This window comes from Gemmatimonadaceae bacterium (genome assembly GCA_035533015.1).
GTDB lineage: Bacteria > Gemmatimonadota > Gemmatimonadetes > Gemmatimonadales > Gemmatimonadaceae > JAGWRI01.
In genome coordinates this window covers 57,672-101,867 of the sequence record DATLUQ010000019.1, presented here as the reverse complement: position 1 = coordinate 101,867, position 44,196 = coordinate 57,672, and the positions used below count along the sequence as shown (strand labels likewise).

Genomic DNA, 44,196 nt, shown 5'->3' with positions numbered 1-44,196 from the left:
GTCACGCCTCGACTCCGTAGCGCGACAGTTTGCGATAGAGCGTCGAGGGATCGATGCCGAGCGCCTCAGCGGCGCGCGACTTGTTGCCACCTTCGCTCTGCAGCACCCACATGATGTACGCGCGTTCCACGGCTTCGAGCGTGGGATTGGGCGGCGTGCGCGAAGTGACGAGTGGCTCGGCGCTGCGCTGCGTGACGCGTTCGGGCAGGCCGCCGACACCGATCGTTTCGCCGGTGGTGAGGATGGCCGCGCGCTCCAGGGCGTTCTCGAGTTCGCGCACGTTCCCAGGCCAGGCATGTTCCTGCGCCACGGCGAGTGCCGCGTCGTCGAGGTGTTTGAGCGGTTCGCCGCGCGAGTGCGCGATGCGCTGGAGAAAATGGTCGATGAGCAACGGAATGTCGTCGCGGCGCTGCCGGAGTGGAGGCAGGTGCACGAGGATCACGTTGAGGCGGTAGTAGAGATCGCTGCGGAACCGGCCGGCCTTGATGTCCTCTTCGAGATCGCGATTGGTGGCGGCAATGAGGCGCACATCGATCGGCTCGGCGTCGGTGGCGCCCACGGGGATCACCTCGCGGTGCTGCAACACGCGGAGCAACTTGACCTGCGTGGCCGGCGTCGTCTCGCCGATCTCGTCGAGGAAGAACGTGCCTTTGGCCGCGGCCGCGAACAATCCCGATTTGTCCTTCACGGCGCCGGTGAATGAACCCTTGACGTGACCGAACAGCTCGCTTTCCAACAGACCTTCGGGGAGCGCGCCGCAGTTGATGGAAAGGAACGGCCCCCCCGTGCGCGTGGACAACTCGTGGATGTAGCGTGCGATCACTTCCTTGCCCGTACCCGACTCGCCCTGGATGAGCACCGTGCTCTCGGTGGGCGCCACGGTCTCGGCGAGTTCGAGCACCTCGATCCACGACTTGCTGTTCCCGACGGGCCGGTCGCCCTGACGCCGTTCCCGGCGCTTGATCTCCTGCTTGAGCGACTTGTTCTCCACGCGCAGCTGCCGGTGCTCGGCGGCGCGCTTGATGATGGCGATCAGTTCGTCGTTATGAAACGGTTTCTGGATGTAGTAGAACGCGCCCTCGTTCACGGCCTGCATGGCCGATTGCAGCGTGGCCTGCGCCGTCATCAGGATCACCGGTACGTCGGGGTCGTTCTGCCGGGCGGCGGCCAGAATTTCGACCCCGGTCACGTTCGGCATGCGGATGTCGGTGAGCACAATCTCGGGCGAGAATTCGCCCAGCATCTCGAGCCCCTTCTTGCCGCCATGGGCCAGCCGCGGATCGAACCCTTCATTGCGGAGCAGGATGCTCAGCGACTCGAGGATGCCAGTCTCGTCATCGACGACGAGCACGGTGGGCCGCGGGTCCGGCGGGCGGGTGGTCACGCAGTGTCTCCGGTGGGGGTCTGTGCCTGCGGCAGGATGACAGTGAACGTGGTGCCGCGGGCGCCGCTGTCGAGAAATACCACGCCGCGATGTGCCTCGATGGCCCGGTGCACCACGGCGAGCCCGAGCCCGCTGCCGCCTGCCTTGGTGGTGAAGAAGGGATCGAACAGCCGGTCGCGGATCTCGAGCGCAATGCCCGACCCTTCGTCGCTCACCCGCACCGAGACGCTCCCCTGGTCGTAGCGCACACCGAGGGGAAGCTGGTCCGGCGTCATGACCATCGCGTCCACGCGTACCGTACCGCCATCGGGCGAGGCCTGCGCCGCATTGAGCACGAGGTTGAATACCGCGCGGTGCAGCAGGTCTTCGTCGCCCTGCACGACCAGCGATTCATCGTCGGGCGCGGTGCACACGACGCACACGTCGCGCCGGTCGGGATGCGCCTCCACGAGGCGGGCCGCACCGCGCACGAGATCGGCCACGTTCACCGAACCGGTGCGCGACACCCGCACGCGCGCGAAGTCGAGGAACTCGGTGAGCAGCCGCGACAGGCGGTCGGACTCGCGCAATACGAGGCCGCTCAACGTCTGCTGGTCGGCTGATTCCTGACGCATCTTGGCCAACTGCTCCACCGCACTGCGAATGGAGGCCAGCGGATTCTTGATCTCGTGGGCCAGCGATGCGCTCAACTCGGCCACGCCCTCCAGCCGTTGGGCGCGCAGCCGCAGCGTGTCGATGCGTTTCTGGTCGGAGATATCCTGGAAGATGGCTGTGGCGGTGCGTTCGGTGCGCTGGCCATCGCCCTCGGTGTACGTGGTGGTCACGCCGATCGGAAAGCGCCGTCCCCCGGCGGTGACGGTCCCTTCGCCCCGCAAGGTGCGGATTCGGTTGGTCACCGACTGCTCCAAGGCCTGCGCAAGTTCCGGCGCCACCGCCTGGATCTGATCGACCACCGGTACGCCCATGGCGGACTCCAGATCGACTCCCAGTAGTGTCTGCGCCTTGGGATTGGCGTAGCGCAGATTGCCGCCCGAATCGATCGTGACGACCCCACTCTGGATGTTGCGCAGGATGTCATCGGCCTGCACGCGCGCATGCTCGAGGGCAGCGACCAGCACTTCTTTGCCCTCGCCCGCCTTCTGTAATTGCGAGGCAAGGATCGCACAGCCGAGCGACACGGCGGCGAATACGCCGAGCTGCGCCCATACGATGGAGTTGTGCATCTGGGCGTTCAGGCCGAACACGGTGTCGGCGAAGAACAGCACGATGCCCAGCGCCGCGACGAGCAGTCCGCCACCAACAGGCAGCATGAGGGTGGCGGTGGCGATGACCAGGATATACAGCGCCGAGAATTGGGAGACGGAGCCGCTGTCTGGGCTGCCCGGGGTGACGTGTACCACGACCGTCACGAGCAGCAAATCGAGGATGCTCTGCAGGTACAAGAAGGTCTTGCCGAGCGGCTTTCGGTATATTTCGCTGTACGCGAACGACACGACCGTGAGGACCGTGACCAGCGCGAAGGCCACGGTGACCACAGTGAGTTTTGAGGCATCGGTTTCCTGCTTGGCCCAATTCACCACGCCGGCGATGAAGATCGCACTCGCGACCGAAAGCCGGCCAAGGTAGACCCAGCGGAGCAGGTGCCGTGGGTCCAACATGGCCTCGAAAGAGGTTGGGCTTCCTACTGAAGTGTGAGAGCGCACGAGGGTTGGCTATTGCAAAGTGCGAGATTTCTCAAGACCCGTTCACACTGGCATTCTGCTACAGGCATGGACGACCCGCCGGTGCATACGTTTCTGACCGACCCAGCCGGATGCCCCAGACTGACTACCCGCAGATGAACCATCGCCGAGCCGTCGGCGTGTTCCGGCGTATCCGCAATTGGGGCTTGGGCTTACTTGGTATTTCCGCGCCTGATGATGCCCCGGGTCCAGGGCCGGAGGCGGATGCCGCCGCTCTGGCCCGTCTGGTCGACGGGTCTGGACCGGCGGGGGCGTCGGAAGCCGGGGCCCGGATGCTGGCCGGCGTGCTGCAGATTCACGCCAAGCGCGTGCGGGAGGTCATGCGACCGCGCACGAACGTCGTGGCGCTCCCGCTCAACGCCACCGAGGAAGAGGTGCACGACGTGTTGCGGCGCGAGCGCTATTCGCGCTATCCCGTGTACGGCACATCGCTGGACGACATCGTGGGAGTCTTTCTGGCCAAGGATCTCTGGCTGCACGACTCGGGAATGCCGTTCTCGTTGGCCCGGCACCTGCGGGAGCCGGTGTTCGTGCCCGACACCCGTCCGGCACAGCGCGTGCTCGACGACCTGCGAAAGACACGGGCGCACGTGGCGATCGTGCTCGACGAATATGGGGGGACGGCGGGCATCGTGACGCTCGAGGATCTGGTGGAACAGGTCATCGGCGACATCAACGACGAGTACGACGTGGCGACCCGGGTCGCGATCGAGACGGACGGCGTGCTCGAGCTGGCAGGATCCCTGTCGCTCCGCGACGTGCGTCGGGAATACCAGCTACCGATTCCGGACGGCGATTGGCGAACCATCGGGGGCTACGCGTTCGCCCGGCTGGGGCGGTTGCCGAGGATCGGGGACCGGGCGCCGTACCCGGGGGGAGAGTTGGAAGTGGTGGCGATGGATGGCCGCCGGGTAGCGGCATTGCGCGTGCATCGGGCGGTGGAGCGAGGCCGTGAACGGTCGGACTGACCTGTACGTCAGCGCGTCGCTCACCATTCCGCGCCACGAGCTCGCCGTGCGGGCATCGCGGGCTGGTGGCGCGGGCGGTCAGCACGTGAACACGTCGTCCACCCGCGTGGAGTTGGAGTGGAACGTGACGCGGTCGCGCGCGCTGTCGGACGCGCAGCGAGAACGGCTTACTCAGGCCCTCCGCTCGCGGCTCACGGCCGACGGCACGCTGCGAGTGGTGGCCAGCGAACGGCGGAGCCAGGCGCAGAATCGCGACGCGGCTGAAGAGCGGTTGGCGACGGTGGTGCGCCGAGGGCTGGTGGTGCCGAAGCGTCGGCGTCCCACCAAGCCTACGCGCGCCTCGGTTGAGCGCCGGCTTGAGGACAAGCGCCGCCGCGGGGAGCGCAAACGTCGCCGTCATGGTGACGCGGACTAGGGAGCGGGCAGGTGGGGACCATACGTCTCGTTTCGAAGAGCGCGCGGCGATCGTGAGGCGGGGCGTGGGGCGGGCGCCAGCGTTCGCGGGGTGGCATGGGCAAGAGATGGGAACGAATGCCGGGACGCTCCGGATTGGAGAGGGTGGGTGTGCCGCGCAACGGCCGCGCAGGGGAACCGTCAATCGGGCACTTTAGGAACTCTGTGGCGTACCACACCCCATTATTGAAACGTACGCCGGGGCGCGTATGCCCTGCCAATCCCCCATACGTTCGGGAACGGCAATCCCCCTTGCTTCAGCGCGCGGCGACCCGTATTCAGCAGGCATGCGATCCAAGGTGATGACGACCATTTCAAGGCGGTTCCACCGCGGGGCTTCAATGATTCGATCGCTCACGCGCCGGGCGGCTCTGGCGCTGGCGTTCCTGGCTGCAGGCGGAGTGTCGACCGCGTCGGCCCAGTACTTTGGGCGCAACAAGGTCCAGTACCAGACGTTCGACTTCCGGATTCTCCGCACCCCGCACTTCGACATGTACTACTATCCGGCCGAATCCCTGGCGGCGTTCGACGCGGGGCGGATGGCGGAGCGGTGGTACACGCGGCATTCGGAGACCTTCTCGCACCAATTCGAGCGCAAGTCGATCGTGCTGTACGCTGACCACGCCGACTTCGAGCAGACGAACGTCATCCAGGAGTCACCCGACCAAGCCACGGGCGGTGTGACGGAAGGGATGCGCGACCGCGTCGTGCTGCCATTCACGGGCAGTTACAAGGACAACGATCACGTGATCGGCCACGAACTCGTGCACGTATTCCAGTACGACATCGCGGAGAATGGGGACGTGAACGGGCTGGCCCGGATGAGCACGCTCCCGGGCTGGCTGATCGAGGGCATGGCGGAGTACTTCTCGCTCGGCCGGAACAGCCCGCTCACGGCGATGTGGATGCGCGACGCCGTGGAGCGCGATTCCTTTCCGACGATCAAGCAATTGAATACCGATCCGCGGTTCTTTCCCTATCGCTACGGGCAGGCGCTCTGGGCGTACGTCGCCGGGCGTTGGGGCGAGCGGTCGGTGGTGGACATCTATCGTACATCGCTGCGCCTGGGACTCGACAACGCCATCACACGGGTGCTCGGTGAGACGCCCGACTCGCTGAGCGCCGACTGGGCGGCGGCCAACAAGGCACTGTATACGTCCCAACTCGTGGGCCGCACCAAGCCGCAGGACGCGGGCCAGCCGGTGCTGCAGACGGGGCGCAAGCTCGCCGACATGAACGTGTCGCCGGTGATCAGTCCCGACGGCCAGTACGTCGCGTTCTTCTCGTCGCGCAGTCTATTCAGCATCGACCTGTACCTGGCCGATGCGAAGACCGGGCGCATCATCAGGAAGTTGGCGTCGCCGGCCAGCGATCCGCACTTCGACGCACTGAACTTCGTCAATTCCAGCGGCGCCTGGTCGCCCGATGGCAAACAGTTCGCGTTCATGGTGGACGAGGACGGCCGCGACGACATAGCGATTCTCGACGTGGCGACCGGGAAGATCGAACGCCGCATCGGCGTCCCTGGCGTGGGCGCGGTGACCGGCATCTCGTGGTCGCCCGGCGGCAAGCTGCTCGCGCTGTCGGGGATGGCGGGTGGGATCAGCGACATCTACACGCTCGACCTCGCGTCGGGTCAGGTCCGGCAGTTGACGAACGATCGAAACGCCGACGAGATGCCGCAGTTCTCGCCGGACGGACAAACGATCGCGTTCACGACCGACCGCGGGCCGAGCACCAGCTTCAAGGACCTGCGGTTCTCGCCGCTTCAGCTGGCCACGATCAGTGTGAACGGCGGGCCGGTGACGGTCTATTCGCCATTTCCCAACGCCAAGGAAATCAATCCGCAGTACACGCCCGACGGAAAGGAGTTGTTGTTCGTATCGGACCAGGACGGGTTCAGCGACGTGTACCGGTTGGACCTCGCCACGGGCGAGGTGCGGCGGGTGACGAAGGTGGCCACCGGGGTCAGCGGCATCACCGAAACGTCGCCGGCGATCACCGTGTCGCCGACCACCGGCCGGATGCTGTTCACGGTGTTCCAGGGCCAGGGATACGCGATCTACGGACTCGACGCGGCGGCCACCACCGGCGTGCCGGTGCAGCCCACGTCGGTGCTCAACGTGGCGAGTATCCTGCCACCGGGTGATCTGCCGGGGACGAACACCGTCACGGCCTACCTGAGCGACCCGTTCACGGGGCTCGTGTCGGGGAGCGAGTTCACCGTGCATCCGTACCACTCGTCGTTCTCGCTCGATGCGATCAGCCAGCCCAGCATCGGCGTTCAGGTGGGCGGATACTTCGGAACGGGCGTGGCCGGTGGCATCGCCGCGCTGTGGGGCGATCAGCTGAGCGACCGCCAGATCTACACGGTGCTCCAGGCCAACGGCACGGTGAAGGACATCGGTGGCGCCGTGTACTACACGGACCTCAAGCATCGATGGAACTGGGGCCTCGGGATCGAGCACATCCCCTACCTCACGGGCTATACCGGACTCGCCGACACGACGTTCCAGGGGCTGCCCGCGGTCAACTACTATCAGATCCTGCAGCGCATCTACATCGACCAGCTCTCGCTGAATACGCAGTACCCGTTCTCGACCACGCGCCGCCTCGAACTCGGAGTGTCGGGCACGCGCCTGGGATACGACGAGCAGGTCGATCGCATCACCGTGGTAGGCGGCTCCGTGGCGGATGAAGCGCTCTCCAACGTCCCCAGCTTGCCGTCCACATTCTACACGCAGGCCGACATCGCGTTCGTCTCGGACAATTCCAACTTCGCGTACGTCGGACCCGTGTCCGGCGAGCGGTGGCGCGTGGAATACACCCCCACGTTTGGCCAGCTGAACTTCCAGGGGCTGCTCGGCGACTACCGGCGCTACTTCTTCATGCAGCCGTTCACGTTGGCGGTGCGCGGCCTGCACTACGGCCGTTACGGGCGCGACGCCGAAGCCTACAACAACGGGCAGATCTACCCGTTGTACCTTGGCGAGGAAACGCTGATTCGCGGCTATGGGTTGGGATCGTTCAGCCCGAATGAATGCGTGGCCAACGGCGGATCGAATGCCTGCCCCGTATTCGACCGGCTGCTGGGCAGCCGTGTGGACGTGTTCAATCTCGAATTCCGGATTCCGCTGTTCGGCTCGCCTCAATTCGGGGTGTTCCCGACCTCGCTGCTCCCGGTCGAGATCGCACCGTTCTTCGACGGCGGCATCGCCTACTCGTCCAGCCAGCCGCCGGATTGGCGGCTGGCCCGCTCGGCCAACGGCATCCCGGCCAGTTGTTTCAGCGCGGCCGCCGTGGCGCAGAGCGCGTTCGTGAACTGCGTGGACCATATCCCGGTGTTCAGCACTGGTATCACGGCACGCGTGAATCTGATGGGCTATTTCGTGCTCGAGACCTATCTGGCGCACCCGTTCGAGCGGCCTGGCAAGAACTGGGTGGTGGGGGTCCAACTCGCACCGGGGTGGTAGGCAAGAGGCCGGCGCCAGGAACGACTGACGGCTGAAGGCACAAGACACGTAGGGCTCGCGTTTCCGCGAGCCCTACGCGCCCCATCCCCACCCGCCGGCCCCGGGTCCCCCCACGTTGCCGGACCGGTGAGACCTCAGCCTGCGATCGGTGGCGGTGTGTGACTCGAGTCCGGGGGCTGCCCTCCCGGAGGCGGACCGCCGCGGCCGCGATTGGGCGGACCAAAGCCCTGCCCCCGGCCGAACCACCCGCCGCGCCCCGGACCGAACCGGCCGCCGTGCTGGAACGCAGGCCCGCCGGCACGACCGCCCCATGGCGCGAACCGCCAGCGATTGGGTCCCATGGCGCGCATCATCGCCCCGCGACGCGACCAAGTCCGTTGCTGTCGCAGGTACCGCTGGGCAGCCGCCGCACGGTGCTGCAAGCGCGTCCGATTGCCATCGAACTGCTTCTGCTGGTCCGCGGTGAGGATGCCGCGCGCGCTTTGCAGGACCTGGCCCCGCAGCGCGATACCCCGGTTGCTCCATCCTTCGAGCTTCTGGCGGGCCGCCTTGAGCGCCACCGTATCGCCGTTCTCGCGCGCGGTGTGCATCGCCTGGCGATCGGCCTGCGCCGACTTGGCCAGCGCCAGCATCTGCGTGCGACCGCCGTCACCGAGTTTCCTCAACTGCGTTTTCTGGGTGTCGGTGAGCGTGATGCCGCGAAACAGTTGGCGCTGTATCACGGCCGCCATCCCACCCGGCGCGCCGCCGCGCCCCATGACCGGGCCGCGCATTGGACCCATGCCGCCACGCTGCGCCCCAGCGACCGCCGCGCTCCCTGCGAGCGCCAACGCTACGAGCGTCGTCATCTTCCCTTTCATATGCCTCTCCCTGGTGCCTGCATCGCGCCCCATCGCGCGCGCTTCACCAAGAGAGACGCAGGCCGCCGGCCGACGTTAAGTACCGCCGTACCACTCGTAGCCCTGGTCGCTCCAGTAGCCGCCGTTGCGCTGGGCCATGAATTGGACGCGCACCAAGTACTTGGTGTTCTTGTAGCCGAGCTTGATCGGCGAATGGACGCGCGCCGGCGCGCCGTGGCCGGGTGCGAGCAGCTTGCCGTCCATGCCGTATGCGATGAGCGTCTGGGGGTGCATGGCGCTGGCCAGATCCCAGCTCTCGTGGTAGCCGTCGTCGAACGACGCGAAGTCCACGTACTGCGCCGCGGGGTGCACGCCCGCGAGCCTGGCCAGATCGGAGACCCGCGTCCCGGTCCAGTCGGCCACCGCCGTCCAGCCTTCCACGCAATAATGGTTCACGCGCTGCGTGATACTCGGCATACGGAGAAGGTCTTCGAGGGTGAGCGTGAACGGGTGATCGACGAGCCCCGTGACCTGGAGGGTCCACGGACCACGGGCGGCGGTGTTCCACACCGGCACGGTGTCAGAGACGAAGTACTGTGGGAAGGCAACGCCCGCGGTCGCCGCGCCGCGCGGCGCGTGGTCCATGGACGTGTGGCGGAACAGGAATCGCTCCGCGCCCTCGTTCTTTCGTTCCGCGAACGCGAGCAGGGGCTGAGCACGGTCAGGTCCTTGCGAGTCGCAGGCGGCCAGAAAGGCCGCCGTGAGCGACGCACCCGAGAGCGCGAGAAACCGACGACGGTCCATGCTCATGGCCCCTCCGGCCTGGCGGACGCAGCGCGTCCCGGCGCTGGGCGCCTCCACCACAGTGGCCTCGCGTTCCGGGCTTCCGGCGACCGCGCCTCGTCGTAGTTGCCGGTGATCATCCCGCGCAACGAATAGGGATCCACCGCGAACACCATGAAGATGTGGGCGAACGATAGCACGACGATCGCCAGCATGGCGAGAAAGTGCCAGTAGCGGGCCCACACGTAGCCACCCAACAGGTTCGTGAGCCAGGCCAGCTCCACGGGCTTCCAGATGGCGATGCCCGACACCACGGCGAGTGCCCCGAACACCGGAAGCGCGAAATACGTTCCACGCTGGAGCGCATTGTGCTTGCCCTGGCGCGGATGGTCCGGCCGCACGAATAGGTAGAACCTGAGCATCTCCCACGCGTCGCGCAGTTGCCGACGCCGCGGTACGAGATCGCGCCATTCCCCGTGCAGGTAGATGAAGCCCAGATAGACGAGCCCGTTGACGACGAGCAGCCACATCGCCGCGAAGTGCCAGTGGCGGGCACCGGCCAGCCAGCCGCCAAACGTCAGCCACGCGGGGATGGCCTTGCCCTCGAACGGGTAGCAGCAGAACGACTCGCCCTTGCGCGCGAACGCCGGATAGGCGTTGAAGATGCGCAGGCCGCTGGTGACCATGATCGTGAGCGCTACGGCGTTCACCCAGTGGGTGACCCGAACGATCCAGTGATGGCGTGGGGTCATGGGCTCGACGTTAGCGTTCCGTGAAAGAATCCCGTTCGGGGTGCTCACAGGTCACAATCACGCGCGGGCCCGAACAGTTCCGGCCGGCAGGAGCGGCCTGCCGAGACCGCCGCCCCAGCCACTAGTGCATGGAGCGTACTGTGGTGCGCGCCTTGCCGGTGTGGAAGAAGAACAGGAGGGGGAGGGACGAGAGGAGCAGCGCGCCGCTGAGCAGATAGATCTTGGAGAACGCCAGCACGCTGGCCTGCGCCGAGATCTGATGGTCCATGATCGCCAGGGCCTGCTGGTGCGCGACCAATGGACTCGCGCCGCGGCCGATCATCGCATTGGTGAGGGCTCGCAACCGGCCGAGCGACCGGGGGTCCATGGTCGTGACGTGCTCCGCCAGGCCGCTCTTGGCGATCGTCGTGAACCGCGTGAGCAGCGTGGCCATGATCGCGATGCCCATCGATCCACCGAGCTGACGGGTGAGGTTGAACATCCCGGTGCCCTGGGCCAGGTCCCTGGTGGCCAATTCGGCCATCGTGGCGTTGGTGAGAGGCACGAAGATCAGCCCCAGCCCGAGACCGCGCCAAATCAGCGGCCAGAACAGATCCCCGCGCCCCGCGTCGAGCGTGAGCGTGGAGAGCTGCCACATGGACAGCATGAAGAACAGCGCGCCGATGGTGACCGTCGCACGTGCGTCCAGCCTGTTCGCGTTGCGTCCTACCCACGCCATGGTGACCGCCGACGCGAGGGCGCCAGGAAGAATGACCAGCCCCGTCTGGTTGGCCGTGAATCCGTGCAACTGCTGAAGAAATACCGGGAGCACGAAGATGGAGCCGAACAGCGCCAGTCCGAGAAACGCGGCGATGCTCACACCGGCAGTGAGCTGCCGGCTCCTGAATACGCGGAAGTTGATCACCGGTTCCTTGGCGGTGAGTTCGCGCCAGATCAGCAGCACGAACGACACCACGGCGGTCACACACAGTGCCGTCACGAAGCGTGAATCGAACCAATCGTAGCGCTCGCCACGCTCGAGCATCCACTGCAGCGAGCCGACACCGGTGGCAAGGAAGAGGATGCCGGCCACATCGATGCTCTTGGCGCGTGCCTGATGCGCGGCATCGTGGACATACGTGTAGACCATGAAGCCCGCCAGGATACCCAGCGGAACGTTGATGTAGAAGATCCAGGGCCAGTTGTAGTTGTCCACGATGTAGCCGCCGAGGGTGGGACCGATCGTCGGTCCCACCATCACGCCGACGCCGAACATCGCCTGGCCGATTCCCACCTCGTCGGGCGGGAACGACTCGAACAGGGTGGTCTGCGCGGTGGACAGGAGCGCGCCCCCGCCCAATCCCTGCACCACCCGCCACAGGACGAGTCCACCCAGCGACGTGGCGGCCCCGCACATGAACGAGGCCCCGACGAACAGCGCGATCGATCCGGTGAGATAGCGCTTGCGCCCGAAGTAGGCCGATAACCATCCCGACATCGGAATGACGATCACGTTGGCGATGATGTAGCCGGTGGACACCCACGAGATCTCGTCGAGCGTCGCCCCCAAGTTCCCCATCATGTGGGGGATGGCGACGTTGACGATCGACGTATCGATCAGCTCCAGCATGGCAGCCAGTGTCACCGCGATGGCGATGATGTACTTGTATTTGTACGGGTCCTCGTGCTCGCCGGCACGCGCCGGCGGCGGCACGAAGCGAGCCGTGTCGCGCGCGCCGGGGGTACGATGCACGCCCGCGTCGACCTCAGCGGTCGTCGTGTCCGTCATGGAAGGGAGCCCCGACTACTTGGTGGCGATGTGCGCGTTTACGGACAAGCCCGGCCGGAGCGGCTGGCTGGCGCCGCATCCCTTTGTGACGGCGATGCGCACCGGCACGCGCTGCACGACCTTGGTGAAGTTGCCGGTGGCATTATCGGGCGGGAGCAGCGCGAACATGGCTCCCGTCGCGGCCGACAGGCTCTCCACTTTGCCCTTGGCCGCGCACCCGGGGTAGGCATCGATCTCGATGTCCACCGGCTGGCCCACGCGGATGTCCGAGAGTTGCGTTTCCTTATAATTCGCCGTCACCCATACGCCGGTGTCGGCAACGATCGTGAGCAACGGCTGACCGGGCTGCACGAGCTGCCCGATCTCCACCTGCTTGCGCGACACCATGCCCGCCATCGGGGCGGTAATGCGGGTGTACGAGAGCTGCAACTTCGCGTTCTCCACCGTTGCCTGCGCCGCGGCGAGACGTGCCTGCGCCAGGCGTACGCCGGCCCGGGCCGCCGTGATATTCGATCCGGCCGCACTCTGCTGGCGTTGGAGTGCCTGCAGCGCGGCCGCGGCCGCGTCGGCGGCCGCCTGTGCGGCGTCGAGCTGTTGCCGGGACACGATCTGTTTGGCCACAAGCTCCTTGGCGCGTGCGAGGTCGGCGTTCGCTTTGATGAGGTTGGCCTTGGCGGCGCTGATCTGTGCCTCCAGCGAGGCGCGCTGGCTCGACGCGGCCTGTACCATGGCCTGTGCCTGCCCCTCGCCCAGCGGGCCCGACACCGCGGCGCGCGCCGCGGCCAGTTCGCCCTCCGCTTGCGCCAGGCGCGCCTGGTACTCGGCGGGATCGATGAGCACGAGCAGCGAATCGCCCGCCACGTGCTCGTTCTCGTCGATCGTGATGCGTTGCACGTAGCCGCCGACCTTGGCGAGCACGGGCGTCATGTCACCGTCGAGTTGTGCATCGTCGGTGGACTCGTGACTGCGGCTGTAGCGCCACTGTTCGAAGGCCCAGCCGAGCCCGAGCACCACGAGGATGATGAGAATGGGAAGTACCAGCCGCCGCCGGTTACCGTTGGGAGCCGGCGCCGCGTCGCGGTCTGCAGAGGTCGTTGGAGTCGCCATGGGTCGTCGTTACGGAGAGATGGGTCGTGATCGGTTGAGCAAACGGAACGCGGCTATTGAATGGAGGTCGTGCGGCCTTCGGCGTATGCCAACGCCACGCGGGCCGACTGGAATGCGGTCTGGGCATCGATGAGTTGCGTGCGCGCCGCGTTGAGCGACAGGGACGCCGTGATGACGTCGGCGTTGCCGGCCACGCCGGCGCGGAACCGGTCGCGCGCCTGCGAGACTTCCTGCTCGGCAAGCTGTTCGTGCTCGCCCGCGGCATCCACCGCCTGACGCGCCGAGGCGACGTCGAGTGCGGCGCTACGCACTTCCACCGCCACCTGCTGCCGCAGGTCGCGCATGCGCACCTGCAGTTCGCGCATCGCGGCGTCCTGTTCGTCCACCCGGCCCCGGCGACGGTTGCCGTCGAAGACGGGCACCGAGAGCTGGATGCCCCAGGTGTAGGTCACGAGCAGCTTGTTGAGCCGGAGGCCGATGGCGCCGTCGTCGCCGAAGGCGTTGATCGTGGGCAACCGCTCGGCGCGGGTCGCGTTCATCTGCACCTGTGCCGCGCGCACCTGCTGCTCCAGCGCGCGCACGTCGGGACGGGCCTGCAGCGCCCGCTGTACCGCGGCGTCGGCATCGGCCGCGTCGGGCACCGTGGTCAGCGCGTCCAGCGAATCGGTGAGTTCGAGCGGCGTATCGAGCGGCAGATTGAGCGCCCGCGCGAGATCGAGCCGCGATTGGGCCTGCGCGTTCCGGGCCCCGATGAGTTGTGCCCTGACGCCCGCCAACTGCGACGCGGCGCGCGTGACGTCGAGCGCCACGCCCACGCCGGCCGAGAGTTGGTCGCGGGCGATGCCGAGGAGATCCGCGGCCAGCGACGAGTCGGCGAGCCGGGCCGTGAGCTGCGCGTCGGCGCGCAGCGCCTGCAGGTACGCCACCGCCGCCTGAACGGCCGCCTGCTCGGCCGCTGCGCTCTCCCCCACGCTCACCGCGGCGGCACTCGCCTTCGACGCCTGCAGGCGTTCATAGGCCGCGGGATCGAAGACCGTCTGCGAGATGTGCCCGCGCAGGTCCAGCGTCGTAACCGGCCCGATCACTTGGCCCAACGGATTGAGCAGCGGCGGCTGGCCTGGCTGCGCCGGGAAGTTGAAGCCGAAGGTGGCCGAGTTCAGGGTGTTCTTGGCCTCGGTGGCCGACGCCGAGACGTTGGGCAGAAAGGCCGAGCGGCTCTGCGAGACGCGGGCCTCGGCCTCGGTCGTGCGCAGCGCAGCGGTTTCGACGAGCGCACTCTGCTTGGCAGCCATCTGGATCGCGTCGGCGAGCGAGAGTGGTTGCGGTGCCGCCTGCTGGGCGCCCGCGGCTCTGGCCGTCGCGAACAGGGCCGCGGCAGTCACGAGGCGCGCCAGTGTGGCGCGCAGGGAGGAACGAGGCATGGCGATCATGTGAGAGGGGGCGTGTTCGCGTTCGAGGCGTCGGGAACGGGTCGGATGGCGGAGAGGTAGAACTCCTTGATTTCCTCGAGCAACTGTTTGTCCGACCTGCCGTCGATCGAATCGCAAAGCACCGGTTGGTGCCGCCAGTTCCCGTACGTGACGAGCAGGGCGACCAGCGCGCGAGCGGCGCGGCCGCTGTCCATGCGGCGAAATTCGCCGCGCTCCATCCCGCGCTCGAGGATCGCGCGGAGGAGACGCCGGCCGCGCCCCAGGACTTCCTGGCCGTAGAAGCTGGCGAGTTCCGGATATGCCGTGAGTTCGGAGTGGATCCAGCGCTGCAGCGGCGGGAACTTGGGCGAGCAGAGAAAGTGCCATTGCGCGTCCATAAATGAATTCAGATCATCCATGGCCGTGGGGCCGGCGAGGCGGCGTTCGACCTCGTCGATCGCGTCGCCCACCGTGTGGCGCACGACTTCGCGGAACAGATCTTCCTTGCTCGGGAAGTAGAGGTAGATCGTGCCCTTGGAGACGCCCGCCCGCCTGGCGATGTCCTCGAGGCGGGCCGAGGCGAGCCCGTGCTCCGCAAACGTTTCGAACGCCGCGTCGAGGATCTGGCGCGGCCGCTCTTCGGGCATGCGGCGCCATTTTGGCTCGTGCGCGAGATCGGGTTGGACCATCGTCGTCCTCCAAGGGCCTACACAAATCAAAATGACCGACGGGTCGGTCACTTACTTCACTGAGCCAAGAAATTGGCAGGCAAAGGGATCGGCCTCGCCAGCCAATTAACTTACCTGCTGGTCATTAGCTGTCAAGTGGCGGCGTGGGGGAATCGCCGACGATGTGCTCGCCCGCCGTCGCGATGCGCGACGGTCTCGGGAACCGGCCAACGGAATGCGGCCGTCGTGGCGTCATCATCGAATTGACCCGGTCGGAACAACCGCCGATCTTCCGAACGGTCGCCGCGCCTGATGTCCCCTTGGGAGGAGCGTTCATGTCGGATCCGGTCATGGTGGATCGCCTCCTCTTCGCCTTCACGGTCACGTATCACTACCTGTTTCCCCAGCTCACCATGGGGCTGGCGCTGCTGATCTTCGTGCTGAAGACAGCCGCGCTGCGCACCGGCAGCGAACACCTCGACCGTGCGGCTCGCTTCTGGGCCCGGATCTTCGCCATCAACTTCGCGGTCGGTGTCGTGACCGGAATCCCGATGGAGTTCCAGTTCGGCACCAACTGGGCGGCGTTCTCGAAGGCCGCGGGCGGCGTCATCGGGCAGCCGCTGGCCATGGAGGGCGTGTTCGCGTTCTTCCTCGAGTCCAGCTTTCTGGGGCTGTTCCTGTTCGGCGAGAAGCGGCTGAGCCGGCGCGCGCATTGGGCGACGTCGCTGGCCGTGTTCGTCGGCTCCTGGCTGTCGGGCTATTTCATCATCGCCACCGATGCATTCATGCAGCATCCGGTGGGGTACGCACTGACCGCGGACGGCCGGCTCTCGCTCACCAGCCTCGGGGCGCTGCTCGGCAATCCATGGGCCATCTGGCAGTACCTGCACAACATGGTCGGGGCCGTGATCACGGCGGCATTCGTGGTCGCCGCCGTGGGCGCATTCTACCTGCTGGCGGGCCAGCACGCGCGGTACGCGCGGACGTTCCTGCGCCTCGGCGTGATCGCGGGCGTGATCGCCTCGCTCGCACAGGTCTTTCCACTCGGCGACCAGCAGGGCCGGATGGTGGCCGATCACCAACCGGCGACGCTGGCGGCGATGGAGGGATTATTCAACACCACGAATGGCGCGCCGCTCGCCGTCGTCGGCCAGCCCGACATGGTGAAACGCGAGCTGGACAATCAGCTCGTGGTGCCAGGTGCGCTCAGCTTCCTGACCTACCGGCGATGGGGCGCGGAAGTGCAGGGACTCGAGGCATTCCCGACGAACGATTGGCCCGACAACGTTCCGTTGCTCTATTTCGCCTACCACATCATGGTCGGCCTCGGCACCCTGTTCATCGCGATCACGGTCGTGGCGGCGTACAAGCTTTGGCGCGGCACGCTGTTCGACTCGAAGGCCATGCTCTGGATCCTGATGCTGAGCCTCCCCTTCCCTTACATCGCCAATACAGCGGGGTGGCTGACCGCTGAACTCGGCCGCCAGCCATGGTTGGTGTACGGGCTGCTGCGCACCGACGCCGGCGCCTCTCCCACGGTCTCGTCGGGCAATGGCATGTTCACCCTGCTCGGATTCCTGGGGCTGTATCTCGTGCTCGGGATACTCTTCCTGTTCCTCGTTCGACGCGAAATCGAACACGGCCCAGAGGCCGAGGCCGCCGTGGCGGCGTCGCCCGGCAGTCCGACAGATCCAGGCGCTGCCATCAGAGCTGCGGCCGACGACGGGAGGAGATGAGCGATGGAGACCCTCTGGTTCTGGCTCGTGGGTGGCATGCTCATCATGTACACGATCCTCGACGGACTGGACCTCGGGGCGGGCGCGATGCACCTCTGGCTCGCGAGGACCCCGACCGAGCGGCGCCTCATCCTGCGCAGCATCGGCCCGGTGTGGGACGGGAACGAGGTCTGGTTGCTGGCCGCCGGCGGGACGTTGTTCTTCGCCTTCCCAGGGCTCTACGCGTCGAGCTTCAGCGGCTTCTACCTGCCCCTGATGATGGTGCTCTGGCTGCTCGTGCTGCGCGGCATATCGATCGAATTCCGCGCCCACGTGGCGGGCGAGATCTGGGCGCCGTTCTGGGACGTGGTCTTCTGCGTGGCGAGCGCGCTGCTCGCGCTCTTCCTCGGCGTCGCGCTCGGCAACGTGGTGCGGGGCGTACCGCTCAATGCCGATGGCTGGTTCTTCGAGCCGCTCTGGACGAACTTCCGCGTCGGGGCCGACACCGGCATCCTCGACTGGTACACCATTGCCGTGGGGCTCGCCGCGCTCGCCGCACTGGCCATGCATGGGGCGTTGTGGGTATGGCTGAAGACCGGCGACGCGCTCGGCGAGCGCGCCCGGCGGGCGGCCCGCGGGCTCTGGGGTGCCGTGCTCGGCCTCGCGCTTCTCATCACCGCCCTCACATTCATCGTGCAGCCGCTGGTGCCTCAGCGGCTAGCCGAAGCGCCCGGGGGATACGTCTTCGCCCTCCTCGCGATGGCCGGGCTCGCCGTGGCGTGGCGCGCCATCCGCGGCCATCGCCCCCGCACCGCGTTCCTGGGTTCCGCTGCGTACCTGGCCGGCATGCTGGCCAGCGTGGCATTCGGGCTCTTCCCGTACGTGCTTCCCGCCACCACCGACCCGGCCTACTCTCTCACGACGCACGCCGTTGCCGCGTCCAGCAGTAGTCTGCGGAGCGGGCTTGCGTGGTGGATCCCCGGAATGGTCATCGCCTGCCTCTACATCGCGTTCATCTACCGCCATTTCGCCGGACGGGCGGTGGTGGAAGGTGAGGGGTACTAGGGCAGCCGACGAATGGCGGGCGACGAATCCAGGATCCGCATCGACAAGTGGCTCTGGGCAGCGCGCTTCTACAAGACACGCTCGCTGGCCACAGATGCCGTGACCGGTGGCAAGATCGAGGTGAATAAGGATCGCGCCAAACCAGCCAAAATGGTTCAGCCCGGCGACGAGGTGCGCGTGCGGCTCGGCCCGTACGAACACATCGTAATCGTCCGCGCGCTGGCCGGACGCCGCGGCTCGGCGCGAGACGCACAGGCTCTGTACGACGAGACCGCGGAATCGCGTGCGGAACGGGAGCGGCTGGCGGAACAGCTCCGGCTCGCCCCGGCGGCGTTCGTCTGGGAAGAAAAAGGGCGCCCAACCAAGAAGGACCGCCGCGACCTCAGCCGGTTCATCGACCGCAAGCGCCCGTAACGCGGCGGGATGGTCGGATCGCATGGAACTTCGCCATGTACCGCCGACTATCACGTTGGGAACACAATCCGGGCCACCCAATGCCGTTCCGAACCAAGTTCACTATCCCGACCCCCGCCGCCACGACGCGGATTGCCGCGTTCATGACGGCGCTCGTCGCCCTCGCGGCATGCAACGCTCCGCCCCCCACGCTGAGCAGCCAGTCGACGACGACCGGGAGCGCGTCGTTCACGCGGAATCCCTGTTCGATCGCCGACACGCTCACGCTGGGCGCCGCGCAGACGGCGCGCGTGGACTGCAGCAACGGCGGCACCACGGTCACCGTGGCCGGGAAGGGCGCGAGCTACCTGGTGATTCCCGAATTCCCAACCGACAATGCGGCCGACGCGTGGGTGCCGTACAACGTGGCCGCTTCGGCGTACTCGGCCCCGCCGGCGTCGGGGTCCCGGATGGCGATGATCGAACGCGGTCTTGCCGCTGCGGTGAGCATGGCGTCGGTTCGCGCGCATACGATGCAGAGCCGCGCATATGCCGCGCTACGCGCGAAGGAGCGCAAGCTGTACACCGCTGGCGCGTTCGCCGCAACGAGCGCGCGGGCGCGCGCGGCCGTCGCCTCTCGCCACGGCCAAGTGCAGGCCAGCGTCGCCATGACCGCAGTGCCGGCCGCAGGGAGCGTCCGGAACTTCCACGTGCTCTCGAACTTCTCGGGCAATGCATGGAAGGCCGTCGCGGCAAGACTGGCCTACGTCGGCAACGACGTCCTGCTGTACATCGACACGCTCGCGCCGGCGAACGGCTTCACCCCCACGCAGCTCCAACAGTTCGGCCAATACTTCGATCAGACGCTCTATCCGATCGATACGGCCGCGTTCGGTCCGCCATCGGACATCGACAACAACGGCCACGTGATCATGCTCATGTCGCCGGTGGTGAATGCCGATACGCCTTCGTCGCAGTGTAACACGCTGGGGTACATCGCCGGCTTCTTCGACTCGGAGGATTTCAATTCGGCTTCGGATCCGAATTCCAACCAGGGTGAGATCTTCTATTCCATCGTGCCCGATCCGCTCGCGACGGTCAGCTGTCAGCACAGCGTGGCGGAGGTCGGCGGCGTCGTTCCCGCCACGTTCCTCCACGAAATGCAGCACCTGATCGATTTCTCAACGCACGTGATTCTTCACGGGGGACAGCCCGAGACCGGTTGGCTGGACGAGGGACTCAGCATCAATGCCGAGGAGCTGGGCTCGCTGTACTACGAGGCGAAATGCCCGCCGCCGGCGTGCCGTGCCGATCCCACGCAGATCTTTCCCGACTCGGCGGAGGGATTCGTTCAGGGGTTCCTGTATGACTCGTACCAGTACGGGCTGTTACCGGACACGGCCAGTGTGACGCTGCACAGCGACGCGGACAACGGCTTCTCATGGCGGGGGGGCGACTGGGCGATGGTCCATTACTTGGGAGACCAGTTTGGCCACGCCGTATGGCGCAGGCTGGAGAACGGCACCTCCATCGGTGTGGCCAACATCGTGGCGGCCACGGGAGAGCCATTTCCACAACTGTTCTCGGACTTCGGAACGGCGCTCTACACCGACAGCCTGCCCGGCTTGCCGCGGACCACGGCGCCAGCCGCCAATCGCTTCGTCACCCGCAACCTGCGCCAGCTCTGGGCGCGCCTGTACGCCAACAGCGCTCCGGCAACCGACATTCCGTATGCGATGCCGATCGTGCTGTTCTCCATCACGTCGGATACCTCGACCTCGGTGATGGATCCGGGCACGATGTCGTTCTATCGGCTGGACACGCCCGACACCTCGACCGCGGTCACGATCCAGTTCTCAGGGCCCGGAGGCGCCAAGCTCCCGGCGGGGCTCAATCCGCAATTGGCCATCTTCCGGCTACCGGTGGGCCAGTAGTCGGCGGGGACGGGGGGGGACGCTACGCCGGCGGGGGGCCCGCTACGCGAGCCAGCGTGTCGCCGTCTATGGCGTGCGCACCCGGGAACGGCACGAACCGGTAGGGAATGCCGGCGGCCGCAAGCGCGCCGGTCTGCTGTGCGATACGCGTCGTGCTGAAGAACTCGTCGCGGTCGCCGCACGCGTAGGTGACCGGTTCGCTACCGAATCGGCTGCCGGCTGCCGCGAGGTCGAGGTCATGCGGCAGGCTTCCGCTCCACGCGATGAGCCGGTCGGCGCGCGCTTGTCCGAGTGCGAGCCACCGCATGACCGTCGCCACGCCCTGCGAGAAACCGAACGCAACAAGGCGCGGCCGCTGAGTCGCGCCGGGGCCCGGCACGAACAGTGCAGCGAGGGCGTCAAGGTACTCCACGTAGTCGGCCATCTCGGAGTCGCGGTCCTCTCGGGTCATCCAGGTGGCGCCGATGCGTGCGTCGGCGCTGTGGGGCAGTGCGTTATCGAGATAGAAACGCGACAGCGCTTCCGGGGCGACGATCAGTCGGTCGGGATGGGCGATGGGCCGGAAGTGCCGGATGAAGCGCCCGGCAAGTTGCCCGTAGCCGTGGCACACGATCCAGAGTTCGCGGGGCGGGGCCGAGGCGTCCCCCAACGTGTAGTATCGAGCCGTGCGTCGGACCCGCAGATGATGTTCGGCCACCGACCTGTTCCTCCCCTGGCTCAAGCGAACCGGCCGCCCGACGCGGAGCGCCCGGCAGCCGGTGTCGATCCCCGATGCCCGCGCGTGCTACTGGGCGCCAGCCACCCGCAGTAGCTGCTGTTGTGTGGAACTCTTCTTGAGCAGGGCGACGGCGGCCATGAGCTGCTTGTCTTCGGACAGGGTGAGCTGTTTGGCCACGCCGTCACCGAACGCCTTGCTCACCGTGCGCACCGCGAGTTGCTCGGTGAGGATCGAGTCCGCTACCGCGGCGTACTTGGGATCGATCTTCACATCGCGGGCCGCCAGCTGGTCCATGAGGTGCCGCTTCCACGCCGGCTTCAGATCCAGGGTCGGTGTCTTGAGGCTGTCCTTGAGCACTCGCGAATACTCCTCGAGTTCGCTGCTGATCGCGCCCACCGACTCCGCGGCGGACCGGAAGAACCCCTGCTCGAGCGGGGTGAGGGTGTCGTCGCGCACGAGCACGTCGGGGGTGATGCCGCCCCCGCCGTACACGATGCGGCCGTCGTCGGACCTGAACTTGGGCCGAGCGCGACGCGCCGAGTCAGTCTCGAGTGAATCGGGTACGGTCTCGACGAGCTGGCCGGCGGCGTTGAGTTCGCGGTCGCGATGGATGGACCGGCCGCTCGGCGTGTACCACTTGCCGGTCGTGAGCTTGAGGGCGTACCCACCATCGAGCCCGTACACCGACTGCACGAGGCCCTTGCCGAACGACGTGGTGCCCACCACGAGGGCGCGGTCGTGATCCTGCAGGGCGCCGGCCACGATCTCCGATGCCGACGCGGTGCCGCCGTCGACCATGACGACGAGGGGCACGCCCACGGCCATATGGTTGGTGCCGGCGCGCGAGATCTCATCGGGGCCCGTGCGCGAGCGCACGCGCACGATCTCCTGCGAGTCTTTGAGAAACAGACTGCTCAGGTCGAGCGCTTGCTCAACGATGCCGCCGCCGTTGCCTCGCAGATCGATGACGTAACCCTTGGCGCCCTGGGCCGCGAGCTTCTTGAGCGCGTCGGTGACCTCTTCAACGACGTTTTCGTTGAACGTCTGGATGGGGATGTAGCCGACCGTGCCGTCCAGCATCGTGGCGTACTGCACGGCCGGGATGTGCACCTCGCGGCGCACGAACGTGAGTTTGATCGGCGTGGTGACGCCCGGGCGCGCGTACGTTACCTCGACTCGCGACCCCACGTCGCCACGCAGCCGCGTGGCGATATCGATGCTGGAAACACCGGCCACGCTCTTGCCGTCGATGCCAGTAATCCGGTCGCCTTCCTGTACGCCCCCATCCGCTGCCGGCGTATGCGGGAACACCTGCTGCACGAAGGTGCCGGTATTGTCCTCGCCGAGGACCATTCCGGTGCCGCCGTATCGCCCGCCGGTGCCCCGGTTGAAGTCGGCACTCGCCTTGGGTGTGAACAGCTGCGAGTACGGATCGCGCAGTTCCTTCACGAGGCCGGTGGCAGCCTTGGCGTAGATGTCGTTGGCGGCCAGGGTGTCGACGTATCGGCCGGCCACGAGCGAGAGCACCTGCTCGAACAGTTGTTCGCTGGCGTGCGCGGGGGGTTCCTGGAGCAGAAAGCCGCCGGCCACGATGGGAACGAACAGCAAGGCAGTGACGGCAGCGGTGCGAAAACGCGGCTTCATGCGGGGGGCCCAACCGGAAAAAGGTGTCCAGTGAAGAAGTACGCGACCGAGGGGTTTGTCAACGCGGCGGGAGCCCGGCGTGCGCAATCCTCGCAAGTGTATGCGTGGCAACGACTCGGCAAACGTGCGAGATTTGCCCAATGACCTCCCCGCCGCCCGTCCGGACAGAGCACCCGGGCCACGCGTTCAACCTCGAATTCCGCGCGTTGGCCTCGCTCGCCGTCCCGGTCGTCCTGGTGCAGGTGGGAATGATGGGGATGGGGGTAATCGACTCGGTCATGGTCGGGCACGTCTCGGCGCGCGCGCTGGCGGCCGTGGCGCTGGGGAATATCTATTTCTTCAACGTGATCGTGTTCGCGATGGGGACGTTGTTCGCGCTCGATCCCATCGTTGCCCAAGCCGTGGGGGCACACGACGAACGGGCGGTGGAACGGGGCATCCAGCGGGGGCTCGTGCTGTGCCTGGGCCTGACCGTGGCGTGCGCACTGCTCATGGCACCGGCCGCGCGGGTGATCCGCTGGGCCCGGCAGCCAGCGGAGATCATTCCCGACGCGGCGGCGTACGTGCACATCTCGATCGCGGGCGTCCTGCCGTTCCTGGTGTTCGTCGTGCTGCGCCAGAGCCTGCAGGCGATGGGCCGGCTGGCGCCGATCGTGACCACCATTCTCGCCGCGAATATGCTCAACGTGGCGCTCAACTGGGTGTTCATCTACGGACACCTGGGGTCGCCGGCACTGGGCGTGGAGGGTAGCGCGATCGCCACCGTGGTGAGCCGATGGGGGATGTTCGGCGCGCTGCTGGCACTGGCCTGGCCGGCCCTGCGGCCGTACTTGTCGGTGCTCCGGACCGACACGTTCCGCCTCCGCCCGCTTGCGCGCATGCTCGCGATCGGCGCGCCGATCGGATTCCAGCAGGTGCTCGAGGTGGGGGCATTCGGATCGATCGGCCTGCTGATGGGGTGGTTCGGCACGGCACAGGTGGCGGCGCACCAGATCGCCATCCAGTTGGCGGCACTCACCTTCATGGGGCCGGTGGGGATTTCGACGGCGGCCGCGGTGCGGGTAGGGCATGCGATCGGCGCCGGAGACGGGGACCGGGCCCGGCGCGCGGCACGGGTGGCATTCCTGTGCGGCGTGGGATTCATGACGGCCACCGCGGTGATGTTCCTGACGCTGCCGGGCCCACTGGCCCGGCTGTTCACGAGCGATGGAACGGTGATCGGCATCGCCTCGCTGCTCATTCCGGTGGCCGGCGTGTTCCAGGTATTCGACGGCATTCAGGCGGTGGCGGCGGGGGTCCTGCGCGGGATCGGCGATACGCGGGCACCGATGGCGGCGATGCTGTTGGGGTACTGGCTGATCGGGCTGCCGGTGAGTCTCTACCTGGGGTTCCGCACGCCGGCGGGGCCCACGGGGCTCTGGTGGGGGTTCGTGGCCGGACTGTCGTCGGTGGCGCTCTTCCTGTCGCTGCGCGTGGCGGCGCTGTTTCGCGGCGAACTCCGCCGCCTGCAGGTGGACGACGAGCAAACGCTGGCAGTGTAGCGGAGACTATCGCCGGGCCAGCAGGGCGTCGACGGCGCGCACGGCGGAGGAGAACCGCCGTTCCCAATCGCCGCTGATCTCGACGTAGGGGAGGTGCATGGCCTCCAGGCGATCGCGGAACAGGGCGTGCATCTCGTTGCGCCGGTCGCCGCGGTCGCGGGCCGGATCGGCCACCCACGGGACGTCGATATTCATTAGCAGATACAGATCGGCGGCGCGCTCGGCGGCGCGGTCGACGATCCATGCGGGACACCGGCCGTAGTAGTGGTCGCAGTACACGACCGTGCTCACGAGGTCGGTGTCGATGAACGCCACGCGGGTGGCGCGCGCCACGGCTTCGTCCTCGGCGGCCATCTGGCCGCGGGCGATGGGGCCGTGATCGTCGAAGCCCAGCTGGTTGCCCCGCTCCAGCGCGTATTCGCGCACGAACTCTCGCGACGCCACGGTGCCGTAGTGCCGGGCGAGGCGGTGGGCGAGCGTGGTCTTGCCAGTGGACTCCGACCCGGTCAGGACGACACGGGCGACCGCTGGCGGTCCAGGCTGCGCTTCCATTCGACGAGACCCATGATGGCGAGGATGAGGAACACCGCGTACAGCCCCGACGTGACGTAGAGCTTCTTATAGATGTACATGGGAACGTAGACGATGTCGGCCGCGATCCAGAGGATCCAGTTCTCGAGGATCTTGCGCGTCATCATCCACTGGGCGACGAGGCTCGTGGCGGTGAGCGCGGAGTCGACCGAGGGGATCGCCACGCCGTGCAGCCGGCGCGTGATGGACCATATGACGAGCCAGCCGCCGACGCCGGCCATCGCGGACAGGAGCCAGACACGCGGCGAGGCCCGCGACACGTCAAGCCGGCTCTTGTTGGTCCCCCCATGGAGCCACTCGTACCACCCGTAGATGGAGAGCACCAGGTAAACGACCTGGAGCCCCATGTCGGAGTACAGCCCGCTCTTCTCGAAAATGATGATGTAGAGGCCGACGTTCACGATGGCCGTGGGCCAGCTCCAGATATTCTCGCGCGTGCTCAAATAAACACTAATAGCGCCGGCCAGAGCGGCAATCCATTCGACGCTGCTCACCGAGCGATCGCCGCGGCGAGGCGGCCGCCCAGGGGGGCAACGCGCTGGGCGGCCGAGGCGATGGCGGCCCGCGTGGCGAGGTACGATGTGGCGACGGCGGAGCCGGGTCGCGCGGCGACTGGACCACTATTCGGCATGGAGCTGCGGGAATTCAGGGGTGGATCGGTATGGCGAGCGGTATAACATACCCCGCAGCGACGCGCCGCCACCACCCGCCGTGACTGGGTTCGTTAGCTTGAACGCGTCATGGAACTCCTGCGCATCGACCCGACGACGCCCGACCCCGCGGTGCTCCGGCGCGCCGCGGAGGTGTTGCGCGCGGGAGGCCTGGTGGCCTTTCCCACGGAGACCGTGTACGGGCTGGGCGCGCACGCGCTCGACCCCGAGGCGGTGGCGCGCATCTACGCCGTGAAGGGGCGGCCCGCGTACAATCCGCTCATCGCCCACGTGGCCGACGTGGAGGGCGCGCGTGAACTCGTCGCCGACTGGCCCCTGGCGGCCGAGCTACTGGCCCGCGCGTTCTGGCCGGGTCCACTCACCATGGTGCTGCCCAAGCGCCCGAGGGTACCCGACGCAATAACGGCTGGGCTGCCCAACGTGGCCGTGCGGGTGCCGGGCCACCCGGTGGCGCTCGCCCTGCTCCGCGCGGCGCGCATCCCGGTCGCGGCTCCGAGCGCCAACCGGTTCACAGAACTGTCGCCGACCACGGCGGCGCACGTGGTGGCATCACTCGGCGACGCAGTGGATGTCGTACTCGACGGCGGTCCGACCACGGTGGGTATCGAATCGACGGTGGTGGACCTCACCGGCGCGGTGCCGCGCGTGTTGCGGCCGGGGATGATCGGGGCCGCCCAGATCGGCGCGGTGGTGGGGGCGATGGATGCCCGACCGGTGGAGGTGGACGCGGGCGCCGCCCGGTCGTCGCCCGGCTTGGTGGAACGCCACTACGCGCCGCGGGCTCGGCTCTTGCCATTCGACGACGCGACCCGGGCGGCCGCGCTTGCCGAGGCGGTCGCGGCCACCGCGGGTGGCGAGCGCGTGGGCAGTGTGGCGTTCACGCCGCTGCCCGTGACGGACGTCCGGGTGATGCCGCGCGACGTGGCGGCCTACGCCAGGCGGCTGTACGCGGAGCTGCACGAACTCGACGAGCGGGGATGCACGCTGGTGCTCGTGGAGCGCGTGCCCGACACTCCGGAGTGGACCGGCGTGCGGGACCGGCTGGAGCGCGCCGCGCGCTGATCACGCACGCGGCAAACCCGCGCCGCTCCGCCGCTCCATCTCCACCTCCCGCTCGAGGCTTTCTCGATCGCGGAAGATCGTCGCCGCCGCGAGGTCGCGGCCGCCCTCGCGATAGGTCACCGTGCAGTCGCGGGCCGCGGGATCGCCATCCACGACGATCTCGTCCCAACGCTCGGCATGACCGACGTAGTTGATCGCGACGTCGTAGTGTTGGCTCCAGAAGAAGGGAACGGCATCGAACCGCTGATCCGCGCCGAGGACGTTGCGCGCCGCCGTCTGCCCCTGGCGCTCAGCCACCACCCAGTGCTCCACGCGAATCGCCTGGCCGGTGTGCGCGTCGGGCCAACGCGCGACATCGCCGGCGGCATACACATCGGGGGCGCTCGACCGCAGACGGTCGTCGACCATGACGCCGCGGTCCATGGCCAGTCCGGCCCCCGCGGCGAGCGCGATCGCGGGACGCACGCCGACGCCGGCGACGACGAAATCGGCGGGAAGCGACGATCCGTCGTCGAATTCCACGGTGTTGTGGCCGAACGCGCGCGCCGAGCGGCCAAGATGGAAGATCACTCCATGCTCCTCATGCAGGGCGCGGATGAAGTCGCCGAGCTGCGGACCGAGCACGCGCTCGAGCGGGCGGGCTTCGGGCGCGGCGACGTGTACTTCGAGCCCGCGGGCGCGTAGGGAGGCCGCGGCTTCGAGCCCGATGAAGCTGGCGCCGAGCACCACGGCGCGCGTCGCGCCGGCGGCGGCGGCGATGATCGCGTCGCTGTCGGCCAGTGTCCGGAGCACGTGGAGGTCGGTGCCCGCGTTGGGAAGCGCGAGCCGGACCGGATCGGCTCCCGTGGCCAGGATGAGCGCGCCGTAATCGAGGGACCGGCCGCCCTCGAGCGCGAGCCGGTGGGCGCGCGGGTCGAGGGCGATGGCGCGGGCGGTGACAATCGTGATGTTCCGGTCGGCATAGAAGGCGGCATCGTGCAACGGGATCCACTCGGCCTGCGCCGTGCCCGCGAGATAGTCTTTGGACAGGTTGGGGCGATCGCAGGAGGCGGCCGGATCGGGGTCGAGGAGCGTGACGGGGCCATCGTAGCCCTCGCGGCGAAGCGTTTCGGCGGCGGCATTGCCGGCGGCGCCGGCCCCCACGATCACGACCGACGACGGGCGCGCGACCGGGGTGCCGCGCGGCGCCTCGACCGTGATGCGTTCGCGGACCACAACCGTCCGATCGCGGACCTCCACACGATAGCGGGGCAGGTCGAACAGGGCGGGCGGGCGCACCGCGCGCCCGGTGCGTAATGAGAAGCAGGCATGGTGCCAGGGGCAGCGCACGGTGCCGTCCGCCACGTAGCCCTCATGCAGCGGTGCCCCGTAATGGGTACACGTGGCTCCCACCGCGCAGATCTCGCCCTGGACGCGCGACACCAGCACGGGCTCGCCGTCTACGTGGCCGAGGAGCGGCCGGTCCGTCACGTCGGCCACCGGGATTCCCAGCGCGAAATCGGGTCCGGAGGGCGGAGTAGCGGTTTCACTCATGATGCGCCCCCGTGACGGAGGATGTGGGACTTTCGGCTGTCGTCGCGCGGCCCCGATGGTAGGTTTCAATGTACGCCCATTAGCCAATCCGCCATGCCCATCCTTCGTTCGATCATCAGGCCGCTCGCCGCCGCCGGAGTTCTGGCAGCGTTCTCCGCCTGCCGCGCCACCCCGCCCCGCTCACCTCAGGCCGGTGACACCCTCGGGACGACGATCGGGCGTCTGCCCACCGGCGTGCAGCTGGATCCAGCCGCGGCGCAGCACCCGGTAGAGGCGTTCCCGCTCGGCATGGCACTGGCGCCCGACAGCACGCACATCGCGCTTCTCACGAGCGGGTGGTTGTACCAGGGCGTGCAGATCGTGGACCGCGCCACGGGCCAGGTGACGCAGACGCTGGCCCAGCCGGCGGCGTTCATCGGGATCGCGTTCTCGCCGGACGGCAAGACCCTGTACGCCTCGGGCGGCAATCAGGACGTGGTGTACCGCTACGACTGGGCGGCGGGGCGCGCCACGCTACGCGACAGCATCGTGCTGGCCCACAAAGCACCGCGCGCGCCCGGCCGACGGTATCCCGCCGGGCTGGCGCTCTCCGCCGACGGCCGCCGGCTGTTCGTGGCTGAGAACATGGCTGATTCGCTGGCCGTGGTGGACGTGGCCAGCGGCAAGGTGGCGCAGCGCTACGGTACCGACGCGTATCCATACGCGGTGGTCGTGGCGCCGAACGGAACGGTGTACGTGTCGGCATGGGGGGGCTTCACGGTTTCGGAATTCACCCCGAGCGGCACCGGGTATGCGGTCCGCCGCATTGGCGTGGGCCGGCATCCCTCGGCGATGGCGCTCAACCGGACGGGGTCGCGCTTGTTCGTGGCGTCGGGGAGCACCGATCGCGTGATGGTGGTGAACACCGCGGAGCATCGGGTGGTGCAGACGCTGCTCGATCCGCCGCCGGCGGGTCCCGGGGAGGGGAGCACGCCCAACGCGATCGCGCTGTCGCCCGACGGCACGCGCCTGTTCGTGGCCGAGGCCGACGCCAACGCGATCGCGATCTTCGATCTTTCGGCGGCCACGTCGGACGTCGCGGGCGCGACGGGCGGCGATGAACTCGCCGGCCGGGTGCCGACGGCCTGGTATCCGTCACTGGTGAGCGTGCTCCACGACACCCTGTTCGTGGCCTCGGCCAAGGGGCTGGGGACGCACGCCAACCTCGATGGGGCGCAGCCGGTGCCGATGCCAGGGCATCCGCCCAGGGGCCGGAACTACACGATGGGGCAGTTGGACGGCTCGGTGATGATGGCGCCTTTGGCCCGGGCGCATGGCGCCGAACTGGCCGCGCTCACGCAGCGCGTGGTGCGGGCGAACGGCTGGGACCGGCCCACCGGGCGCACGGCCGCGTATCCGCCGTTCACCCACGTGATCTACATCATCAAAGAGAACCGCACGTACGACCAGGTGTTCGGCGATATGGCGGCGGGCGATGGCGACACGTCGCTGGTGTTCTTTCCCCGGGTGATCTCACCCAACCACCATGCGCTCGCCGACCGGTTCGGGTTGTTCGACCGGTTTTTCGTGAACGCGGAAGTGAGCGCCGACGGCCACAACTGGTCGACGGCGGCCTACGCCACCGATTATCTCGAGAAGACCGTGCAATCGCAATACTCGGGGCGTGGGCGGCCGTACGAGTACGAAGGCGCGGTGCTCGGCGGCGGCGTGAAGTCCCACATCCCGGAGGACGACGCAAACGCCCCGGCGAACGGCTACCTGTGGGACCTGGCCCAGCGCAAGGGCATCACATTCAGGAATTACGGCGAGTTCGTGGTGCCGAGTTCGATGGATCCCGACGACGCGATGCCGCCGGGGTACCGCGGCGACAAGCCGTTTCTCAAGGCGCACACCGATCCCGACTATCCGGGGTTCGATCTCTCGATCCGCGACCAGCACCGGGTGGACGAATGGCAGCGAGAATTCGATCGATATGTAAAGACGAATAGCCTGCCCGCCCTGGAGATCGTCCGCCTGCCCAATGACCACACTTCGGGGGCGCAGGCCGGCATGCCGACGCCGCAGGCGGCGATGGCCGACAACGACCTGGCGCTCGGGCGGATCGTGCAGGCGGTCTCGCAGTCGCCATACTGGAAGAACACGGTGATCTTCGTGCTCGAGGACGACGCGCAGAACGGGCCCGACCACGTGGATTCGCACCGGTCGCCGATGCTCGTGATCTCGGCGTACAACCGGCCAGGAACGTGGCACCGGTGGGCGAACACGACCGATGTGCTGCGAACGATCGAAGAGATTCTCGGACTGCAGTCGATGTCGCAGTTCGACTATTACGGCCACCCGCTGCGCGAGATCTGGGCGGCGACGCCCGATCTGCGGCCGTACGTGGCGCTCCCGCCCGGGGTGTCGCTGGACGCCGTGAATCCGTCTTCCGGCCGCGGTGCGCGCGAGTCACGCCGGCTCGACCTGCAGATCGAGGACATGTCGAACCCGGATCTGTTCAACCACATCCTATGGCGGCAGTTGAAGGGCGACGCGCCGTACCCGGGAACCAATAGGGTCTCGGCGTGGGATGCCAAGACGGGGAACTAGCGGCACGGCGGACCCGCAGGCCCCGATCTTTCAGCGCGCCGTTGTCAGCTGCGCCGTGACAGCAGGCTAGTTCTTGTGCCGGAAGGTGATGCGGCCGCGGCTGAGGTCGTAGGGCGATACTTCGATGGTCACGCGGTCGCCGGCGAGCACGCGAATCCGGAACCGCCGCATGTTGCCGCCCAGGGTCGCGAGCACGGTGTGACCATTGCTCAGCAGGACGCGAAACGTGGCATTGGGCAACACTTCGGTAACCTGACCTTCGAGTTGTATCGCTTCTTCCTTCGCCATCCAGTCTCTCCGCGAGGTTGGCGCTGGACCGGGCATCACGATTGGAGGCGGCCGGCGCTGCGCGAAGTCTAGGACCGGCCCGACCCCCCGTCAACGCGGACGGGCGTATTCCCGATCGCTTCGGTGCCCGATTCGGGCGCCGGCGCGCGCCGCACCGATCATCGCGCCGTGGCGTCTCGTGCGGTTGGCGGCCGGCCGACGGACTGTCCGTGACCGAACGGATCCACTAGTTTCTCCTACTGACCGGGGTGCCCGTGCACACATCCGCGCACGCGCTGAGATCACACCCGTCGAACCTGATCCGGCTCATACCGGCGTAGGGAGTCACCCATGCTCATTTCATCGGCCTTCGCGGCGCGCCGTCTGGCGTGCCGCCGGATGTGCGTCCGCCTGATCGGGAGGACGCGTCCATGACGATCCTCGCCCTGTTCACGGCATTCCTGGCTGCCACCGGAGTGTCGGGCGTCGTGCGCGACGCCCGCACCCACACCCCGCTGGCCGGAGTGCGGGTGGAAGCACTGTCCACGCACGATACGACGACCACCGACGCCGCCGGCCGGTTCGCGCTGCCGGTCTCACCGCCGGTGCGCCTCCGGTTCAGCCGCGGCGGCTACACGACCACGGATCGTGACGCCGTCGCCGACTCCGGTCTCGTGGTACAACTGGTCCCCACGGTGCAGAGTCTGGAGCGGGTGACCATCTCGGCCGTGCGCGGCGGCAATGCCGCGCCGATCTCGGCCGACGTCGTGACGCGCGACCAGATCGCGGCGGAGTCGTTCGGGCAGGAGCCGCCGTTGCTGCTGGCGAACACGCCGTCGTTCACGTCGTACGCCGAACAGGGAGGGTACTCGGGCTACAGCTACATCCGGCTGCGGGGGATCGACCAGACGCGCATCAACCTGACGCTCGACGGCATTCCGCTCAACGATCCCGAGGACGAGGTCTTCTACTTCGCCGACCTGTTCGATTTCATGAGCAGCGTGCAGTCGGTACAGATCCAGCGTGGGGTGGGCACGAGCACCAACGGCACGGCGTCGTATGGGGGCTCGATCAACTTCGAGTCGTTGTCGCTCACCGGCACGCCGGCGGGCGGCCACGTCCAGTTGGGGGCGGGCGACTGGAACACGGGGCGCGCCTCGGTGGACTACGCGTCGGGACTGCTGGCCAACCGGTGGGCGTTCTACGCGCGGGCCAGCGACCAGAGTACCAACAGCTACCGCGAGCACGCGGGCGACCTCTCGCATTCAGGGTTCTTCAGCGCCGGCTACTTCGGCGACCGCAACATCGTGAAGATCACGGCGACGGCAGGGTTGGAGCACAGCCAACTGGCCTACGATGCGGCGGCGGAGTCGACGCTGGTACGAGACCGCCGCTCGAACCCCCTTTCTCCCGACGAACGGGACGACTTCGGTGAATCACTGGCCAGCGTGGTCTACACGCACTTGCTCAGCGACCGGTCGTCGCTGTCGACCACCGTGTACGGCGTGACGGCCACGGGGTACTACGACGTACTGTCCACCCAGATGGACCGCTACCACCTCGACTTCTGGTGGGGCGGTGTGATGAGCACCTACCGCTACACGGGCGACCGGCTGCAGGTGGACGCCGGCGTGTACGCCGCCGACTACCACCGCGACCATTACGACTACACGCTCCCCGATCTCACGAATCGGGTGTATTCCAACCGCGGCATCAAGCGCGAGGCGAGCGGCTACGTCAAGACGACGTACGCGCTGGGCCCGGTGGCGCTTTTCGGTGACGTGCAGCTGCGCGATGCGTGGTGGCGGTACGTGCCCGATCGCAACGCGGGGATCACCGCGCAGAGCATCAGCTGGCGGTTCTTCAATCCCAAAGCCGGACTCACGTACAGCGTCTCGCCGGCATTCAGCGCCTATGCGTCCTACGGCGTGAACGGCCGCGAGCCGGCCCGCAACGACATCCTGGCCGGGTTCGACAATCTCGATACGTCGAACGTGAAGTTCGTGGGCCCGTTCAACCGGGTACGCCCGGAGACCGTGGGCGACCTCGAGGCGGGGGTGCGGTATCGCGCGCGCGCGGTGCGGGTGGACGCCGACGTGTACGATATGGAATTCCGAGACGAGATCGCCCCGATCGGCCAGTTGAGCTACCTAGGCCTGCCGCTTCGCAAGAACGTGCCGCGGAGCGTACGGCGGGGCATCGAAGCGACGGTCAACTGGCAGGCCTCGAAGCGGCTGAGCGCCGAGGTGAACGGCGCCGTGAGCCATAACTGGATCGCCACCTACACCGACGACGCCAGCGGCACGACCTACTACGACGTCCCACCCCTGCTCACGCCCACGGTGTCCACCAACCAGCGCCTCACGTACGCGGCGGCACGCGGGGTCTCGCTGTCGCTGGAGGGCCGGTACACATCGCGGTCCTTTCTCGACAATACGGGAAACCCTCTATTCGTCCTGCCCGCTGCGTACATCACCGATGCGCAGGTTGCCTGGCAGAATGCACCTGGTCACCTGGCCATAACCTTGTTCGTCAACAACCTGGCTGACGTCCGCAGCTACAGCAGCGGCTACACGGACGGCTCGATTTCGTACTATTATCCGCTACCACCGCGCAACCTCTACCTGCAAGTCAGGGCCGCCTTCTGACCCGGTGGATTCGGAGGAACGCGGTCCGGCGCCCTTGAGAAACGACGTCGGGGACCCGATACTCCTTGAAGATCAATTCCTCGATGCCGCAATCTCCCGTTTCCCCCGACCAATTGAACGACGCCTGTTTGCTCCTCGTTGACGATGAGCAGACAAATTTGACGTTGTTGCGGCTCATCCTCGGCCGGGCCGGTTACACGCGGGTGCACACGCTGTCCGACGCGCGTGACGTCCTCCCGCTGGCCCGGGCGCTGAACCCCGATCTCGTCGTCCTCGACCTGCGGATGCCGACGATGAGCGGGTTCACGGTACTCGAGGGCCTGGTGGAGCAGACGGCGCCCGACGAGTTCCTGCCGATCCTCGTCGTAACCGGCGACGCCAGCCAGACGGCGCGGCAACGGGCGCTCAAGCTCGGTGCGAAGGATTTTCTCACCAAGCCGTTCGAGGCCACCGAGGTCCTGCTGCGCATTCACAACCTGCTCGTGACCCGCATGCTGCACGAGTCCCTGCGGTCGCAGAACGAGTTGCTCGAGGCCAAGGTGAAGGAGCGCACGCAGCAGCTCGAACGCGCCGCGAGCCTGGCCGAGGAAGCCAACCGGGCCAAGAGCATGTTCCTGGCAACGATGAGCCACGAACTGCTGACGCCGCTCAACGCGGTGATCGGATTCGCCAATGAGTTGCAGAAGAACCACGCCGGGAATCTCCTGCCGCAGGATCTGACCTACGTCCAGCGCATCAGCGGCAACGGCCTCCATCTATTGCGGGTGATCAACGACGTGCTCGACCTCTCCAAGGTCGAGGCGGGCAAGATGGACGTGGAGTTGGCGCCGACGGCGCTCGACCGCGTGGTACTCGAGGTGCTCAAGGACATGGAGGGCCGTTCGGTGGGCACGGCCGTCGTGCCGCGGGTATCGCTGCCGCCGTCGCTCGCCCCGATCCAGAGCGACGAGGCGAAGCTCCAGCGCGTGCTCACCAATCTCGTGGACAACGCCGTGAAGTTCACCGACTCGGGCAGCTTTCGCGTGGGCATCATTACCGAGGCGGGCACGGGCCGGCCGTTGCGCCTGGATGTGGTCGATACGGGAATCGGCATCGCCACGGAGCGCATCGAGAAGATCTTCGGGGCGTTCGAGCAGGTGGAGACGGGCACGCGCCGCCGCCACGAGGGCACGGGCCTCGGCCTCGCCATCGCCCGCGCGCTGTGTGAAGCAATGGGGTACCGCCTCACCGTCGTGAGCGTGGCGGGGCGCGGCTCGGCGTTCAGCGTGCTGTTCTCGCCAGACGCGGAGCCGCCGCACACTTATGACGACGCGCTGCGCGCCTATGCGCCCGCCGGTCCGGAGTCTCCGGCGCGTGGCACGTAGGCGGTCGCTCGCGGCCCTACTGGCTGCCCTGTCGGGTTCCCTACTCGCCTCCGGCCTGCTGGCGCAGGGAGTTCCGCCGCGCCCGCCCACGCGCGTCAAACGCGTGCCGCACGCAGCCGCCAAGTCGATCGCGACGCCCAGGCCAATCGTCGCCCAGCCGATCTGGCCGGTGGCCAGCCCCGAGCAGTTGCCCGGGGCCATCCTGCCCACGCATCGGATCGTCGCTTTCTATGGGAATCCACTCTCCAAGGGGATGGGCATCCTCGGCGCGCTGCCTCCCGAGCAGATGCTGGCCAAGCTTGATACGGAGGTCGCGGCTTGGCAGGCGGTGGATCCGGCCACGCCGGTGGTGCCCGCGTTGCAGCTCATCGTGAGCACGGCCCAGCCGATTCCGGGGCGGGACGGCATGTATCGGGCCCGGATGGCCGACACATTGATCGACCGCGTCGCATCGTGGGCCGACCAGCGCGACGCGCTGCTGTTCCTCGATGTGCAGGTGGGGCACAGTTCGGTGGCCGCCGAGTTGCAGCGGCTGCTCCCCTATCTCGCGCGCCCCAAGGTGCACCTCGCGCTCGATCCGGAATTCTCGATGAAGGACGGCAGCGCGCCGGGTAAGCGGATCGGCACGATGGACGCCGACGACGTGAACGAGGCCGTGCGCGTGCTCGACAGCCTGGTGACGGCCAACCATCTGCCGCCCAAGGTATTGGTGGTGCATCGGTTCACCCGGTCCATGCTCACCAACGCCAGGCGGATCCGCCTCGACCCCAAAGTCCAGATCGTCGTGGACATGGACGGCTGGGGCCCGCGGTCGTTGAAAGAAGACTCGTACCGCGCGTACGTTTACGCTGAGCCGGTCCAATTCACCGGATTCAAGCTCTTCTTTCACAACGACACGAAGAGTGGCCGTCCGCTGATGACGCCGGCGGAAGTACTTCGCCTATTCCCGGCCCCGCTCTACATCCAGTATCAGTAGCTTGTCCGCGGGCCCGCTAGTTCCGGCCGACCACGATGACAAAGACGGAGTCGGCGTAGGAGGTCGAAGAATTCTTGGGCACGAAGCTGCCCACCACCCAGGTCGACCCGACGGCGATGCTCGTGACGACCCCGTGGGTGTTCACGCTGGCGATGGTGGTATCCCGGGACACCCACGTCGTATCGCCAACCAGAGCCAACGGGTCGAACGCGGCGTCGTATGCCACACCCGAGAGTAGTACCGGGTTGCCCGGCAGGATGGATACGGTATCGCGATTGTTCGACGCGGTGACGACGAAATATGTGATGCCGCCGCCGATGATGGTCGGCGGCGTGGAGCCATTACCTCCTCCGCAAGCCGCGATCGAAACCGTGGCCAGGATCAACGTTAGAATCGCCGTCATTCGTCGCATGCCGTATCTCCAGACTCGGGGGTCGGGGGCATCCCCCCGCCTATGGAAAGTATAGCGCGAGAGCCAAGGCGCCGGAACTCGGGCCGCCGTCACATGCACGATGGTACGCCGAAGGCGGGGCTCCGTTCCCGGAACCCCGCCCGCGAAGCCTTGGCGCGCAGGGCCAGCCGTCTACCCCGTAGCGACTGCCGCTATGGCGCCGTCCAGGTGTTGTTCGCACGGTCGACGTCGATCAGCCGGCGGTCGGGATCCAGTTCGATCTTGGTGAGTGTCTTGCCCACGAAGGCGTACTGCCTGATGAACCGGACGCTGTTCATGTACCACGATTCCGCCGGATAGTCGACGTCCTGCGTCGTGCCATCGGAGAAGGTGAACCGCGCGATGATCGGCAGCACGCCCTTGGCCAGGTTGCCGTACGCCACCGCGACCCGTTCCGTGTCGCCCACCATGCGGGTCGCCACGGTGTCGACCGTCTGATCGAACTGGTCATTGGTCTCGAAGAACTCGCGCCAGAACCAGTCGAGGCGGCGGCCGCCGGCGTCTTCCATGGTGCGGAAGAAATCGCTGGGTGTGGGATGCTTGTACGCCCACCGATGGATGTACTCGCGGAAGCCGTCGTCGAAGGCGCTGTCGCCCAGGATTTCGTCGCGCAGCAGGTGCAGCGCCATCGACGTCTTGACGTACTGGTTGATGCCGAGCAGCTGCGGATTGATGCGGTCCGGCCCGACGTCGATCGGCGTGTCGTACCCCGCTTTCATGACCTGCTCGACCTCCTGCCGTTCCTCCGCTTCTCGCTGGGCCTCGTCCCCTTTCTGTGGGTAGCGCAGCGCCTCGGAGAAGGTGTTGATGAACGTGTTGAAGCCCTCGTCCATCCAGAAGTGCATGCGTTCGTTCGACCCGACGATCATCGGGAACCAGTTGTGCCCGATCTCGTGCGTGATGACGTTGTACAGCCCGTACACGTCGCGGCTGCGCGCCTCCATGGCCAGCATCGGGTATTCCATTCCACTGATGGGACCCTCGGCCACCGTGATCTGCGGGTACGGATATTGGAACCAGCGCGTGGAGTACTCCATGATCGACATGCGCGCCTGGTCGGCGGCGTCGGACCACGGATTCACGGCCGATGGCCGGTAGTACGACTGCGCGAGCACGCCCTTCCAACTCGAGGCATCCCAGATGTACTCGGGCGAGGTGGCCCAGGCCACGTCGCGCACGTTCTTGGCGGCGAACTTCCAGGTGAGCGTGCCTGTCTTCTTCGGGCGCGCCGCGCCGCTCTCCAGCTCGGCCTGCGTCACGATGTGCACCGTGGTGTCCGACTTGGCGGCGTTGGCGAGGCGCGCGATCTCCGTTGGGGTGAGCACCTCGGACGCGTTCTGCAACGTCCCGGTGGCGGCCACGATGTAGCCTGCCGGCACGGTCGCCGAGAGCGAGAAATCGCCGTATTCGCAGTAGAATTCGCCCTGGCCAAGATAGGGCTCGATGTTCCAGCCCTTGACGTCGTCGTACACGACCATGCGCGGATACCACTGCCCGAATTCGAATAGCGAGCCATCGTAACCCATGCGGTCGGCGCCGTGCTCGGGGATCGCGAAGTGCCAGGCGATCTCCAGCGTCGTGCTCTTGCCCGGGGCGAGCGGTTCGGCAAGATCCGCCCGCATGACCGTGGTGGATACGCGCGTCGTGAGCGGCGCGTTCTTCTTTCCGGGAACGACCTGCTCGAACCGCTCGATGACGTCGCCGCCCTGGAATCCCCGGGCGCCGAAGCGCGTGTTCGGCCCGTACACGTAGGAGTTCAGCGAGCCGTGCTCGAATGCGTCCTGCTCCACCTGCACCCAGACATAGTCGAGCGTAACCGGCGAGTTGTTGGTGTACTTGATCCGCTCGGTGCCGCTGAGCACGCGGGTGGTCGTGTCGAGCGTGGCGTGGATGTCGTAGTCGGCCCGGTTCTGCCAGTAGTCGGGGCCGGGCGCGCCCGACCCGAGCCGGAACGCGTTGGGCGTGGGCAGCGCGAGCGGCGCGAAGATGGACGTGTCGCCGACACCGACGGTGTCGAAATGCTGTTGGGCCGCCGCCGGCGCGGCCAAACCGCCAAGCGCCACGAGGCCGATCAGGAATCTGAGAGAGGTACGCACGGGAGTCGTCACCCAAGAAGGTAGGAGAAGAGGGGACCGCGATGCTGGAGGATACACTCGCGGGGGTGGCGAGTGCCAGCACATCGACGGTATGGATTGTGTTCACACGCGGGTTCCGCTGCGGGCGCGGGCGCCACCCGCCTCACGCGTCCGGCGCCTGAGCGGCCGCCGTCTCAACCACCGGTGCGTCCGTTCCGCGGCGGCGATACCAGTAGGCAATCCCGAGCAGGAACGCGCTCGCCACGAGATAGGACGCGATGCGCACGCTCACCGATTTCACCGAATCGACCGCCGCCAGCGCGCGCACCGCCGCCACGATGGCCAGCGCCAGCCCGACCTGGCGGAGCGCCCGCACGCCACGCGCCCGCCCGACGCCGACGGCGGCGACGGCCACGCCAGCCTCGAGGCTCACGAGCAACAGCGTGGCCACCGACGGGCTCCAGGCAGCGGCCAGCTCATGGTGGACCCAGATGAACGCCCACACCCAGGGCGCGGTGCCAGCCGCCGCCCGCACGTTCGCGCCGTCACGTTCGGCCCGCGCCGCGTCAACGGCCAACGCGCCGCGCAGCGAACCGGTCCAGGCGGCGGCCCGGGCCGCGATCAGCATCCACGCGGCGAGCACCGCCGCCGCCGCCAACGACTCCCGCGTGCCGAACGGCGTGTACGTGAACGCGGGCCGGCGGTCCATGAGAAACCACGTATGAGCGCCCGCCACCACGAGCGCGAGCCCCGCCATGCCCGGCCACGAATAGCTCGGCCGCCAGCGCAGCGCCGCCGCGAACGCCAGCCCGAGCGCGACGTCGGCAACCGGATACGCGATCGGCGATTGCCACGGCGCGAGGTTGGCGGCCGCGAACGCCGTCGCCGCAGCGGCGAACGCCAGCGCGTCGCGCGACATCCCAGCGGGACGGCGCCATACGGCGATCCCGAGCACCAGCGCCGCGCCGGCCATCGCAGCCGCCGACCACCATGGCGTGCGCGGACCGGCGTAGGCGACGGCTGCCGCGAACGCCAGCGGGATGACCGCCCCGTCGGTCCACGACGGCGCGAATCCCACGTTCACGCCTCCGGCCACCGGGCCGGCGGGAGGCGCGCCGGCCGACCGGTCGGCCATCGCCAACCACACCACCCCCAACGCGCCCAGCACCACCGCCGTCCATTGCGCGCCTAGCGGCGTGGCCTGCCAGCTCACCCACCCGGCCGCGGCCGCCGCGATCACGCCCTGGGCGCGGAGCCGCGGCCGGATAAGATCGGCCGACGTCATGGGCGAGATGCCGACGAGCGCTACCGCGACCGGGAGCGCGACGGCGAGCAGTGGCCCCCAGTGCAGCGGCGCCCCGGACACCGTGAGCGCCACGGTGTAGAGCAGGACGATGGTGACCAGCGTGCGCGCAGCGTAGCGCCAGCCACGCGTCGCGATACCGGCGGCGCCGGCGACGGCCACCGCGGCACCGTACCCCGCGAGCAGCACCAGGCTCCCGGTGTGCTCGCTGGTCACGAACGGCGCCAACGCCGCGCCGCCGAGGCCGATGCACCAGAGCGGTTCCTCGCGCTCGAGGAGGGCGAACGCCGCGAGGGCCGCGGAAGCGACGGTGGCCAGCGCGAAGGCCTGACCGCCGGGCACGAGGTGGAGGCCTGGACCCGCGGCCCATGCACACACGTGCACCACCGCCAGGGCAAGTCCGAGCAGCGCCGAGCTGAAGGACCGCTCGCGGGCGTGCAACCGAAGTCCGGCGCCGGCGAGCGCGGCAGCGAGGGCCAGCCCGAGGACGACCCGGGTGGTGGGACCGAGCAGGCCGTGCGCTGCCGCCCAACTCACGAACGTGCCCACGGCGGCGAGCGTGGTGAGGGTGCCCAGCGCAAGCACGCCGTACCGCCCCACGAAACTCTCGATGTCCGACTCTGGCCCGGCGGCTACGGCGGCAGGCCGGGGCGGCGGGGCGGCGGCGGCCGGCGCGACAGCGGGTTCTCCGGACGGCGCCGCCGCGCGGGGCGCGTCGGCGGTCGCGAGGCGCGTCGTGAGCCGGGCTACGTCACCGCGAAGCGCTCCGACCGCCGCTTCGAGGTTGCCGACGCGCGCGCGGAGGTCGTCATCGCCCGCGGCCACGGCCCACCTGGCTATCGCGCAGAAGCTGATCCAGGCGCTTGCGTTGATCGTCGATCAGACGCTTCGCCCGATCGGCGGTCTTGCCCGTCAGCATGGCCAGGGCCTGATCGGCCGCGGCGGCGTTGTTCTTCGAGATATCGGCGAACAGGTATTCCAGACTCACGGGACGCTGGCCGGTACGGTTGCGATCATCCAGCGCCGCATCGTCGGAGATCGACACCGGCGCGCTTGGGTTCGCGGCAAGCGAATCGACCTGCTGGAGCATCCGCGCATTGGCGGCGTCGAGGCGTGCCAGGATCCCGCCGAACTTGCCGATGAGCGTATCGGAAATGCCGATATCCTTGCGATGCTCGATGAGCGGCGAGATGGGATTGAGCCGTTCCACCGAGTCGGAGGTGACGATGTGCGGCTTCTCTTTCGGCGGGCCGGCGTTGCGGCCTCCTCCGCCTCCCCCGCCTCCCCCGCCCTGAGCGCGAGCGGTGAGGGCCGACGCGCACAGCAGTACGACGGCAACGACGGCGAGGTGGCGAAGCTTCATGGATGGGGTCCGGTAGGAGTCGAGGCGGCCGGCGGACTTCGGCCAGGACTCCAAGTTACGGCATGCCGGGAAGGTTGTCAGGCTCACGGCCGGCAGCGCCTCCGCCCCGGCTTCTGACCACGGCACAAAGAAGACGCCAATTGGGTTCGGCCCCAATTGGCGCTTCCTGACTCGCCTGTCAGTCCGGCTTCGCGCTACGCGCCGGAGGCAGACGTGGCGCGTGCGGGCTCCGCGTCCCGGAAGATGCCCGCGGCACCCACCGGCTCGAACCGGGCCTGGAAGAAACGCAGGAATTCGGGCTCGTATGTGAACGCCAGTCCGGTGACGCGATCGCGCTTCTCAAACACGGCGATCACGCTCTCCGCGGTCACGTCCATGTGTGCCTGCGTGTACACACGGCGGGGGATCGTCAGGCGCACGAGTTCGAGCTTGGGTGTACGGTTGCTTCCGGTTTGGGGATCCCGCCCCGACGACACGGTGCCGCGCTCCATGGCGCGGATGCCCGATTCGATGTACAGGGCCGCGGCCAGGGCCTGCGCGGGGAACTGGTCGCGCGGCACGTGCGGCAGGATCGCCGCCGCGTCGAGGAAGACGGCGTGGCCGCCGATCGGTCGGACCACGGGAACCCCGGCCTCCATGAGCTTGTTCCCGAGGTAGAGGACCTGCCCGATGCGGCTGCGGATGTGGTCGTCCTGCACCGATTCCTCGATGCCGATCGCCATGGCTTCCATATCGCGGCCGGCGAGGCCGCCGTACGTGTGCAGTCCCTCGAACAGGACAACCAGGTTCCGCGCCTTCTCGGCCAGGCCATCGTCGCGGAGTGCCAGCCAGCCCCCGATATTCACCAGGCTGTCCTTCTTGCCCGACATCGTGGCGCCATCGGAATAATGACACAGGTCGAGCAGGATCTCGGCCACCGTGCGGTCGCGCTGGCCCGGTTCCCGCTGCTGGATGAACCAGGCGTTCTCCACCGCCCGCGTGGCGTCGAGGATCACGAGGATGCCGCGCGCATGAGCAAATTCAAAGACCGCTTTCAGATTGGAGAGGCTGATCGGCTGCCCACCCGCCATGTTGACCGTGGCCGCCACCGACACATACGGCATGCGGGCGGCCCCGACCTCATCGACGAGGGCCGCCAGCTTGGTGAGGTCGATGTCGCCCTTGAACGGATGTTCCGACCGCGGGTCATGGGCCTCGGCGATGATCACGTCGTGGAAGGTCGCGCCGGCGAGCTCCTGGTGCGCCCGCGTGGTGGTGAAGTACATGTTGCCCGCCACGTGATCGCCAGGCTTGATGAGCACGCGGGACAGAATGTGCTCCGCGCCCCGGCCCTGGTGCGTGGGAATGATGTGTTCGTAGCCGTAATAGTCGCGCACGGCGCGCTCAAGATGGTAGAAATTGCGCGAGCCCGCGTACGCTTCGTCACCCAGCATCATCCCCGCCCACTGGCGGTCCGACATCGCGCTCGTGCCCGAGTCGGTGAGCAGATCGATGTAGACGTCTTCGGAGCGGAGGAGAAACGTGTTGTAGCCGGCATCGCGGATGGCGCGCTCGCGGTCGCGACGGTCGGTCATCTTGATGGGCTCGACGACCTTGATCTTCCAGGGCTCGGCCCAGCTGCGCGTGGTCATGGACAGTCCTCTGAACGAATGGGCGCAGGCTGCGCGCCGAACGACGCGCGGCCGCTCTGCGCAACCTCGACAGGGAACCCCCGTCCGTCAGTCAGGGAAAGTGAACAGGGGCGTCGGGTCGCGCCCGACATCGGCCGGGTCAGATGCCGAGCCGCCGCCTCGCCGTCCTCGCGGGGCGGTCCGCGTCACTCGTTTCCGGTGCTCCGCCCCCGCTGGACCAATCGCTCCATTCGGTCGTGCGAATCCTTGAGCACGTCGTCCGCCGCCTTCTTCTGATCGTCCGTCATCAGGGCGCGCGCCACGGTCTCCACCGAGTCGTACCGCTGCCGGGTGGCGCTGGCAATCATCCGCGACAGCACATTGAGCGTGCGCGCGTGGGCCTGGTCGTCGGACGAGAGGTCGGAACCCAGGTTCGCCAACTCGACGTTCAGCGAGTCGAGGGCGTGGAACGGCGGTCGCTGTGCGTCGATCAGCTGTCCGTTCATCGCCTCGAGCTTCGCCGTCTGGTCGTCCGTCAATTTCAGATCGCGGCGTTTGTCCAGCAGGATCGCGAGGGGGTCGAGGTCGGCCAGTTCCTGGCGCGAGATGGCAGGAACGGTCGCCGCTTCGCCGCTGCCGAACCGATCCGTGGTGCGGCGACCGCCTCCGCTCCGGCCGCCCCCCCGCTGGGCAACGCTGAGGCTCGGAACGATGGCCAGGATGGCGATCGCCAGCATGAATCGACGCATGAGATCCTCCGACGAAGAACGAACTGGTCAACGGAAATGGGACGAATCCGGACCGCGATCGCACTGGAATTGGGGTTCGACCTGTATACACGCGACGACGCCGGATCGTTGAACCGGGCGGACGGCCGCCCCAGCCGCCACCCGCTCGTTAGCTTGATCCGGAGACCAGACGGGGAGTGACCGATGCAACGCCGGAAACTGGCCCAGCTCGACGTGTCCGCGATCGGACTCGGATGCATGGGGATGAGCGACTTCTATGGACCGCGCGACGAAGCGGAGTCGCTCGCCACGATCGAGCGAGCGCTCGACCTGGGCATCACGTTCTTCGACACGGCCGACATGTACGGGTCGGGCGCGAACGAGAAATTGCTCGGGCGCGCGCTCGGGGCGCGCCGCCGGTCGGTGGTCGTCGCCACCAAATTCGGGATCGTTCGCGACGCCGCCAATCCGGCATACCGCGGATTCGACGCCTCTCCTGCATACTGCCAGCGGGCCTGCGACGCGAGCCTCAAACGGCTGAATACCGACTACATCGACCTTTACTATCTGCACCGCTCGGACACCAAGACGCCCATCGAGGACACGGTG

Annotated in this window: 35 protein-coding genes and 1 riboswitch (1 of these 36 cut by a window edge); of the genes, 14 read left to right on the top strand and 21 right to left on the bottom strand. The window is 67.6% G+C overall.

The window, feature by feature from the left end; genetic code table 11:
* Nucleotide 1: 1 nt before the first annotated feature.
* Both VNF92_04520 and VNF92_04515 read right to left on the bottom strand, forming a co-directional pair.
* Complete coding sequence (locus VNF92_04520; GenBank protein ID HVA57130.1) at nt 2-1,384, bottom strand: sigma-54 dependent transcriptional regulator; 1,383 nt, start codon at nt 1,382-1,384, stop codon at nt 2-4.
* The gene (locus VNF92_04515; protein ID HVA57129.1) at nt 1,381-3,042 is read right to left on the bottom strand and encodes an ATP-binding protein; all 1,662 of its coding nucleotides are present in this window, start codon (nt 3,040-3,042) and stop codon (nt 1,381-1,383) included. The genes VNF92_04520 and VNF92_04515 overlap by 4 nt, the downstream gene beginning before the upstream one ends.
* 356 nt (nt 3,043-3,398) lie before the next feature.
* On the opposite strand from VNF92_04515, the gene VNF92_04510 reads away from it, so the two are divergent.
* The 3 genes from VNF92_04510 to VNF92_04500 all read left to right on the top strand — a co-directional run bounded on the left by VNF92_04510 (nt 3,399) and on the right by VNF92_04500 (nt 8,020).
* Entirely contained in the window at nt 3,399-4,094 is a 696-nt protein-coding gene (locus VNF92_04510; protein ID HVA57128.1) for a hemolysin family protein, read from the top strand.
* Nucleotides 4,078-4,509, top strand: coding sequence for an alternative ribosome rescue aminoacyl-tRNA hydrolase ArfB (gene arfB, locus VNF92_04505; protein ID HVA57127.1), 432 nt, complete (start codon nt 4,078-4,080; stop codon nt 4,507-4,509). The genes VNF92_04510 and arfB overlap by 17 nt, the downstream gene beginning before the upstream one ends.
* Nucleotides 4,510-4,888: 379 nt before the next feature.
* The gene (locus VNF92_04500) at nt 4,889-8,020 is read left to right on the top strand and encodes a hypothetical protein (GenBank protein ID HVA57126.1); all 3,132 of its coding nucleotides are present in this window, start codon (nt 4,889-4,891) and stop codon (nt 8,018-8,020) included.
* Nucleotides 8,021-8,154: 134 nt separating this feature from the next.
* Here the strand turns inward: VNF92_04500 and VNF92_04495 are convergent, their stop codons facing one another.
* From VNF92_04495 to VNF92_04465, 7 genes are all read right to left on the bottom strand, one after another.
* Nucleotides 8,155-8,880 (bottom strand): Spy/CpxP family protein refolding chaperone, encoded by a 726-nt coding sequence (locus VNF92_04495; GenBank protein ID HVA57125.1) that lies wholly within the window; start codon nt 8,878-8,880, stop codon nt 8,155-8,157.
* 75 nt (nt 8,881-8,955) lie between these two features.
* Nucleotides 8,956-9,669 (bottom strand): molybdopterin-dependent oxidoreductase, encoded by a 714-nt coding sequence (locus tag VNF92_04490; GenBank protein ID HVA57124.1) that lies wholly within the window; start codon nt 9,667-9,669, stop codon nt 8,956-8,958.
* Complete coding sequence (locus VNF92_04485) at nt 9,666-10,394, bottom strand: cytochrome b/b6 domain-containing protein (protein ID HVA57123.1); 729 nt, start codon at nt 10,392-10,394, stop codon at nt 9,666-9,668. Before VNF92_04485 ends, VNF92_04490 begins: the two co-directional genes overlap by 4 nt.
* 121 nt (nt 10,395-10,515) lie before the next feature.
* The gene (locus VNF92_04480) at nt 10,516-12,162 is read right to left on the bottom strand and encodes a DHA2 family efflux MFS transporter permease subunit (protein HVA57122.1); all 1,647 of its coding nucleotides are present in this window, start codon (nt 12,160-12,162) and stop codon (nt 10,516-10,518) included.
* Nucleotides 12,163-12,177: 15 nt separating this feature from the next.
* Nucleotides 12,178-13,269, bottom strand: coding sequence for an HlyD family secretion protein (locus VNF92_04475; protein ID HVA57121.1), 1,092 nt, complete (start codon nt 13,267-13,269; stop codon nt 12,178-12,180).
* Nucleotides 13,270-13,322: 53 nt separating this feature from the next.
* Nucleotides 13,323-14,690 (bottom strand): TolC family protein, encoded by a 1,368-nt coding sequence (locus tag VNF92_04470; protein ID HVA57120.1) that lies wholly within the window; start codon nt 14,688-14,690, stop codon nt 13,323-13,325.
* A gap of 5 nt (nt 14,691-14,695) precedes the next feature.
* Entirely contained in the window at nt 14,696-15,367 is a 672-nt protein-coding gene (locus VNF92_04465) for a TetR/AcrR family transcriptional regulator (protein HVA57119.1), read from the bottom strand.
* Between the two features lie 314 nt (nt 15,368-15,681).
* Between VNF92_04465 and VNF92_04460 the strand changes: the two genes are divergently transcribed.
* The 4 genes from VNF92_04460 to VNF92_04445 all read left to right on the top strand — a co-directional run bounded on the left by VNF92_04460 (nt 15,682) and on the right by VNF92_04445 (nt 20,453).
* Complete coding sequence (locus tag VNF92_04460; GenBank protein HVA57118.1) at nt 15,682-17,082, top strand: cytochrome ubiquinol oxidase subunit I; 1,401 nt, start codon at nt 15,682-15,684, stop codon at nt 17,080-17,082.
* A gap of 3 nt (nt 17,083-17,085) precedes the next feature.
* Nucleotides 17,086-18,126, top strand: a complete 1,041-nt coding sequence (gene cydB, locus VNF92_04455) for a cytochrome d ubiquinol oxidase subunit II (GenBank protein ID HVA57117.1) — start codon at nt 17,086-17,088, stop codon at nt 18,124-18,126.
* Nucleotides 18,127-18,138: 12 nt separating this feature from the next.
* Entirely contained in the window at nt 18,139-18,540 is a 402-nt protein-coding gene (locus VNF92_04450) for an RNA-binding S4 domain-containing protein (protein ID HVA57116.1), read from the top strand.
* Between the two features lie 143 nt (nt 18,541-18,683).
* On the top strand, nt 18,684-20,453 hold the full coding sequence (locus VNF92_04445; protein ID HVA57115.1) for a hypothetical protein: 1,770 nt from the start codon (nt 18,684-18,686) through the stop codon (nt 20,451-20,453).
* 22 nt (nt 20,454-20,475) lie between these two features.
* On the opposite strand, the gene VNF92_04440 is transcribed toward VNF92_04445, so the two are convergent.
* Nucleotides 20,476-21,150 (bottom strand): hypothetical protein, encoded by a 675-nt coding sequence (locus VNF92_04440; GenBank protein ID HVA57114.1) that lies wholly within the window; start codon nt 21,148-21,150, stop codon nt 20,476-20,478.
* Nucleotides 21,151-21,237: 87 nt separating this feature from the next.
* Nucleotides 21,238-22,815, bottom strand: a complete 1,578-nt coding sequence (locus VNF92_04435) for a S41 family peptidase (protein HVA57113.1) — start codon at nt 22,813-22,815, stop codon at nt 21,238-21,240.
* Nucleotides 22,816-22,955: 140 nt separating this feature from the next.
* Here VNF92_04435 and VNF92_04430 point away from each other — a divergent pair, with 140 nt between their 5' ends.
* Nucleotides 22,956-24,356 carry an MATE family efflux transporter gene (locus VNF92_04430; GenBank protein HVA57112.1) on the top strand — a complete coding sequence of 467 codons (1,401 nt, stop codon included), beginning with the start codon at nt 22,956-22,958 and terminating at the stop codon, nt 24,354-24,356.
* 6 nt (nt 24,357-24,362) lie between these two features.
* On the opposite strand, the gene VNF92_04425 is transcribed toward VNF92_04430, so the two are convergent.
* Both VNF92_04425 and pnuC read right to left on the bottom strand, forming a co-directional pair.
* Nucleotides 24,363-24,908 carry an AAA family ATPase gene (locus tag VNF92_04425; protein ID HVA57111.1) on the bottom strand — a complete coding sequence of 182 codons (546 nt, stop codon included), beginning with the start codon at nt 24,906-24,908 and terminating at the stop codon, nt 24,363-24,365.
* On the bottom strand, nt 24,863-25,441 hold the full coding sequence (gene pnuC, locus VNF92_04420) for a nicotinamide riboside transporter PnuC (GenBank protein HVA57110.1): 579 nt from the start codon (nt 25,439-25,441) through the stop codon (nt 24,863-24,865). The genes VNF92_04425 and pnuC overlap by 46 nt, the downstream gene beginning before the upstream one ends.
* Nucleotides 25,442-25,687: 246 nt before the next feature.
* Between pnuC and VNF92_04415 the strand changes: the two genes are divergently transcribed.
* Nucleotides 25,688-26,680 (top strand): L-threonylcarbamoyladenylate synthase, encoded by a 993-nt coding sequence (locus tag VNF92_04415; GenBank protein ID HVA57109.1) that lies wholly within the window; start codon nt 25,688-25,690, stop codon nt 26,678-26,680.
* On the opposite strand, the gene VNF92_04410 is transcribed toward VNF92_04415, so the two are convergent.
* Nucleotides 26,681-28,213 carry an FAD-dependent oxidoreductase gene (locus tag VNF92_04410; protein HVA57108.1) on the bottom strand — a complete coding sequence of 511 codons (1,533 nt, stop codon included), beginning with the start codon at nt 28,211-28,213 and terminating at the stop codon, nt 26,681-26,683.
* A gap of 93 nt (nt 28,214-28,306) precedes the next feature.
* Here VNF92_04410 and VNF92_04405 point away from each other — a divergent pair, with 93 nt between their 5' ends.
* Entirely contained in the window at nt 28,307-30,802 is a 2,496-nt protein-coding gene (locus VNF92_04405) for a bifunctional YncE family protein/alkaline phosphatase family protein (protein HVA57107.1), read from the top strand.
* A gap of 66 nt (nt 30,803-30,868) precedes the next feature.
* Here the strand turns inward: VNF92_04405 and infA are convergent, their stop codons facing one another.
* Entirely contained in the window at nt 30,869-31,090 is a 222-nt protein-coding gene (gene infA / locus VNF92_04400) for a translation initiation factor IF-1 (GenBank protein HVA57106.1), read from the bottom strand.
* A 234-nt stretch (nt 31,091-31,324) separates the two neighbouring features.
* Nucleotides 31,325-31,430: riboswitch (TPP riboswitch) on the top strand.
* Nucleotides 31,431-31,500: 70 nt separating this feature from the next.
* Here infA and VNF92_04395 point away from each other — a divergent pair.
* The 3 genes from VNF92_04395 to VNF92_04385 all read left to right on the top strand — a co-directional run bounded on the left by VNF92_04395 (nt 31,501) and on the right by VNF92_04385 (nt 36,057).
* The gene (locus tag VNF92_04395) at nt 31,501-33,717 is read left to right on the top strand and encodes a TonB-dependent receptor (protein HVA57105.1); all 2,217 of its coding nucleotides are present in this window, start codon (nt 31,501-31,503) and stop codon (nt 33,715-33,717) included.
* Nucleotides 33,718-33,782: 65 nt separating this feature from the next.
* Nucleotides 33,783-35,081, top strand: coding sequence for a response regulator (locus tag VNF92_04390; GenBank protein ID HVA57104.1), 1,299 nt, complete (start codon nt 33,783-33,785; stop codon nt 35,079-35,081).
* Nucleotides 35,071-36,057 (top strand): hypothetical protein, encoded by a 987-nt coding sequence (locus VNF92_04385; GenBank protein HVA57103.1) that lies wholly within the window; start codon nt 35,071-35,073, stop codon nt 36,055-36,057. Before VNF92_04390 ends, VNF92_04385 begins: the two co-directional genes overlap by 11 nt.
* A gap of 16 nt (nt 36,058-36,073) precedes the next feature.
* On the opposite strand, the gene VNF92_04380 is transcribed toward VNF92_04385, so the two are convergent.
* The 6 genes from VNF92_04380 to VNF92_04355 form a co-directional block, all read right to left on the bottom strand.
* On the bottom strand, nt 36,074-36,469 hold the full coding sequence (locus VNF92_04380; protein ID HVA57102.1) for a hypothetical protein: 396 nt from the start codon (nt 36,467-36,469) through the stop codon (nt 36,074-36,076).
* 191 nt (nt 36,470-36,660) lie between these two features.
* Entirely contained in the window at nt 36,661-38,604 is a 1,944-nt protein-coding gene (locus tag VNF92_04375; protein ID HVA57101.1) for a M1 family metallopeptidase, read from the bottom strand.
* A gap of 142 nt (nt 38,605-38,746) precedes the next feature.
* A complete protein-coding gene (locus VNF92_04370; protein ID HVA57100.1) occupies nt 38,747-40,711 on the bottom strand; it encodes a DUF2339 domain-containing protein in 1,965 nt (654 codons plus the stop codon).
* Nucleotides 40,695-41,336 (bottom strand): hypothetical protein, encoded by a 642-nt coding sequence (locus VNF92_04365; GenBank protein HVA57099.1) that lies wholly within the window; start codon nt 41,334-41,336, stop codon nt 40,695-40,697. Before VNF92_04365 ends, VNF92_04370 begins: the two co-directional genes overlap by 17 nt.
* A 107-nt stretch (nt 41,337-41,443) precedes the next feature.
* Nucleotides 41,444-42,880 (bottom strand): tyrosine phenol-lyase, encoded by a 1,437-nt coding sequence (locus tag VNF92_04360; protein HVA57098.1) that lies wholly within the window; start codon nt 42,878-42,880, stop codon nt 41,444-41,446.
* Between the two features lie 185 nt (nt 42,881-43,065).
* Entirely contained in the window at nt 43,066-43,608 is a 543-nt protein-coding gene (locus VNF92_04355) for a hypothetical protein (GenBank protein HVA57097.1), read from the bottom strand.
* A 183-nt stretch (nt 43,609-43,791) separates the two neighbouring features.
* On the opposite strand from VNF92_04355, the gene VNF92_04350 reads away from it, so the two are divergent.
* Nucleotides 43,792-44,196, top strand: the start of a protein-coding gene (locus VNF92_04350; GenBank protein HVA57096.1) for an aldo/keto reductase. The gene runs 579 nt beyond the window's last position; 405 of the gene's 984 nt are visible here — the first part of the coding sequence; it begins with the start codon at nt 43,792-43,794; the stop codon falls past the right edge of the window.

Bases quoted from the DNA above. Each gene is read 5' to 3' on its own strand.
- VNF92_04515 (HVA57129.1), bottom strand. From the start codon at position 3,042: ATGTTGGACCCACGGCACCTGCTCCGCTGGGTCTACCTTGGCCGGCTT.
- VNF92_04510 (HVA57128.1), top strand. From the start codon at position 3,399: ATGCTGGCCGGCGTGCTGCAGATTCACGCCAAGCGCGTGCGGGAGGTC.
- VNF92_04500 (HVA57126.1), top strand. From the start codon at position 4,889: ATGATTCGATCGCTCACGCGCCGGGCGGCTCTGGCGCTGGCGTTCCTG.
- VNF92_04495 (HVA57125.1), bottom strand. From the start codon at position 8,880: ATGAAAGGGAAGATGACGACGCTCGTAGCGTTGGCGCTCGCAGGGAGC.
- VNF92_04490 (HVA57124.1), bottom strand. From the start codon at position 9,669: ATGAGCATGGACCGTCGTCGGTTTCTCGCGCTCTCGGGTGCGTCGCTC.
- VNF92_04485 (HVA57123.1), bottom strand. From the start codon at position 10,394: ATGACCCCACGCCATCACTGGATCGTTCGGGTCACCCACTGGGTGAAC.
- VNF92_04480 (HVA57122.1), bottom strand. From the start codon at position 12,162: ATGACGGACACGACGACCGCTGAGGTCGACGCGGGCGTGCATCGTACC.
- VNF92_04475 (HVA57121.1), bottom strand. From the start codon at position 13,269: ATGGCGACTCCAACGACCTCTGCAGACCGCGACGCGGCGCCGGCTCCC.
- VNF92_04470 (HVA57120.1), bottom strand. From the start codon at position 14,690: ATGCCTCGTTCCTCCCTGCGCGCCACACTGGCGCGCCTCGTGACTGCC.
- VNF92_04465 (HVA57119.1), bottom strand. From the start codon at position 15,367: ATGGTCCAACCCGATCTCGCGCACGAGCCAAAATGGCGCCGCATGCCC.
- VNF92_04460 (HVA57118.1), top strand. From the start codon at position 15,682: ATGTCGGATCCGGTCATGGTGGATCGCCTCCTCTTCGCCTTCACGGTC.
- cydB (HVA57117.1), top strand. From the start codon at position 17,086: ATGGAGACCCTCTGGTTCTGGCTCGTGGGTGGCATGCTCATCATGTAC.
- VNF92_04450 (HVA57116.1), top strand. From the start codon at position 18,139: ATGGCGGGCGACGAATCCAGGATCCGCATCGACAAGTGGCTCTGGGCA.
- VNF92_04445 (HVA57115.1), top strand. From the start codon at position 18,684: ATGACGGCGCTCGTCGCCCTCGCGGCATGCAACGCTCCGCCCCCCACG.
- VNF92_04435 (HVA57113.1), bottom strand. From the start codon at position 22,815: ATGAAGCCGCGTTTTCGCACCGCTGCCGTCACTGCCTTGCTGTTCGTT.
- VNF92_04430 (HVA57112.1), top strand. From the start codon at position 22,956: ATGACCTCCCCGCCGCCCGTCCGGACAGAGCACCCGGGCCACGCGTTC.
- VNF92_04425 (HVA57111.1), bottom strand. From the start codon at position 24,908: ATGGAAGCGCAGCCTGGACCGCCAGCGGTCGCCCGTGTCGTCCTGACC.
- VNF92_04415 (HVA57109.1), top strand. From the start codon at position 25,688: ATGGAACTCCTGCGCATCGACCCGACGACGCCCGACCCCGCGGTGCTC.
- VNF92_04410 (HVA57108.1), bottom strand. From the start codon at position 28,213: ATGAGTGAAACCGCTACTCCGCCCTCCGGACCCGATTTCGCGCTGGGA.
- VNF92_04405 (HVA57107.1), top strand. From the start codon at position 28,307: ATGCCCATCCTTCGTTCGATCATCAGGCCGCTCGCCGCCGCCGGAGTT.
- infA (HVA57106.1), bottom strand. From the start codon at position 31,090: ATGGCGAAGGAAGAAGCGATACAACTCGAAGGTCAGGTTACCGAAGTG.
- VNF92_04395 (HVA57105.1), top strand. From the start codon at position 31,501: ATGACGATCCTCGCCCTGTTCACGGCATTCCTGGCTGCCACCGGAGTG.
- VNF92_04380 (HVA57102.1), bottom strand. From the start codon at position 36,469: ATGCGACGAATGACGGCGATTCTAACGTTGATCCTGGCCACGGTTTCG.
- VNF92_04360 (HVA57098.1), bottom strand. From the start codon at position 42,880: ATGACCACGCGCAGCTGGGCCGAGCCCTGGAAGATCAAGGTCGTCGAG.
- VNF92_04355 (HVA57097.1), bottom strand. From the start codon at position 43,608: ATGCGTCGATTCATGCTGGCGATCGCCATCCTGGCCATCGTTCCGAGC.